Origin of the sequence: Stenotrophomonas sp. PI_27 (assembly GCF_027854495.1) — a bacterium.
Classification (GTDB): Bacteria; Pseudomonadota; Gammaproteobacteria; order Xanthomonadales; family Xanthomonadaceae; genus Stenotrophomonas; species Stenotrophomonas pavanii.
Genome location: NZ_JAJNOF010000004.1, coordinates 169779 through 226421, shown reverse-complemented (window position 1 = coordinate 226421; position 56643 = coordinate 169779). Strand labels below are relative to the sequence as shown.

General features: G+C 64.6%; 50 protein-coding genes and 1 pseudogene (2 of these 51 running past the window's edge). 21 read left to right on the top strand and 30 right to left on the bottom strand.

Features of this window, described 5'->3' with window-relative positions:
* On the top strand, window positions 1-1085 hold the 3' portion of the coding sequence (locus LRM18_RS07075; protein WP_270952926.1) for an EAL domain-containing protein. 862 nt of this gene lie to the left of the window's left edge; 1085 of the gene's 1947 nt are visible here — the last part of the coding sequence; the start codon falls outside the window, past its left edge; it ends in the stop codon at window positions 1083-1085.
* On the opposite strand, the gene LRM18_RS07070 is transcribed toward LRM18_RS07075, so the two are convergent.
* Window positions 1082-1693, bottom strand: a complete 612-nt coding sequence (locus LRM18_RS07070) for a TetR/AcrR family transcriptional regulator (RefSeq protein ID WP_053462774.1) — start codon at window positions 1691-1693, stop codon at window positions 1082-1084. The two genes, LRM18_RS07075 and LRM18_RS07070, sit on opposite strands and share 4 nt — an antisense overlap.
* Before the next feature lie 103 nt (window positions 1694-1796).
* Between LRM18_RS07070 and LRM18_RS07065 the strand changes: the two genes are divergently transcribed.
* Complete coding sequence (locus tag LRM18_RS07065) at window positions 1797-2873, top strand: MBL fold metallo-hydrolase (RefSeq protein WP_270952922.1); 1077 nt, start codon at window positions 1797-1799, stop codon at window positions 2871-2873.
* A gap of 27 nt (window positions 2874-2900) precedes the next feature.
* On the opposite strand, the gene LRM18_RS07060 is transcribed toward LRM18_RS07065, so the two are convergent.
* Window positions 2901-3398 (bottom strand): DNA-binding protein, encoded by a 498-nt coding sequence (locus LRM18_RS07060; protein ID WP_049471261.1) that lies wholly within the window; start codon window positions 3396-3398, stop codon window positions 2901-2903.
* A gap of 33 nt (window positions 3399-3431) precedes the next feature.
* Window positions 3432-3674 carry a hypothetical protein gene (locus LRM18_RS07055; protein WP_270952920.1) on the bottom strand — a complete coding sequence of 81 codons (243 nt, stop codon included), beginning with the start codon at window positions 3672-3674 and terminating at the stop codon, window positions 3432-3434.
* 237 nt (window positions 3675-3911) lie between these two features.
* Here LRM18_RS07055 and LRM18_RS07050 point away from each other — a divergent pair, with 237 nt between their 5' ends.
* Entirely contained in the window at window positions 3912-7031 is a 3120-nt protein-coding gene (locus LRM18_RS07050; protein WP_270952918.1) for a discoidin domain-containing protein, read from the top strand.
* Between the two features lie 58 nt (window positions 7032-7089).
* Here the strand turns inward: LRM18_RS07050 and LRM18_RS07045 are convergent, their stop codons facing one another.
* From LRM18_RS07045 to LRM18_RS07005, 9 genes are all read right to left on the bottom strand, one after another.
* Window positions 7090-8067 carry an ABC transporter substrate-binding protein gene (locus LRM18_RS07045; protein ID WP_270952916.1) on the bottom strand — a complete coding sequence of 326 codons (978 nt, stop codon included), beginning with the start codon at window positions 8065-8067 and terminating at the stop codon, window positions 7090-7092.
* Window positions 8068-8083: 16 nt separating this feature from the next.
* The gene (locus LRM18_RS07040; protein ID WP_270952914.1) at window positions 8084-9829 is read right to left on the bottom strand and encodes an amino acid ABC transporter permease/ATP-binding protein; all 1746 of its coding nucleotides are present in this window, start codon (window positions 9827-9829) and stop codon (window positions 8084-8086) included.
* On the bottom strand, window positions 9826-10377 hold the full coding sequence (locus LRM18_RS07035; protein WP_064238307.1) for a GNAT family N-acetyltransferase: 552 nt from the start codon (window positions 10375-10377) through the stop codon (window positions 9826-9828). The genes LRM18_RS07040 and LRM18_RS07035 overlap by 4 nt, the downstream gene beginning before the upstream one ends.
* Complete coding sequence (locus tag LRM18_RS07030) at window positions 10374-11594, bottom strand: M20 aminoacylase family protein (protein WP_272576380.1); 1221 nt, start codon at window positions 11592-11594, stop codon at window positions 10374-10376. The genes LRM18_RS07035 and LRM18_RS07030 overlap by 4 nt, the downstream gene beginning before the upstream one ends.
* 4 nt (window positions 11595-11598) lie before the next feature.
* Window positions 11599-12942 carry an LLM class flavin-dependent oxidoreductase gene (locus LRM18_RS07025; RefSeq protein ID WP_074726013.1) on the bottom strand — a complete coding sequence of 448 codons (1344 nt, stop codon included), beginning with the start codon at window positions 12940-12942 and terminating at the stop codon, window positions 11599-11601.
* 18 nt (window positions 12943-12960) lie between these two features.
* Window positions 12961-13938, bottom strand: a complete 978-nt coding sequence (locus LRM18_RS07020) for an MsnO8 family LLM class oxidoreductase (protein WP_270952909.1) — start codon at window positions 13936-13938, stop codon at window positions 12961-12963.
* 14 nt (window positions 13939-13952) lie between these two features.
* The gene (locus LRM18_RS07015; protein WP_049471349.1) at window positions 13953-14315 is read right to left on the bottom strand and encodes a DUF3088 family protein; all 363 of its coding nucleotides are present in this window, start codon (window positions 14313-14315) and stop codon (window positions 13953-13955) included.
* 156 nt (window positions 14316-14471) lie between these two features.
* The gene (gene msuE / locus LRM18_RS07010) at window positions 14472-15053 is read right to left on the bottom strand and encodes an FMN reductase (RefSeq protein WP_049471246.1); all 582 of its coding nucleotides are present in this window, start codon (window positions 15051-15053) and stop codon (window positions 14472-14474) included.
* Between the two features lie 83 nt (window positions 15054-15136).
* A complete protein-coding gene (locus LRM18_RS07005) occupies window positions 15137-17713 on the bottom strand; it encodes a TonB-dependent receptor (RefSeq protein WP_270952904.1) in 2577 nt (858 codons plus the stop codon).
* A gap of 424 nt (window positions 17714-18137) precedes the next feature.
* Here LRM18_RS07005 and ftrA point away from each other — a divergent pair, with 424 nt between their 5' ends.
* The 3 genes from ftrA (at window position 18138) to LRM18_RS06990 (ending at window position 20243) form a co-directional block, all read left to right on the top strand.
* Complete coding sequence (ftrA, locus tag LRM18_RS07000; RefSeq protein ID WP_270952903.1) at window positions 18138-19139, top strand: transcriptional regulator FtrA; 1002 nt, start codon at window positions 18138-18140, stop codon at window positions 19137-19139.
* Window positions 19140-19233: 94 nt separating this feature from the next.
* Window positions 19234-19668, top strand: coding sequence for a BLUF domain-containing protein (locus LRM18_RS06995; RefSeq protein ID WP_049471242.1), 435 nt, complete (start codon window positions 19234-19236; stop codon window positions 19666-19668).
* A 107-nt stretch (window positions 19669-19775) separates the two neighbouring features.
* Window positions 19776-20243 carry a chemotaxis protein CheW gene (locus LRM18_RS06990; protein WP_270952899.1) on the top strand — a complete coding sequence of 156 codons (468 nt, stop codon included), beginning with the start codon at window positions 19776-19778 and terminating at the stop codon, window positions 20241-20243.
* Between the two features lie 11 nt (window positions 20244-20254).
* Here LRM18_RS06990 and LRM18_RS06985 read toward each other — a convergent pair whose 3' ends face one another.
* The 3 genes from LRM18_RS06985 to LRM18_RS06975 all read right to left on the bottom strand — a co-directional run bounded on the left by LRM18_RS06985 (window position 20255) and on the right by LRM18_RS06975 (window position 22650).
* A complete protein-coding gene (locus LRM18_RS06985; RefSeq protein ID WP_270952897.1) occupies window positions 20255-20755 on the bottom strand; it encodes a hypothetical protein in 501 nt (166 codons plus the stop codon).
* Window positions 20756-20846: 91 nt separating this feature from the next.
* On the bottom strand, window positions 20847-21431 hold the full coding sequence (locus tag LRM18_RS06980; protein ID WP_270952895.1) for a TetR/AcrR family transcriptional regulator: 585 nt from the start codon (window positions 21429-21431) through the stop codon (window positions 20847-20849).
* A gap of 121 nt (window positions 21432-21552) precedes the next feature.
* Entirely contained in the window at window positions 21553-22650 is a 1098-nt protein-coding gene (locus tag LRM18_RS06975; protein WP_270952893.1) for an NAD(P)/FAD-dependent oxidoreductase, read from the bottom strand.
* Window positions 22651-22730: 80 nt separating this feature from the next.
* On the opposite strand from LRM18_RS06975, the gene LRM18_RS06970 reads away from it, so the two are divergent.
* From LRM18_RS06970 to LRM18_RS06935, 8 genes are all read left to right on the top strand, one after another.
* Complete coding sequence (locus LRM18_RS06970; protein ID WP_103283021.1) at window positions 22731-23186, top strand: MarR family winged helix-turn-helix transcriptional regulator; 456 nt, start codon at window positions 22731-22733, stop codon at window positions 23184-23186.
* Window positions 23187-23371: 185 nt separating this feature from the next.
* On the top strand, window positions 23372-23827 hold the full coding sequence (locus LRM18_RS06965; RefSeq protein WP_164083617.1) for an SRPBCC domain-containing protein: 456 nt from the start codon (window positions 23372-23374) through the stop codon (window positions 23825-23827).
* 11 nt (window positions 23828-23838) lie between these two features.
* Complete coding sequence (locus tag LRM18_RS06960) at window positions 23839-24153, top strand: metalloregulator ArsR/SmtB family transcription factor (RefSeq protein ID WP_005416268.1); 315 nt, start codon at window positions 23839-23841, stop codon at window positions 24151-24153.
* Between the two features lie 2 nt (window positions 24154-24155).
* Entirely contained in the window at window positions 24156-24614 is a 459-nt protein-coding gene (locus LRM18_RS06955; protein WP_191862863.1) for an SRPBCC family protein, read from the top strand.
* 132 nt (window positions 24615-24746) lie between these two features.
* Window positions 24747-25166 carry a helix-turn-helix domain-containing protein gene (locus LRM18_RS06950; protein WP_270952877.1) on the top strand — a complete coding sequence of 140 codons (420 nt, stop codon included), beginning with the start codon at window positions 24747-24749 and terminating at the stop codon, window positions 25164-25166.
* Window positions 25163-26029, top strand: coding sequence for an alpha/beta hydrolase (locus tag LRM18_RS06945; RefSeq protein ID WP_270952875.1), 867 nt, complete (start codon window positions 25163-25165; stop codon window positions 26027-26029). The genes LRM18_RS06950 and LRM18_RS06945 overlap by 4 nt, the downstream gene beginning before the upstream one ends.
* Window positions 26022-26399, top strand: a complete 378-nt coding sequence (locus tag LRM18_RS06940) for a DUF4180 domain-containing protein (RefSeq protein WP_270952873.1) — start codon at window positions 26022-26024, stop codon at window positions 26397-26399. Before LRM18_RS06945 ends, LRM18_RS06940 begins: the two co-directional genes overlap by 8 nt.
* Before the next feature lie 97 nt (window positions 26400-26496).
* Entirely contained in the window at window positions 26497-27261 is a 765-nt protein-coding gene (locus LRM18_RS06935; protein WP_270952871.1) for a hypothetical protein, read from the top strand.
* On the opposite strand, the gene LRM18_RS06930 is transcribed toward LRM18_RS06935, so the two are convergent.
* Window positions 27258-28040, bottom strand: a complete 783-nt coding sequence (locus LRM18_RS06930) for a 3-hydroxybutyrate dehydrogenase (protein ID WP_270952869.1) — start codon at window positions 28038-28040, stop codon at window positions 27258-27260. The two genes, LRM18_RS06935 and LRM18_RS06930, sit on opposite strands and share 4 nt — an antisense overlap.
* A gap of 195 nt (window positions 28041-28235) precedes the next feature.
* Between LRM18_RS06930 and LRM18_RS06925 the strand changes: the two genes are divergently transcribed.
* Complete coding sequence (locus tag LRM18_RS06925; RefSeq protein WP_057494069.1) at window positions 28236-28610, top strand: nucleotide pyrophosphohydrolase; 375 nt, start codon at window positions 28236-28238, stop codon at window positions 28608-28610.
* Complete coding sequence (locus LRM18_RS06920) at window positions 28607-30490, top strand: DUF2075 domain-containing protein (RefSeq protein ID WP_270952866.1); 1884 nt, start codon at window positions 28607-28609, stop codon at window positions 30488-30490. Before LRM18_RS06925 ends, LRM18_RS06920 begins: the two co-directional genes overlap by 4 nt.
* Window positions 30491-30560: 70 nt before the next feature.
* Here the strand turns inward: LRM18_RS06920 and LRM18_RS06915 are convergent, their stop codons facing one another.
* Entirely contained in the window at window positions 30561-31295 is a 735-nt protein-coding gene (locus LRM18_RS06915; protein ID WP_149901948.1) for a hypothetical protein, read from the bottom strand.
* A 688-nt stretch (window positions 31296-31983) separates the two neighbouring features.
* Between LRM18_RS06915 and LRM18_RS06910 the strand changes: the two genes are divergently transcribed.
* Window positions 31984-32559 carry a hypothetical protein gene (locus tag LRM18_RS06910; protein ID WP_088497279.1) on the top strand — a complete coding sequence of 192 codons (576 nt, stop codon included), beginning with the start codon at window positions 31984-31986 and terminating at the stop codon, window positions 32557-32559.
* An 82-nt stretch (window positions 32560-32641) separates the two neighbouring features.
* Here LRM18_RS06910 and LRM18_RS06905 read toward each other — a convergent pair whose 3' ends face one another.
* The gene (locus tag LRM18_RS06905) at window positions 32642-33481 is read right to left on the bottom strand and encodes a type 1 glutamine amidotransferase domain-containing protein (protein ID WP_270952862.1); all 840 of its coding nucleotides are present in this window, start codon (window positions 33479-33481) and stop codon (window positions 32642-32644) included.
* A 96-nt stretch (window positions 33482-33577) separates the two neighbouring features.
* Between LRM18_RS06905 and LRM18_RS06900 the strand changes: the two genes are divergently transcribed.
* Window positions 33578-34495, top strand: coding sequence for a LysR family transcriptional regulator (locus LRM18_RS06900; protein WP_270952860.1), 918 nt, complete (start codon window positions 33578-33580; stop codon window positions 34493-34495).
* Between the two features lie 549 nt (window positions 34496-35044).
* On the top strand, window positions 35045-35401 hold the full coding sequence (locus LRM18_RS06895; protein WP_270952858.1) for a hypothetical protein: 357 nt from the start codon (window positions 35045-35047) through the stop codon (window positions 35399-35401).
* Between the two features lie 265 nt (window positions 35402-35666).
* On the opposite strand, the gene LRM18_RS06890 is transcribed toward LRM18_RS06895, so the two are convergent.
* Window positions 35667-39653 (bottom strand): reverse transcriptase domain-containing protein, encoded by a 3987-nt coding sequence (locus LRM18_RS06890; protein WP_270952856.1) that lies wholly within the window; start codon window positions 39651-39653, stop codon window positions 35667-35669.
* Between the two features lie 192 nt (window positions 39654-39845).
* Window positions 39846-40435: pseudogene (locus LRM18_RS06885) on the bottom strand (IS3 family transposase); the annotation flags it as partial.
* A 141-nt stretch (window positions 40436-40576) separates the two neighbouring features.
* Here LRM18_RS06885 and LRM18_RS06880 point away from each other — a divergent pair.
* Complete coding sequence (locus LRM18_RS06880) at window positions 40577-41443, top strand: hypothetical protein (protein WP_060380081.1); 867 nt, start codon at window positions 40577-40579, stop codon at window positions 41441-41443.
* A gap of 190 nt (window positions 41444-41633) precedes the next feature.
* Complete coding sequence (locus LRM18_RS06875; RefSeq protein ID WP_199130829.1) at window positions 41634-42818, top strand: potassium channel family protein; 1185 nt, start codon at window positions 41634-41636, stop codon at window positions 42816-42818.
* Between the two features lie 494 nt (window positions 42819-43312).
* Here LRM18_RS06875 and LRM18_RS06870 read toward each other — a convergent pair whose 3' ends face one another.
* From LRM18_RS06870 to LRM18_RS06825, 10 genes are all read right to left on the bottom strand, one after another.
* On the bottom strand, window positions 43313-44248 hold the full coding sequence (locus tag LRM18_RS06870) for a 5'-nucleotidase (protein WP_099527236.1): 936 nt from the start codon (window positions 44246-44248) through the stop codon (window positions 43313-43315).
* A gap of 49 nt (window positions 44249-44297) precedes the next feature.
* Entirely contained in the window at window positions 44298-44846 is a 549-nt protein-coding gene (locus LRM18_RS06865; protein ID WP_099596949.1) for a DUF4145 domain-containing protein, read from the bottom strand.
* Window positions 44847-45074: 228 nt separating this feature from the next.
* Window positions 45075-46640, bottom strand: a complete 1566-nt coding sequence (guaA, locus tag LRM18_RS06860; RefSeq protein WP_005413109.1) for a glutamine-hydrolyzing GMP synthase — start codon at window positions 46638-46640, stop codon at window positions 45075-45077.
* Window positions 46641-46743: 103 nt separating this feature from the next.
* On the bottom strand, window positions 46744-48201 hold the full coding sequence (gene guaB / locus LRM18_RS06855; RefSeq protein ID WP_075676539.1) for an IMP dehydrogenase: 1458 nt from the start codon (window positions 48199-48201) through the stop codon (window positions 46744-46746).
* 258 nt (window positions 48202-48459) lie between these two features.
* Complete coding sequence (gene folD, locus LRM18_RS06850; protein WP_005416247.1) at window positions 48460-49338, bottom strand: bifunctional methylenetetrahydrofolate dehydrogenase/methenyltetrahydrofolate cyclohydrolase FolD; 879 nt, start codon at window positions 49336-49338, stop codon at window positions 48460-48462.
* 950 nt (window positions 49339-50288) lie between these two features.
* A complete protein-coding gene (locus tag LRM18_RS06845) occupies window positions 50289-52121 on the bottom strand; it encodes a monovalent cation:proton antiporter-2 (CPA2) family protein (protein ID WP_270952832.1) in 1833 nt (610 codons plus the stop codon).
* 187 nt (window positions 52122-52308) lie between these two features.
* Window positions 52309-53445 (bottom strand): molybdopterin-synthase adenylyltransferase MoeB, encoded by a 1137-nt coding sequence (moeB, locus tag LRM18_RS06840; protein WP_270952830.1) that lies wholly within the window; start codon window positions 53443-53445, stop codon window positions 52309-52311.
* A gap of 174 nt (window positions 53446-53619) precedes the next feature.
* Window positions 53620-55017: a ribosome biogenesis GTPase Der gene (gene der, locus LRM18_RS06835; RefSeq protein WP_057494082.1), complete on the bottom strand. Its 1398-nt coding sequence runs from the start codon at window positions 55015-55017 to the stop codon at window positions 53620-53622.
* 15 nt (window positions 55018-55032) lie between these two features.
* Entirely contained in the window at window positions 55033-56241 is a 1209-nt protein-coding gene (bamB, locus tag LRM18_RS06830) for an outer membrane protein assembly factor BamB (RefSeq protein WP_049464719.1), read from the bottom strand.
* On the bottom strand, window positions 56241-56643 hold the 3' portion of the coding sequence (locus tag LRM18_RS06825) for a tetratricopeptide repeat protein (protein ID WP_014646859.1). The gene runs 236 nt beyond the window's last position; only the last 403 of its 639 coding nucleotides appear in the window; its start codon lies off the right edge, out of view; the stop codon is at window positions 56241-56243. Before LRM18_RS06825 ends, bamB begins: the two co-directional genes overlap by 1 nt.

Sequence of the window (56643 nt, the reverse complement as noted above, 5' to 3'; positions counted from 1 at the left end):
TCCATCGGTTGCTGCCATCGCTTCCCGCCGATGCCTTGGAGATCTATCAGTTCGGTGACGCGGCGCTGGCCCTGCTGGTGCGCGGCATGTCGTTGGCCGAGCTGCGCAGCCAGGCCCATGTCACCGCGTTGGCCTGCAATCTCACTGAGCGCGTCAGCCGCGACTGGCCGGGCTTCCGGCCGCTGTTCCGCTGCGCCGTGGTCGAGCTGAAGCCTCCGGCCAACGCCGATGAAGGCCACCTGCCGTTGCGGGCGATCACGCTGGCGCTGAGCGCGATCGAGTCGGGCGTGGTGTTCTTCGATGACCCGATCCAGCGCGACAGCGAAATCGATGCCCTGATCGAGGTCGCGCTCGAACGGTGGCTGCGCCAGGGGGATGCACCGCTGAGCTACCAGCCCAAGCATCGCCTGCGCGACCGACGGCTGGTCGGTGCCGAGGCACTGCTGCGCATGCGCGATGGCGAGGGCCGGCCGATCACACCGATGCGGGTGATCTCGCTGCTGCGCCGGCAGGGCCGGCTGGCCGACCTGGAATGGGCCACGCTGCAGTCGGCGGTGCACTTCCTGCAGTTCTGCCGGCAGGATGGCGCTTCACTGACCATCGCGGTCAATGTCTCTGCAGAATCGCTGCGCCTGCCCGGATTCGGCCTGCGCCTGCACGAGCTGCTGCAACTGCACGACATCCCCGGTGCGATGCTGCGCCTGGAAATCGTCGAGTGGACCGAGATCGTCGAGCGCGACGTGGTCGATGCCAACATCGCACAATTGCTGGCGGCCGGGGTCACGCTGTCGCTGGATGATTTCGGCGCGGGCTACTCGACCCTGATCCTGCTTTCGCAGCTGGCCATCGCCGAGGTCAAGATCGAACAGGCGCTGATCGCCACGCTGTCCGACGCCAAGTCACAGTCGATCGTGCGCTTCATCGTCGAAGTCGCGCACCGCTGCGGCGCGATCGTCGTGGCCGAGGGCACCGAGACCCTGGCGCAGGAACAGCACCTGCGCGCGCTGGGCGTGGATGTCGGCCAGGGCTATCTGTATTCGGCCGCCCTGCCGGCCGACGAGTTCCGCCGCTTCGCCGCCGGCTAGGCCGCGTAGAACCCCAGGAACATCGCCACCGCCGACTCGGCCACGCGCGCGCGCTCCTGTTCGTTCAGTGGCGGCTGCCCCATCGTCACCTGCGGCCAGAACGCGAAGCTCTTCACCAGCCCGTGCAGCTGGTGGCCGGCAAATTCCGGATCGACCTCGCGCAGCCGGCCATCGGCGATTGCCGCGCGGATCCACGCACTCTCGCCACTTTCCTTCTCGCCCATGCGGCAGACGATGGCCTGCGCACGCTCCGGCGAGTGGATGATCTCGGCCATCGCGACCCGCGCCAGGTCGATGAAGTTGGCATCGCTGAGCAGGTCCAGCTTCTGCCCCAGCAACTGCAGCAGCTGCCCCTGCAGCGGCTGGTCGGGCCGGTACGGCAGCGCGTCGCTGGCCACGCTGCGTTCCCACAGCTCCTCCAGGATCATCGAGAACAGCGCTTCCTTGCTCGGGAAGTGGTTGTACACGGTGCGCTTGGAGACGCCGGCCACCTCGGCGATGCGGTCCATGCTGGTCGCCTCGTAGCCCGACGCACGGAACTCCTCCACCGCAGCGCGCACGATCGCGTCGCGTTTGCGGTCGGTGAGGCGCTGCGGGGTACGGGACATGGCGGGAACGGATGGCTGAACGGATGCACGCATTTTACACCCGGTAGTGTACTTTTGAAAAACAGGAAACTACACTGTGCAGTGTACCCAGCGGACGTCACCCATGAAGCGCCTGCTCCTTGTCCCCCTGCTTGGAATCCTCGCCGTGACCGCCTACACCTTCTGCACCTCCTGGTCCCTCCCCGACTACCCCGAGTCACCGCAGTACCGTGATGGCAAGTTCCGCAATGCCCTGCCCCGTCCGGCAATGAGCCTGCGCGACGGTGCGGAGATCTGGTGGACGTTCCTGTTCAACAAACCCAAGGGCACCGTGCCGGCCCACCCGATTCCGGTGAAGCCGCTGGACCGGGCCACGCTGGACGCCGCGCCGGACCGCAGCCTGTTCCGGCTTGGGCACTCCACGATCCTGCTGAAGCTGCGCGGCCAGTACTGGCTGACCGACCCGGTCTTCTCCGAGCGCGCCTCGCCGGTGCAGTGGATGGGCCCTGCGCGCTTCCATGCGCCGCCGATCAGCATCGATGCACTGCCGCCGATCGCCGGCGTGATCCTTTCGCACAACCACTATGACCATCTCGACCACGCCGCAGTGACGCAGCTGGATCGCAAGACCGCGCGCTTCATCGCCCCGCTCGGCGTGGGTGACCAGCTGATCGCCTGGGGTGTGGACGCCGGCAAGGTCGAACAGCTGGACTGGTGGCAATCCACCGAGGCCAATGGCCTGCGCCTGACCGCCACCCCGGGCCAGCATTTTTCCGGCCGCGGCCTGGGCGACAGTGACCGCAGCCTGTGGGCGTCATGGGTGATCCAGGACGGCGACTTCCGCATCTTCTTCAGCGGCGACACCGGCTACTTCGATGGCTTCAAGGCGATCGGCGAAAAGTTCGGCCCGTTCGACCTGACGATGATCGAGACCGGCGCCTATGATCCGCGCTGGGCGTTCGTGCACATGCAGCCGGAGCAGACGCTGCAGGCGCACCTGGACCTGCGTGGCAAGTGGCTGCTGCCGATCCACAACGGCACCTTCGACCTGGCCCTGCACGCATGGCAGCAGCCGTTCGAGCGCATCACCGCATTGGCGGCCGCGAAGCGCGTGCCGGTGGCCACGCCGATGATGGGCGAAGCAGTGGACATGCAGGCGCCGCAGCCGGGCACGCGCTGGTGGGAGACGGTGGAGCTGTAATGCGGTGGGCTCCGGTTCTGGCCGCCGCTACGTCTTCGGGTGAAGCCTGCGCCCTTCCCGGGCCAGATTGATCTGCAGCGCAGCGGCGGCGAGCTCGGTCATTTCCGTCGTGACTTTCCCGCTGCCGCGCGCTCGCAGCCAACCGAGTATGTCGACGAGATGCCAGATCGAGGTCGAGCCGTCATGCACGGGGGACGGAAACGACTGCAGGTTGGCCAGCATGAGCTTCCGCATGTTCTGGCGCGACATTCCGAGCAGGTCTGCGACGTCAGTGAGCCCCACCAGATCGGGGCTCACTTCAACCAGTTCGGCGCCGGGCACAGCCCGCTGCACATCGTCGAGCGCCGAACGCAGGGCAACCCCTGCGCTGTCTGCTTCCCGGCAGAACGCCAGGGCCAGCCGTCCCGGCAACCCAAGGCCCACAAGCGCGTCGTCACAGCCGCCTTCGGCCAGGCGCTGCTCGAGGACGCCGATTTCATTGCCTGTGTCCGGCAAGCGGTACTTCAGGGTGAAGTTGAATTCCATGATTGACCCCTTCGCTTCTGACGAAGCCTGATCTCATTGCTCACGACTGCAGTTCTCGACCACACGCCGCAAGGCACTTGCATGACGGCTGCCGCTTCGCGGCGTGCTCCAGATGCTCACGATGCAGAACTCCCCGCATCGGCAATCGGTGTCGTTGTAAGGGCAATACATCCGGCCCCACGCATGGCCGCCCGCCATACGGAGCCTCCACGCACGATCCTCCGCGAACTGCAACGCCGCTTCGATGTCCTTGTCTGGATGACGCGCTCGAGACATTCCTTCTTCTCCGCAGTCTCCACACGGCTCACACGGGTTGTCAAATGACAACTCTCTTAAAAGACGCTCGATGTGACCCCAGCCAATCCGCGCTACACGTCCAGAGCCACATCCGTCAGCCCTCCCGTGATGGCAGCGCCAGCATCCAGCGCCGCTGCAGTGCGTCATGTAACCGATTACATCCCTTGCTAGCGTAGCGCTCGCCCGATTCCGGCCGAACCTGCGAGGCAGTCCGTAATGACGTTGCGCGCCGAACGCTCCAAGGTCTCCACCCTGCATGTCCCGTTGCGCCCTGCCGCCGCCCTGTTGCTCTTCGCCCTGGCGTCCTCCGCACAGGCCCAGACGCTCCCGCCGCGCAGCCAATGGCAGGCCAGCAGTTCCTCGCAGCAGGTGCCGGCAATGGCGATCGGCCACCTGATCGACGGCGACCCGAAGACCGTGACCGGCGGCGCCTTCAGCCCCGGCCACTGGTTCCAGATCGACCTGGGCACGCCCACGCTGCTGGCCGGCGTGCGCCTCACCTGGGATGTCTCCAATCCGGAAGGCTATTCGCTGCAGACCTCCCTGGACGGCACGCAGTGGCAGACCGCATACACGATGGCCGATTCACTGGGCGACGTGGAAACGCTGTACTTCGCGCCGCGCCAGGCGCGCTACGTGCGGCTGGCCAGCCCGCAGCGGACCTCCGACTGGGGCGTGTCCCTCTTCGAGATGGAGCCACTGGACAGCACGCTCAGCGCACGCGTCAGCGGTGTGGATGCAACGCAGGCAGCCGCGCTGTGGCAGGGCGGCGCTGCCGTCGCGATTCCCGTCGGGAAGGCAGGCGCCCATGCGCTCGAGATCACCTTGCCCCGCGCCCAGCCCACTGCCGGCCTGCTGGTCGAGTGGGCCGATGGTGCGCGTGGCGCTGCCCGATTGCAGGCGCAGGACAGCAACGGTCGCTGGCACGACTGGGCACAGGATGCGCAGGCCGCCAACCATCGGCAAAGCTGGCTGGCCGCCACTGTGGCGCAACCGGTGCGTGCGTTCCGGCTGAGCGTGGACGGCGCTGCACCCCGGGCCGCGCGGTTGCGCCTGCTGGGCCCGAAGGCGGTGATGACGCCCATGAAGCAGTACCAGATCGCCGCCAGCGGCGCGCAGCGCGGGCTGTTCCCGGCGTCACTGCAGATGCAGCAGACCTACTGGACCGCCGTCGGCGTGCACGCCGGGCGACAGAAATCGATCTTCGACGAGTACGGCAACATCGAAGCCTACAAGGGCGCACCGCTGGTGCAGCCCATCTGGCGCGGTGCCGATGGCCGCGCGGCGGGCGCCGCCGAACGCCCCGTGCACCACGCCCTGCGCGATGGCTGGAAGCCGATGCCTTCGGCCACCTGGTCGCCGCAACCCGGGCTGGAGCTGCGCAGCGAGGCCTTCGCGCTCCAGCGCGACGGGCAACCGGTCACCTTCGTGCGCCATCGCCTGCACAACACCGGCAGCAGCCGGATCGATGGCACGCTCAGCCTGGTCGTGCGCCCGATGCAGATGAACCCGCCGTGGCAGAACGGCGGGCTGTCACCGATCCGCGAGGCCGCCGTCGATGGGCAGGCCGTGCGCATCAACGAGCGCACGCTGCTGCAGTCGCTTACGCCAGTGACCGCATCCGGCGCGGCGCCGTTCGGCGACGACGGCGCAACGGAAATCACCGCGAACATCGCTGCCGGCCAACTGCCTTCCACGCAGCAGGCGCGTGATGACCAGGGCCTTGCCTCGGCTGCGTTGAACTACCGGGTGTCGCTGGCACCGGGCAGCAGCGACGCCATCGTGGTCGCGTTCCCGCTGGGCACTGCCGCCGCCGATGCCAACGGCATGCTGCCCGAAGCACCCGCGCTTGATCTGGCTGCGCTGCCCGACGATGCCAATGCCGCGTTCGACGTGCTGGCCACGCAGGCCTCCGCCGACTGGCAGGCACGGCTGGGCCAGGTCGGCCTGCGCCTGCCCGATCCCTCGCTGGTCGACATGCTGCGCGCACAGGCCGCCTACATGCTGATCAACCAGACCGGCCCGGCCATGCAGCCGGGGCCGCGCAACTACAACCGCTCCTTCATCCGCGACGGCATGGCCACCTCGGCGGTGCTGCTGCGCATGGGTGAAGCGCGTGTCGCGCGCGACTACCTGGCCTGGTACAGCGAACACGGCGTGCATGCCAACGGCCTGGTCTCGCCGATCCTCAACGACGATGGCAGCGTCAACACCGGCTTCGGCTCGGACATCGAGTACGACAGCCAGGGCCAGTACGTCGCTCTGGTGGCCGACGTTGCACGCCTGGATGGTGGGCCAGAAACAGTGCGCGCCTACCTGCCCAAGGTGAAAGCCGCGCTGCACTTCCTGCAGGAACTGCGCGAGCGCACGCTGGTGCCCGGTTACAAGGCTGACCAGCCTTCGCCGGAACGGTTTGCGGGCATCCTTGCGCCGTCGATCAGCCATGAGGGCTATCCATCACCCACCCACAGCTATTGGGATGACTATTGGGGCCTGAAGGGCTGGCACGACGGCGCGTGGCTGGCCGAGGCCCTGGGCGACCACCAGACCGCTGCCTGGGCGCGCGAGCAATACAAGCTGCTGTACGACGCACTGCATGCCTCGATCCGGGCAACGATGGCGTGGAAGGGCATCGACTTCATTCCGTCGTCGGCCGATCTTGGCGATGGTGACCCCACCGGCGTCTCGATTGCATTGGACCCGACCGGCGCGCAGAGCGTACTGCCGGCCGAGGCACTGCGGACCACCTTCGCACGTTATCTGGATGACGTGCGCAAGCGCAGCCAGCCCGGTGCGCTGTACGCCTATACCCCGTACGAGATCCGCAACGTGCTGAGCTATGTGCATCTGGGCCAGCCGCAGGCGGCCGATGAGCTGCTGCAGGGGCTGCTGCATGACCGGCGTCCGCTCGAGTGGCAGGTGCTGGCCGAGGTCGTGCACTCACGCCTGCGCTTCCCGCGCTACCTGGGCGACATGCCGCATACCTGGATCGGCGCCGAATATGGCCGCACGCTGTTCGGCATGCTGATGCGCGAAGACGATGATGCGCTGTCGCTGCTGCCGGGCACGCCCCCCGCGTGGGTGGCGGGCGATGGATTGGCGGTGGAACGCCTGCCGACGGCGTATGGCACCTTGCAGATGCAGGCGCGGCAGCGCGACGGCGTGTTGACGGTGGCGCTGGGCAAGGGCCTGCGCAGCGGGACGGCGGTGAAGGTGTGGTGGCCGCAGCGGACGATGCCGAAGACGGTGCGTGTGGATGGGCGCAGCGTTTCCGACTTCGATGCCGAGGGCGTGCGCCTGGCGAAGCCGTTCAAAACGCTGGAGGCGCGCTGGTGAAGCAGCCGAGCATGGCTTGGCTCTACAAGAGCGGGGGTCGCCCGGGCCACGCCCGGTGTCATTGCAGCGTCGGCAACCCCGGCGGATTGGTCTGCGACTGTGGCACGGCTTCCTCGGCCACATTCCAGCGTGCCAGCGCCTGCGCGTAGGTGCCGCTGCCGATCTGGGTGTTCAGCGCCTGTGTCACCGCGTCGGCCAGGCCGCTGCCCTTGCGCGTGGTCACCGAGATCGCTGCGGCATTCGGCCAGCCGCCAGGGAACAGGCCCACGCGCCGCACCTTGCCGTCGCGCGCCGAATAGGCGCCGGTAGCATTGGGCTCGAACGAGACATCGGCGCGGCCGGTGATCACCGCCAATCGCCCGACCACCGCGTCATCGAAGTACTGGTATTCCACGGGCTTCAATCCCGCCGCGATGTTCTGCTGGTCCCACTGGCGCAGGATCTGGTCCTGGTTGGTGCTGGCACCGACCACCACCTTCAGCCCGGCCACATCGGCGGGCTTTTCGATTTTATGGATGGGCCCGTCGCTGCGCGTGTAGATGCCCAGCAGGTCGTAACGATAGCTGGAGAAATCGAACTTCTTCTTGCGTTCCTCGGTGACCGTCACGTTCGACAGCACCGCATCGTACTTGCCCGACTCCAGCCCCAGTGGCCAGTCGGCCCAGGCCACCGGCACGATCACCAGCTTCAGGCCCAACGCATCCGCGATCAGCCGCGCGATGTCCGGTTCGATGCCGACCACGTCCTTGCTGTCGGCGCCGTAGTCGGCCAGCGGTAGCTGCCCCGGGTGGGTCGCCACAGTGAATGCGCCCGGCGTGACGAAGCGGTAGCCCGCAGGGATCAAGGCCTGCGCCTTCGGGTCGAGCGTGCCCTTCAGCACGGCGGTGTTGGTACCGGCCAGGCTGGTCGCGGCCACAGCGGCAGCCTCCGGGGCCTGGCGCACGCGCGAGTAGACGATGCCGGCGATGCCGATGACCAGCACCCCCACGATCAACAGGGTGCTGCGCGAGGGGCGACGCGGTGCTGCAGGGCTCATGGTGTTCCTTCCGGGGTTACAGGGTCTTGGCCAGGAAATCGGCGGTGCGTTGCTGGCGCGGGCGCTCGAACAGGGCCTCGGGCGTGCCCTGCTCGATCACCCGTCCCTGGTCCATCATCACCACGTGGTCAGCCACGCGGCGGGCGAAGCCCAGTTCATGGGTGACGATCACCAGCGTGGTGCCGGAACGGGCCAGCTCTTCGATCACGCTCAGCACTTCGGCCACCAGCTCCGGGTCCAGCGCCGAGGTCGGCTCATCGAACAGCAGTACCTTTGGCTGCAACGCCAGCGCACGGGCGATCGCGATGCGCTGCTGCTGGCCACCGGACAGCTGGCGCGGGAAGGCATCGGCCTTGTCGGCCAGGCCGACCCGCTCCAGCAGCGTGCGCGCCTGCTGCTCGGCCTGCGCGCGCGGCACAGCGCGTACTGCGATCGGCGCTTCGATGATGTTCTCCAGCGCGGTCAGGTGCGGGAACAGGTTGAAGCCCTGGAACACCATGCCCACTTCGGCGCGCCGGCGGCGGATCTCGCGTTCGGGCAGCTCGTACAGGGTGTCGCCATCGCGACGGTAGCCGATCAGCTGGCCACCGACGGTCACGTAGCCGCTGTCGGCGCGTTCCAGGTGGTTGATCAGCCGCAGCAACGTGGACTTGCCGGCGCCGGACGGGCCGATCAGCACGGTCACGCTGCCGGCACGCAGGTCCAGGTGCACGTCTTCCAGCACCGGCTGATCGCCAAACACCTTGCCCACGCCGTGCAGCGACACCGCCGCCCCGTCACCCGCTTCCACCTGGGTGGCGATGCGCGGGCGGTTGATCACGCGGGGCGCACCATCACCGGACCGGCGCTGCGGTGATGACACCCGCGACACCGAACGTTCGCGTTGCAGCTGCCCGCGTGCGAAGCGCTGCTCCACGCGGCGCTGCAGCAGCGACAGCGCGGTCAGGATCACCAGGTACCAGACCGTGGCCACCATCAGCAGCGGCACCACTTCCAGGTTGCGCCGGTAGATCACCTGGACGGTGTAGAACAGCTCCGGCAGCGCCAGCACGTAAACCACCGAGGTGCTCTTGGCCAGGCCGATCACATCGTTGAACGCGGCCGGCAGGATCGAACGCATCGCCTGCGGCAGGATGATGCGCCGCACCTGGCGCGCACGCGGCAGCCCGAGCGCGGCGGCCGCCTCATACTGGCCATGATCGACCGAGAGGATGCCACCGCGGATCACTTCGGCCGAGAACGCGGCCTGGTTCAGGGTCAGCCCCAGTACCGCGGCGGTGAACACGCCGATCAGCTGCGTGGTGGGGTACGAGAACAGGCTGATGCCGGTGAACGGAACGCCCAGCTCGATGGTGCTGTACAGGTAGCCCAGGTTGTTCAGCAGCAGCAGCAACACCAGCAGCGGGATCGAGCGGAACAACCACACATACCCCCACGACACCGCTGACAACAGGGGTGAGCCGGACACCCGTGCCAGCGCAAGCAGGGTGCCCAGCGCAAAACCGAGGCCGGTACCGAGTGCGGTCAGCAGCAGCGTCCGGCCCAGGCCTTCCAGCACCGGGCGTGCGAAGAACCACTCGGCGAAGGTGCCCCAGCCCCAGCGCGGATTGCCCAGCACCGATTGCAGCCCGATCAGGATCAGCGCCAGCGCCAATACCGTGCCGACCACCTGCAGCGGGTGCCGGGCCGGCACGATCTTCAAGGCCGGTGCGGGTGCCGGCCGTGTCCCGATCCCATCCAGCGCAGTCGAGGGCGTGCTCATGCATGGACCCCGTGCAGTACCGCCTGCACAGGCGCAACGACAGGCGCGGGCGCCCGCAGGTGTTTCTCGAACGGCAGGTGCGCGATGGATTCCGGGTCCGCGTCCAGGTCGAACAGCGCGGTGTAGCCGTGGCTGAGGTAAAGGCCGACCGCCTCGGGCTGGCGGAAGCCGGTGGTCAGGAACACGCGCCGATAGCCCTGGCGCGCCGCCTGCTCTTCCAGTTCCTGCAGCACGCGCCGGGCGATGCCCTGCCGGCGCAGCCCGGGCAGCGTCCAGATACGCTTGAACTCGGCGGTGTCCGGATCGCGGTGCGGCATGAAGGCACCGCCGGAGATCGCCACACCATCGCGCAGCAACAGTACGAAGGCCCCTACCGGCGCGGCAAATGCCTGCGCCGGGTAGCGCTGCAGTTCCTCGCGGGCGCTGCCGCCGATGCGTCGACGCACATCGGCGTAGCGACTGTCGTATTCCTGCTCCAGGCCATCGAACAGCGGCCGCGCCAGCGGGTCATCGACCGAGGTATAGAGGAAGCGTTCGTCGTGGCTCATGTCGCGTCCTTCACCAGGTAGTCTTCGGCCAGCCGCGCCCACAGGCTGGCGGCGGGGGCAATGGCCGCGTCGTTGAACACATAGCGTGGGCTGTGCAGCGGTGCACTGTCACCGTTGCCGACGAACACGAAACTGCCCGGCCGCGCCTGCAGCAGGAACGCGAAATCCTCGCTGGCGGTGCGCGGCGCGAAGTCGGGCACCACCTGGCCGGCGCCGAAGCCGTGCACCGCCACCTTGCGGACGTAGGCGGTCTGCTGCGGGTGGTTGATCACGCTGGGGAAGCCTCGCGGGAATTCAATCTCGGCGCGCGCGCCGAACGCAGCGGCGGTGTGCTCGGCAAGTTCCGTGACCCGGCGTCGCAGCGTGTCGCGCACCTCGGGCAGGTAGGCGCGCACGGTCAGCTTCAGCTCGACCACGTCCGGAATCACATTGGCGGCCTGCCCACCGTGGATCGAACCGACGGTCACCACACCCATCTGCCGCGGATCGACATTGCGCGACACCACACTCTGCAATGCCGTGATGATGTGCGCGGCGACCAGGATCGGGTCCACGCTGCCCTGCGGCTCGGCCCCGTGGCCGCCCTTGCCGATCACTTTCAGCCGCGCCCAGTCAACCGACGCCATCGCTGGGCCGTCGACGAAGCCGAAGTGGCCGACCGGTACGCCAGGCCAGTTGTGCAGCCCATAGATCGCATCCACCGGGAAGCGCTCGAACAGGCCGTCGGCGATCATCTTCGATGCACCCGAACCGGTTTCTTCCGCAGGCTGGAACACCAGCTGCAAGGTGCCGTCGATATTGCCGTGATGGGCCAGGTAATGCGCGGCGGACAGCAGGATGGCGGTGTGACCATCGTGACCGCAGGCATGCATCAGCCCGTCGGTCTGGCTGGCGTAGGCCAGCCCGGAGTCTTCGTGGATCGGCAAGGCATCGATGTCCGCACGCAGCCCCAGCCGACGACTGCCCTGCCCGCGTTGCAGCGTGCCGACCACGCCGGTGCCACCGAGGCCGGTGGCCACGTCATAACCCCATTGCTGCAGAAGTTCGGCCACGCGGGCGCTGGTGCGATGCTCTTCGAAGGCCAGCTCCGGGTGCCGGTGCAGGTCATGGCGGATCGTGATGGCAGCCTCGGCGCGCGCCGCGATCTCCGGCAACACGCCAATCGCTGGGGAACTCCGCCGGGCCTGGCCCGGTGCTACCGCAGTTTCTCCGCTCATTGCCCTACCCCACCTTCCGCGCCGGTTCGGCGTCGGTCGCATACCGGCTGGCCTTGTACGGCAGGCCCAGATGCTCGCGCAGGGTCTGCCCTTCCAGCTCGCGCTGGTGGTAGCCGCGCGCCTGCAGGATCGGCAATACCTGGGTCACGAAATCGTCCAGGCCCTCGCGTTGCGCGGCAAAGCCCAGGATGAAGCCATCGCTGGCACCGGCATCGAACCAGCGGATCAACTCATCGGCCACGTGCTCCGGTGTACCGATGAAGTTGGGTCGCGGGCTCACTGCTTCCAATGCCACCTGGCGCAGGCTCAGCCCCTTCTCGCGCGCATCCTGCTTGATGCGATCAGTGGTGGAGCGGAACGAATTGCTGCCGATATCGCCCAGTTCGGGGAACGGCGCGTCAGGGTCGTACTGGCTGAAATCATGGTGGTCGAAGAACCGGCCCAGATAGGCCAGCGCATCCTCCAGCGTCGCCAGTGCGGCAATTGCCTGGTACTTGGCCTCGGCCTCCTCGGCCGTGCGGCCGACGATGGGGCCGATGCCTGGGAAGATCTTCACGTCGTTGCCGCTACGGCCATGCGCGATCGCCGAGTTCTTCACCTTCTGGGTGAACGCGCGGGTTTCTTCCAGCGACGGCGAATGGGTGAACACCGCATCGGCGTACTTGCCGGCCAGCGCGATGCCGTCATCGGACGACCCGGCCTGGAAGATCACGGGCTGGCCCTGTGGCGAACGCTGGATGTTGAGCGGCCCTTCCACCTGGAAGAAGCGGCCCTTGTGGTCGAGCCGGCGGAATTTCTCCGGTGCGAAGAACGTGCCGCTGTCGCGCTCGCGCACGAACGCGTCGTCATCCCACGAATCCCACAGTCCCTGCACCACCTCCAGGTATTCGTCGGCGATCTGGTAGCGCAGCGCATGCTCCGGATGGGGGCGGCCGTAGTTGCGGCCGGAACCTTCCAGTGGCGAGGTCACCACGTTCCAGCCGGCGCGGCCGCCGCTGAGCAGGTCCAGTGAGGCGAATTGACGGGCGACGGTGAAAGGATCGCTGTAGGACGTCGACAGCGTACCGGCCAGGCCGATCTTCTTCGTCGCCGTGGCCAACGCCGACAGCAGCGAGATCGGCTCGAAACGGTTGAGGAAGTGCGGAATCGACTTCTCGTTGATGTACAGGCCGTCGGCCACGAAGCCGAAGGCGATGCCGTTGTCTTCGGCGGTGCGCGCAATGTCGATGTAGAACTGCAGGTTGACGCTGGCATCGGCCGGATTGGACGGGTGCTTCCAGGCGTGCATGTGGCTGCCAGGGCCCTGCAGCATGATGCCGAACGGAATGTGGCGCGGGGTCGTGCTCATGGGAATCGCTCCTGCGGGTCAGGCCACCGCCGCGCGTGGCGCAGGCGACAGCAGTTCGAGGGATGTCAGGCGTGCATCGAGGTCGGCCACCGGCGCATCGAGGATGAACTCGCCCACGCCGAAGCGTCGGTGCAGCGCATCCAGTTCGTCGCGTACCTGTTGCGCATCGCCGGACAGCACGCTGGGCCGTGTTTCCTCGATGCGGAAGTCCGCCACGCCCACCTGGCGTGCATACTCGGCAGCCGCCTCGGGGCTGGGCAGGTTCACCGCCTGCCCCGGGCCAAGGTGCAGCTTGTAGACGCGCAGTGCGCCGATGTGACGTGCAGCGGCTTCGGCCGTCGGGGCAGCAAAGGCCACCGTGGCCAGCAGCGGGGGCTGCGTAGCGGCACTGCGATAGGCACCGAACGCGGCCTCGATGTGCTTCGGGTCACCATCGAAGTGCGCGGCGTACACGAAGCGCCAGCCCAGCGCGGCCGCCTGCCGCGCGCTCTGCGGACTGGCACCCAGCAGGAACCGCTCCGGTGCCTGTTGTGGAACCGGCCGCGCCAGCACCTCGCTTTCGGCACCGGAAAGATAGCCTTCAAGATCGCGCAGTTGCTGGTCGAAGTCGGCAAACGCCGGGCGCCCTGCCGCCAGCGCGGCGGTCGATGCCGGCAGGCCGCCGGGTGCCTTGCCCACGCCCAGGTCCACGCGTCCCGGCGCCAACGCCGCCAGCAGGTTGAAGTTCTCGGCCACCTTGTAAGGCGCGTAGTGGCGCAGCATGACCCCGCCGCTGCCGATGCGGATGCGCCGGGTCTGCGCCAGCACCCAGGCGGCCAGCACCTCCGGCGCAGGGCTGGCCAGGGTCGGCGCGGCGTGGTGTTCGGCAAACCAGTAGCGGTGATAGCCCAGCTGCTCGGCGCGCTGCGCCAGCAGCAGGCTGTTGCGCAGTGCCTGCTCCGGCGAGGCCCCGTCGGCCACCGGGCTCTTGTCCAATACGCTGATCAGGTAGCTCATTGACGCGTCCTCGCTCAGGGATGGGCCACCGGGATGCCGAGCAACCCGTTCAGCGCCGCCAGGATCGGCTCGGCACCGGAGACGTACTGGCGATCCTTGTGGGCACCACTGGCCAGCGCGCTGTGCACGCCCTGCGGCAGCACCAGCTTCGGCAGCGACTGGTCCTGCTCGCCAATCTCCGCGATCACCTCGCGACGCGGCCGTGCGAAGCCGATGCGACGTACGTCCAGCTGCGCGTCGAGGCCCTCGATGCTCGACAGCGCACCTTCCAGCAGCAGGCTGTGCCGGCAGAAGAAACGCTGGCCGGGAATCTGACCGTCCTCGAACTCGCGGTCCAGCAGGAACAGGATGGGTTTGCTTGCTGCGTCGAGCGTCATTGGGGGGTCCTCATCTTGGGCGGCCATGCGATGCCGCTTCGATATCGATGCTAGAGATGCCAGCGGTTGCGGCGGCGATGCCTGGCGACAATCGACGGTCAGATCCGGCCATGCAGATGCGCCTTCGCCATAAGAAAAGCGCCGTCGGTTATGGCCTCAGGCAATGCGCCGCAGCGGCGTCGGCGGCGCCAGTCCCTGCGTGGCCAGATGCGCGGCGGCACGCTCGGTCGCCAGCGCGATACGCGCCTGCAGGGCCGCGCTGCTGACGTGCTCGCCGTCGAAGTCAGCCGGCGTGGCATACACCCCGATCGGCAGCGTGTGCGCCTGCAGGAAACTGAACAACGGCCGCAACTGGTGGTCGATCACCAGCGCATGGCGCTCGCTGCCCCCGGTCGCGGCCAGCAGCACCGGTGTATCCACCAGCGCCTCCAGCCCGATGAAGTCGACCAGGTGCTTGAACAGTCCCGGGTACGATCCGCGGTACACCGGCGCGGCCACCACCAGCAGGCCAGCGCCCTCGATGGTCTGCAGCGCCTGCTCCACCGCCGGCTCCGCTTCATCGCGCGACAACGACTGCCCCAACGAGCGGGCGATCGGCGCCAGCTCCACCCGCTCCACGCTGGCGTGCACCCGCTGCTGCAGCGACGCCAGCAGATGCCGCACCAGCAGCAGCGTGCGCGATGTCGCCGAACTGGCCGGTGAGCCCACCAATGCAACCACCCTCAATGCAGAAGACATGAACTGCTCCTCGATGATGGCGGACCCTGTCCGGCCGCCTTTCGCGTTATGTAGAGCCGAGCCATGCCCGGCTGCTTCCCGTCTCAGAACCGGTAGTTGATCCGCCCGTACCAGAACGCCCCGATCCGGCTCAGCACGTCGCCCGAATCCCAGGTCGTCTCGATGCTCGCCACATCGGTGGCACTGCGTGCATACGCGGGCACCTTGCGCGTGCGCTTGTCGAACACGTTGTTGATGCCCAGCGCCGCACTCCAGCCTGCGCCCAGCTCCACGGCGCCGGAGAGATTGGTCACCAGCACCGGCGGCTGCTTGTACTCCACGCCGTTGTTCAGGCGCTTGATCGGTCCGTAGTAGGTGAAATCCAGGTTCGAGCGCCAGCGCCCGTTCTGCCAGCCCAAGCCCGCCACCTGGGTGTAGCTGGGCGTGCGGAAGCGCAGCGCGTATTCGCTGCTCTTGGTCAGCAGGTTGATGTTCGGCAGCCCCTGCAGCGCCGCCGGAATGTCGCTCACCTTCTGGATGGTGGTACGCCCGACGTTGGCCGCGTAGCTCCAGCGCAGCTTGCCCCACGCGGTGTCCTGGTTGGCTTCCAGGGTCAGCTCGACACCGCGTGTGCGGGTATTGCCCACATTGGTGAAGTAGCTGGCGTAGAACGCATCACCCGGCAGGATGCTGATGCCGGCGGAACCCAGCAGCGCATCGATGGTGTTCTTCTGCGCCGCACTCAACACCGTACCGCTGTTGTCGGTGATGCGCGCCGGGTCCTGCGCGTTGTAACCGATCTGGCTGGACTGGCCGAGCTGGCCGCGGATGTCGATCTGGTAGGCATCCACGGCCAGGTGAAATGCAGGGCTCGGGTCCCAGGTCACGCCCAGGCTGTAGTTGGTGGCTTTCTCGGGCTTCAGCGGCGTGGCACCCAGCGCGATCGCCGCCGGCGAAGACACCTGCGCCACCAGCGTGGTACCGCACGGGCAGCTGCCGGTGGCCTGGTAGTACTGCGCGCCGAGGCTAGGCGCATGGAAACCATTGCTGACCGTCGCGCGTACACCCAACGCGTCGGTGAAGTCGAAGCGCGTGGTCAGGCGCCCCGTGGACACGCTGCCGAAGTCGGAATGATCTTCCCAGCGTGCAGCCGCATCCAGATACCAGCGCGAGGTGATGTTGCTGGCCGCGCCCACATAGACCGCCTTGCTGTTGCGCGTTGCCTTCACCGCATCGGCGGTGGAGTAGCCCACGAACGCGGCGGCGCCGAAGCCGGTGTACGACTCCCACTGCCCGGCCCCGCGTTCGTACTGTTCGTGCTGGTACTCGGCGCCTGCGCTCACTTCCAGCGGTGACGCAAAGGCGGCCACCTCGAAGCCACGGCGCAGGTCCAGGTTGGCGATGCCCTGCTGGTAGTCCAGCTTGCCGTCATAGAAGTCAGTGGGCGATCCGGGGTACGGCAGCGAGTAGTTCACCGAGTTGCGGGTATAGGTGCGCACCGTGCTGCGGTTGCCGGTCAGGCTGGCGTCGTAGTCCCAGCCTGCCACCTGCCCTTTCACGCCCGCAGTGCCGGTGTACTGCTTTTCCTTGGTTTCCAGCACGGGCAGGAAGCCGTCGGGGAACACGCTCAGCACCCCGGGCGCCTTGTAGGTGGTGAAGATGGTCGCCGGCAGGCGGAAGTTCTGGATCGCCTGCGCGGTGCGATCGCTGGCCGTGGCGTTGGCGTAGAACTGCGCGCTCTCGCCCAGGCCATGGCCCGCATTCACTGCGAAGGCCTTCAACGCGTACGACGGCGAGCTGAGGATGATGTTGGCCTCCGCATCGCGGCCGGCCTCGGCCGGGTTCGGCGACGCACCTGCGGGCAACCGGTTGTTCGGGCGCAACGCCACCCGATTGCCATTGGCATCCACCGCCGGGTAGCTCAGGTAACCGTCGATGTAGCGGCGGCTGCGGATCGCATGATGCTGGCGGGTGGTTTCACCGGACAGATTGACGAAGCCGTCCTGGCCCCATGGCAGGCCGACGTTGGCGCGCACACTGGTGCGCGAACCGTCGCCATCGATGCTCTGCCCGCTCTCAACCGACAGGTCACCGCCATGCGCCTGCGACTTCAGGATCACGTTGACCACGCCGGTGATCGCGTCCGAGCCATAGATGGCCGACGCACCATCGCGCAGCACCTCCACATGGTCGATGGCCGACACCGGGATCAGCGCCAGGTCAGCCCAGGCGTGGCCCGGAAAGCCGCCGCCGTTGGCCCCACTCACGTAGGCGCTGGCATTGCGGCGCTTGCCGTTCACCAGTACCAGCGTGTAGCCCGGTGACAGGTTGCGCAGCTGGTAGCCACGGATCAGGCTCTCCTGGTCGCTCTGGTAGCCGCCGATCTGGCTCAGCGACGGCAGCGCACGTTGCAGCGCTTCCAGCAGGTTGGCCTGGCCGGTGGCGGCCAGGTCTTCGGCAGAAATCACATCGATCGGCGTGGAGCTGTTCTTCACGGTGCGCGTGCTGGTACGCGAACCGGTCACCACCACCGCATCCAGCGTGGACGCAGCCACGTTGGCTGTCGCGGCGGTGGCAGCGGGATCGGCATCGGCTTCGGCCGCGTGGCCAGGCGATGCGGCCAGAACGGCAGCGATCAGGACAGCAAGGGTGCTCAGGACAGGGGCGTGGGCGGCAGGCATGGGGGCTCGTGGGGTGGGCCGGAAACACGCTTCCATTCAAGGGCCTGTTCACCCGCGGCAACAGGCGGGATCGCGTCACCCAACCGTCATATCCGGCCAGCCACATGACGGCTGGTAATGACGTTAGGCAGGCCTGCACGGCACGCGCATGGGACGGCGATGGGCAATCGACGTTGGATGATGTGCGGCGGGTGGTGGGCGACCGGCGACGGTCGGCAACCGACGGGGTAGAGTCGACTGTTAGTCGACTGCTGTTGGCGATACCGCCTGGAAGCCCGCGCTGCGCGCGATAGTCGACTGACAGTCGACCCTACCCCGTCGGGCGCCCCAAGCCAGGAATGTCACCCGTGCACATGCTCCACGGGCATCACCTCATGCCCGCGCGCCACTCAGCGCCGCGCACCGCCGCCCGTAGCATCTAGCCATGCCCAGCCCTTCCGCCGATCCCAGCGCACCGCTCGTCGCCATCGTCGCCTGCCACGGCCAGGGGCTGTTCGAGTTCGGCTGCGCGGTTGGCCTGTTCGCGCCGGTGCGGCCGGAACTCGGCGTGGCCTGGTACCGCACCCAGCTGTGCGCGGGCGAGCCCGGCGCGCTGCGCATGCTCGGTAATGCGCAGGTGCAGCTGCCCCACGATCTCAGCACGGTCGATGACGCCGACATCATCGTCATCCCCGGCTGGCGCGAGCCCAGCGAACGTCCGCCACAGGCGCTGCTCGATGCACTGATCCGTGCGCATGCCCGTGGCGCGCGCATCACCTCGATCTGCTCCGGCGCCTTCGTGCTGGCCTGGGCAGGGCTGCTCGATGGCCGCCAGGCCACTACGCACTGGCGCCTCACCGAAGCACTCGCACGCGACTTCCCGCGCATCGATGTGCGCGAGGATGTGCTGTACGTGGATACCGGCAGCATCATCACTTCGGCCGGCTCGGCCACCGGCATGGACATGATGCTGCACATGGTGCGCAAGGATTACGGCGCGCGCGTAGCCAACCTGGTGGCCGAACGGCTGGTGCTGGCGCCGTGGCGCGACGCCGGGCGCAGCCAGCGCGTCAGCCGCGCCATTCCCCACGGCGAGCCCACCCGCTTGGCAAAGCTGATGGAATGGATGCGCCGCAACCTGCGCGAGCCGCACTCGCTCGGCAGCCTCGCCGAGCAGGCCGCGCTCAGCCAGCGCACGCTGCAGCGGCAGTTCCTGGAGGCCACCGGCCTGTCACCCATCGACTGGCTGATCCGCGAGCGCGTGGCCTTCGCGCGCGAGCTGCTGGAAACCACCGACCGGCCCCTGCAGTGGATAGCAGAACAGGCCGGCTTCGGCTCGCAGGAGTCCTTCCGCCGGCACTTCCGCGGCCAGGTCGACGCCAGTCCTGCCGAGTACCGCAACCAGCACCGCGGCGGTCTCGGTGCCGACCGCCTGGTGGGCTGTTGACCCAGTGCGCGGTGCCAGGCGTGGCGTGAGCAAAGCCTCACGACGGTGCGGGCTTGCGTGCGTATAGTGACGTGCGTCACAAGAAGCCCCTTCCATGCTCCATGCATTTGCTTACTCCAGCCGCATGTCGGCTGGGCTGTCCAATCACGCCCTCCGCCAGATCGTCTTGCAATCTGCCGCGTTCAACCGCCGGGTGGACGTTACCGGTGCGCTGATCGTCGACGGGCAGCGGTTTTTCCAGTACATCGAAGGCCCGCCCGACGGCCTGGCAGCGGTCAGGCGCCGCATCCAGGACAGCCGTTCGCACGCGGCCGTCGCCCCGGTACTGGACATGGCCATCAGCGCGCGTGCCGTTCCGTACTGGGCGATGACCCACATCGAGACCGGGCAGATCGTGGTGTCCGGCCTGGTGAATGCGCGCTGGGACGAGTTCGGCCACGCCATCCCGGGCATGGACCAGCTCGTCGGCCTGCTCCGTCCGCATTTTCCACGCGTCGGCAGCGTCGGCGCGCCACCCGCAAACGCCTGATACACACTGAACCGTCGCCTTGCACGCGCACGCCGCCGCGGCCGCGCGCTGCGTTCAGGCGTCATCATCTAGATCCCCCTTCCCATCGTCTTCGCCACGTCCATCGCATGCCCGTACCCGCCCACCCTGCAACGGAAACACGCGCATCGCCTGCCGACCTGTTCGAGGTCATCGTCGTGCGTGCAGGCACCGTCCTGTTCGCCATCGACGTCCAGGCGGCGGTCGAAATTCGCGGTCCGGAGAGATTCGGCCCTGCAGACCTCCATGGCAGGGCGACCCTGGAGGTCCGTGGGCAACCGTTACCCGTCGTCGACCTGCGCCGCATGAGCGGCCAACCGGCATTCGAGGGTGGCAGCCCGGCCATGCTGTTGATCAACGCCGGCACCGCACCCCTGGCGCTGGCCGTGGACGAAGTGCTGGAGATTGAGGCACCCGACGCGACCGCACGCGTCCCCGAGCGTGCCGCAGGCCGATCGTTCGGCTTCTGCAGCCGGCACATTCAACTTGACCCGGCGCGCTCGGCTGCACTGATCGAACCGGTGGCGCTGCTGGGCGCACTCGCCACGCAGGGGTGACCGGCGGCGTCTCAGGATCGTCCTGCCAAGGCACGGTTTCGCAGCCTCCAGCACTGCGCGGCAAAGCCGATCACGAACACCACCAGGCAGGCCAGCAGGGTGTGCAGCACCACCGGGGCCATCGGCGCCGCTGCAATCGGATGCGCTGCCGGCAAGCGGGTCAGCGTTTCGTTGACGCCGGGCACCAACGAGAGCAGGAAGCTGAACGACAGTGCGAAGGTCGACAGGTAACGCGCGGCGCGCCCCAGCCAGCGCAGCCGCGCGGCCAGCACGCCGCCGAATGCCACCAGCAGCACGACCACCCCGAACGCATGGCCCGGATTGAGCCCCCCGGTGCTGGAGACGGTGAACGAGGTGGCCACCGACAGCACCAGCCCCACCAGGTACAGCTTGCCCGCGCGCGTGGCGGGATCGATTGCACCATGGCGGATGAACGCATACAGGCCGCTCAACAGCGGGATCAGGCTGACAGCGGTATGGATCACGCCGAGCGTGGACAGAGGGTGCGACATGGGATATCTCCGGAACAGTATGAACCTACTAGTAGGTAGGCATTGGACTCAAAAAGAAGGCCCGCGTCGCCGCAGGCCCACCACACATCGCTCAGGTCGCCGCGCTCACCCGCGCGATGGCCAGCCGTGCCAACGCAGCAAAGGTCGCCGCGTCACCGAAACCGCGCGCGGCCAGCATCGCGCCATGCACCGATGACATGAAGGCCTTGGCCTCGTCCGCCGCCGAACCCTGCAGGCGCAGTTGCCCAAGCGCCGCACCCTTTTCCAGGGTGAGGGCCAGCCAGCCACTCAGGTCCTCGAAATGTCCACGCACTTCCTCGGCAATTTCCGGCGGAATCATCGGCGCCTCGGCGGCCAGCATCGCGCAGATGCAGAACGAGGACGTCCCCCCTGCAATACAGCTGGACCAGTACTCCACATACGCGTTGAGTTCCTGCAGCGGGTCGTCGAGCTGGCGATCCAGCAGCGCCAGGCCCTCGCGCGCCTCGGCCCGGTACAGCTCAACCACCGTGCGTACCAGGTCCGCCTTGCTGGGGAAGTGGTGATGGATGCTGGCCTTGCTGATGTTCACCCGCGCCGACACGTCGGCGTAGCTGAAGCCGTTGTAGCCACCGGCTTCCAGCAGCACACGGGCGTGGGCCAGGATTTCCTGGGCCTTGGGCGAGAGCGATTCCATGCGTTCAATCTACTAGTTGGTAGATTCGTCTGTCAAGCCCCCGGGAGTTCGCGCGGAAAGACCGGCACCGCATTCGCACGACTTCGGCGCCGCGGCAACCGGTCGATTGCCAGTGAAGCGGTCAGCAACCGCCGTCAGCAGCCTCGTCGGTAATGAACCAGCGCTGGAACCCTTCGATCGCATCCGGCATCAGCGCGCGGGCGCGTTCGCAGACCAGCGCTTCCGCTTCACGGAGGGCGCTGATCGCATCCGGCTGCGCACACAACGCCATCGCCACATCCGACGCGTCCAGCATCGCCAGGTTCACGCCCACGCCCACTGGCGGCATCAGATGCGCGGCATCACCGACCAGGGTCACGCCATCGCGCGGGGTCCAGCGGAAATCCGCCGGCAGGCTGTAGATCGGCCGCCGCACGAAGTCCGTGCAGGCCTCCAGCACGCGCCGAAGATCCGGGGCCCACCCGGCATAGCTGCCTGTCACCAGCGCCCGCATGCCGTGCTGCGCGATCCGTGCATCGAGCCACTCGGAGGAGCGCTTCAGCGCCGCATACACGCAGAGCCGATCACGGCTGTTGCGTTGCACGAACAGGGCCTCCTCGCCGCCAAAGCAGAACAGGCTGCCCTGCCCGACCATCGCTGAGATGTCGGCTGCTGGCCGCTCGATCCAACCCTCGAAGAAGGTAATGCCGGTTGGCAGCGGCTCGCACGCACTCAACGCCGCGCGCACTTTCGACCACGCGCCATCGGCACCGATCACGATGTCCGCCTCGTGCTCCACGCCGTTGGCGAAGTGCAGGCGGTGGCCGCCCGCCTGTGCAGGGACGAGCTCGGTCAGGCGGTGGCCCCACTGCACCGCGTCCGCCGGCAGCGCATCCATCAGCAGTTGGCGCAGATCGCCACGGTCGATCTCTGGCTTGTCCTTGCTCCCTTCCGGCCCGAACCCACCGGTGGTGATCACCCCGGACCACGGGTCGCCCGTTCGCGCCTCCTGCCCCTCGTGGCGCGCCACTGCGCGGAAAGCCTCCAGCAGGCCCGCGCGCTGCAGCGCCACCTGGCCGGAATCGTCGTGCAGATCCAGCGTGCCGCCCTGCGTGCGCTGCTGCCCGGACGCTTCGCCCTCGTACACGCGCACGCGGTGGCCGCCGCGATGCAGGATCAGCGCAGCGGTCAGGCCAGCGGGGCCTGCGCCGATGATGGCGATGCGGGAAGGGGGTTGCATGGCGCGATCCAGATTAGTTGACACGTCAACCGTAGACTTGAGTTGTTGACATGTCAACCCTGTCGCGGCAACGTGGGGCCATGAGCTCTCCCCGCATCACCCCCGACGAATGGGCCGCCTGGCGCGGCTTCCGGCGCATGGCCGAGATCACCTCCGGCCGCATCGTCCAGGACATCACCCGCAGCACAGGCCTATCCAAGGCGGACTTCATCGTGTTGATGGAGCTGAGCCAGGCCAAGGATCGCTGCCGCCGCCAGCGCGAACTGCTGGACTACCTGGAATGGGACAAGACGCGCCTCTCGCACCAGCTGACCCGCATGGCCGGGCGCGGGCTGATCGAGCGCGATACCGACAGCGACAACGTCGTGCTGATCCGCATGACCGCAGAAGGTCACGCACAGCTGCGCGCGGCACGGCCGGTGCACGTCGCCGGCGTCCGCCAGTATTTTCTCGACCATCTCGCCGCCGATGATCTGGCCGCCCTGCAGCGCATCACGGACAAACTGCATGCCGCCCTGCAGGACGCGGAGAGCTGACGCATCGCCCCGGTAGTGCCGGCCGCTGGCCGGCAACTGCAGGCACCCAACGCAGCTGGCATGCCCGCCAGCGGCCGGCCCTACCACGGTCGCAACGCCATGGGCTGGATTTGACATGCAGGCATTTACCTGCATATAGTCCATCCCAAGGGCGGCGCCTGCCTGCCCATCGCGAGGAACCTGCAATGGTGGATATCGCACACCGGGTCGGCATCAAAGCCCCCGCAAGCCAGGTGTACCAGGCCCTGGCCACCCCCGAAGGCGTGGCGGCCTGGTGGGCTGAAGACACCCACGGCGACCGCGAAGCCGGCGGCACGGTCAAGGTCCGATTCACCAACAACGGCCAGGAAATCGGCGCCATGGAAATGCTGCTGGTACAGCTCATTCCCGGCGAGCTGGTGCTCTGGAAGTTCCTCGCCGGCCCCGCCGAATGGATCGGCACCCACGCGCGCTTCGCACTGAAACAAGAAGGCGACTACTGCATCGTGCTGTTCACCCACGAAGGCTGGAAGGAACGCGTGGAGTTCACCTCCCACTGCAGCACCAAGTGGGCGGTGTTCCTGATGAGCCTGAAGGCACTGCTGGAGACCGGCAAGGGCCAGCCCAACCCGCACGACATTAGGATCGACAACTGGAACTGAAGACGCCCCGCATGAATGCAGACAAGGTGTTCAAGGCCCTGGCCGACCCCACGCGCAGAACGCTGCTGGACCTGCTCTGCGAAGACAACGGTCAGACCCTCGGTCAGCTGTGCGAGCACCTGGACATGGCCCGGCAATCGGTCACCCAGCACCTGGGCCTGTTGGAAGACGCCAACCTGATCAGCACTGTGCGCCGTGGCCGCGAAAAGCTGCACTTCATCAACCCCGTGCCGCTGCATGAAGTCTACGAGCGCTGGGTACGCAAGTTCGAGCAGCAGCGCCTCAGCCTGCTGCATGACCTGAAACGCGAACTGGAAGGAGAATGACGATGTCCGCAGAGACTACCCGCTTCATCCACGTGATCTATATCGCCTCCACGCCACAGAAGGTGTTCGAGGCCATCACCCGCCCCGAGATCGCCAGCCGCTACTGGGGCCACGAGAACGTCTCGGACTGGAAGCCCGGCTCGCGCTGGCAGCACGTGCGCGCCAACGAAACGCGCTCGGTCGAGCTGGTCGGCGAGGTGGTGGAGAGCACCCCGCCCTCGCGGCTGGTCATCACCTGGGCCGCCGCCTCGCAGGCCGACGACCCGGACGCCTACAGCCGGGTCACCTTCGACATCGTGCCCTACCAGGACATGGTGCGGCTGACGGTGACCCATGAGGAGCTGGAACCGGGTAGCGGCATGGATACCGGCATCCGCCAGGGCTGGCCGATTGTGCTGTCCAGCCTGAAGTCGCTGCTGGAAACGGGCAAGGGGCTGGATGTGTTCGCGAAGCCAGCGTAGTCGTCAGGATGGCTGGCCCGTGCAAGCGGCACCAGGGAGATGCCCCCGTCGCCGCCTCGGCAAAACTACCAATCGCTCCCAATAATTCAATTTCATGGAACAATAGGGAGCACATGGTTCTCGAGTTCCGATATGTCCCCCGCGTTGCTAACCGTCGAACAGGCCGCCCAGCAGCTCAGCCTGCACCCCAAAACCGTCCTGCGGCATATCCGTAGCGGCCAACTGCGCGCGACCCGCATCGGCAAGTCCTATCGCATCACCGCTGAAGACCTCGACATGTTCACCGGCACCGTGCGTGAGCCCTCCGCTGCGCGCCCACAGCTCACCACGGTGGTCGACATTCCCGGATGCGGTGCGGCACGTGCCGCCGACCTGGTCCGTGCCCTGCATGCGCGCGTCACCGGCCGCGAGGCCGACGATGAGCCGCTGCGCATGGAGACGATCTATTCGCCTGAGCACGATGTGCTCAAGCTGATCGTGATCGGTGGCCTGGCAGGTTCCACGGCGCTGCTGGTCAGCCTGCAGCGTCTGCTGCAGGACCGCAGCGCATGAAGCGGCAGCGCCCCGGCATTCCCACGCAGCACGTGCTTGCCGCCTACCGCCAAGTGCTTTCGGACTGGCCGGTACCACACGAATCGCACCATCTCGCCACCCGCGCCGGTTCGACATTCGTGGTCAGCTGCGGCCCGGAACACGGCCCTGCCCTGGTCCTGCTGCATGGCACCCTCAGCAATGCCGCCAGCTGGATGTTCGATGCCGAACGTTGGAGCGAGTACTACCGCGTGCATGCCGTCGACATCATTGGCGAACCGGGCCTCAGCGAAGGCACGCAACCTGCGCTGGACAGCGATGCGCATGCGCAATGGCTGGATGATGTCCTCGACGCACTCGGCGTGGAAAGCGCTGCATTCGTGGGCCTGTCGTTCGGCGGTTTCCTGGCAATGGACTACGCGTTGCGAAGGCCTGCCCGGGTTAACGCACTGGTCCTGGTCAGCCCCTCGGGTATCGGGCGCCAGCGTGCATTCCTGCTCAAGGCGCTCCCACTGTTGCTGCTTGGCCGATGGGGGCGTGAGCGCCTGCGCCGTGCGGTCATGGGCCCCGCGCCACTGCGTGCACCTGCACGTGCGCAGCCGCTGCTCGACCTGCTGGCATTGATCCGTGCCGAGGTCCGGCCACGTCCGCTGCGCATTCCCCGCATCAGCGACGAGCGCTTGGCTACGTTGCATCCACCGGCAGCCCTTGTCATGGGCGCGCGTGATGCCCTCATCGATACCCCTGCCGCCGCCGAACGCATGAAACGGCTCGTCCCGACGGCGGACGTCACCCTGCTGGCAGACGCCTACCACTACATCCCCGGCCTGCGCGAAGACATCCTCGCCCGGCTGCGTCGACTGCAGAGCCTCCGGCATGAATGATTCCATTGAGTACATCGGCACCATCCGTCTCCTGCGCATCGAGCCGCAGGGCCCGACACTCGATGCCAACGCCCTGCGCGACCTGGTCGGCGATGCCCTCGGGCACCAGGCCGAGTGGATCGCCATTCCGGTGCAGCGCCTGTCGCCGGACTTCTTCGAGCTGCGCTCCGGCATGGCCGGGCAGTGGCTGCAGATGCTGGTGAACTACCGCCTGCACTTCGCCGTACTGGGCGATGTCAGCCGCTACCGCGCGCAGAGCGAATCGCTGGACGCGTGGATCACCGAATGCAACCGCGGCCGCGACGGCTGCTTCGTGGCCGACTGGGATGCCCTGCTGGCCCGCCTGTCGGTCTCGGCCAGCGCGGGCTGAACGCCAGCCCCACGCTCACCCTCACCGAACCCGGTTCCGACCGCGCTCCGACGCCGCCCGCCACAGCATCGCCCGCAGGTTCCCCAGGCGACGTTCGATGCGTGCTTCAGACGCAGATTCCCTGCACAGCAAAGTGGCGGCGGTCACGCTCGGCTTCTGGGTGATGAAGATCGCCGCCACCACCCTCGGCGAGACCGCCGGCGACCTGCTGTCGATGACGCTCAACCTGGGCTACGTGGCCAGCTCGGCCATCCTGCTGGCCATCTTCGCCGGCCTGCTGGGCATGCAGTTGTCGGCGCGGCGCTTCCACCCGCTGCTGTTCTGGTCGGTGGTGCTGGCGACCAGCACCGCCGGCACCACCATGTCCGACCTGATCGACCGCACCCTCGGCCTGGGCTATGCCACCGGCGCCAGCCTGCTGGCCGGCTGCCTGGCGCTGGTGCTGCTGGCCTGGCGGATATCGGAAAAGTCGATCTCGGTCAGCAACATCGCATCGCCCCGCGCCGAAGGCCTCTACTGGACCGCCGTGCTGTTCTCCAACACGCTCGGCACCGCGCTGGGCGACTTCCTTGCGGACGATTCCGGGCTGGGCTTCACTGGCGGCGCACTGCTGATCGGCAGCCTCATCGCGTTCACCGCACTGGCCAGCCGCATCAAGGGCATCAACCGGGTCATCCTGTTCTGGATCGCCTTCGTGCTCACCCGTCCGTTCGGCGCCACCTTCGGCGACCTGCTCACCAAGCCGCTGGAAAAGGGCGGCCTGGGCTTCGGCACGGTCGGCTCGTCGCTGGTGCTGTTCACCATTCTCGCCACGCTGGTGGCATTGCCCATGCTGCAGCGTAAAGCACAGCCAGCCAGCTAGCGCGCCGTCCAGCCCCCATCCACCGGCAGCGCCGTGCCGGTAATCTGCGCAGCGGCGTCCGAGGCCAGGAACACCACCATTTGTCCCAGCTGCTCAGGAGTCACGAACTGCAACGACGGCTGCTTTTCAGCCAACAGCGCACGCGCGGCGGTCTCCTGATCCGTGCCCTCGCGCTCGGCCAACGCCGTGATCTGCTGCTCGACCAGCGCCGTCCGCACCCAGCCCGGGCAGATCGCATTGGCGGTAATGCCGGTCCCCGCATTCTCCAGCGCGGTTACCTTGGTGAAGCCCACCACGCCATGCTTGGCCGCCACGTAGGCCGACTTGTTCACCGAGCCCACCAGCCCGTGCACCGACGCGATGTTGATGATGCGGCCGGCGCCCTGCTGCTTCATGTGCGGCAAGGCCGCCGCCGTGGCATGGAATACGGCCGAGAGATTCAGCGCGAGGATCGCATCCCACTTTTCGACGGGAAATTCCTCGATCGACGCGGTGTGCTGGATGCCGGCGTTGTTCACCAGGATGTCGATGCGGCCCATCGTCGCGACGGCATGCTCAATCATCTCGCGCACTGCCTCGCCACGGGAAAGATCGGCGCCGTCATGCGCCACGCGCAAGCCGAACTCGGTTTCCAACCGGGAACGAATGCGTTCGATTTCCGCCGCATCGCCGAAGCCGTTCAGCACGATGTCCGCGCCCTGCCGGGCCAGCGCGGTGGCAATGCCAAGACCGATACCGCTGGTGGAGCCGGTGACCACCGCGACCTTTCCACTGAACATGGGTGAGCTTCCATCGGGGGTAGGCGGTGAGTGTAGCCGCTGTCGTGGCCCCGACTAATGGCCTTCGAATGCAGGCTTCGCCGACTAGGGCTCTTCTACGCCCTCACTACCCGCCAGATGTCACGGGGCGAAATGTCGCTTACGCCCCAACGGCATGGGTAGAATTGGCCCAATTCTGTCGTATAAGGCCATGCCATGGAACACCCTCTCGTCGAGGTTCGCGGCGCTGCCCAGGCGCTCAGGGAGTTCGCCGAAGCCCGTGATTGGGCACAGTTCCACTCCCCCAAGAATCTTGTCATGGCCCTCTCTGGTGAAGTTGGAGAGCTGAACGAGATTTTCCAGTGGATGACGGAGGCCGACTCCTTCAAGGCAGCGTCCTCTGAAGCCACCGCCAACGCCGTACGCGATGAAATCGCCGACGTAGCGCTGTACCTCATCCGGCTGTCGGACGTACTCGGGATCGACCTGAATGAAGCCGTCAGCAGCAAGCTGGTTATGAATGCCGCCAAGTACCCGGTGGACCTCTCGCGAGGTGTCAGCACCAAGTACAACAAGCTGTCGCAGCCATGATCGTCTATCAGGCTGACAAGGCGTCCTTCCTTCGTCAATGCAACGATGAAGAGATTGAGGAGGTCATCCGCGCCAGTTTCAAGGCGGCGACAAAGGGCGACGTAGGCGAGTCCGAGATACGTTCCTGGCGCGAGTCGCTTCGGTACGTCGCGCGCGCGCTCACCCACCACTCCGTTCCCGACGACGTTGGCGTGGCAGTGGAGTTCATTCTTCCCCAGTCAAAGAAGCGCATCGACGTCGTCTTGACCGGTCGCGCCGAGGACGGGTCGCCCCATGTCATCATCGTCGAGCTCAAGCAGTGGTCTGCCATCAAGTCGACCAAGCGCGATGCCATCGTAGAGCTTCGTGAAGGGCAGCCCCTCGTCCACCCCAGCTATCAGGCGTGGTCCTACGCTGCGTTTCTCGAAGGTTTCAACGAAGCGGTCCATGATGGAAAGCTCCGGCTCCATCCCTGCGCCTACCTGCATAACTATGTGCCGGACGGTGTCATCGACTCGCCGCACTACCGGGCTTACATCGAACGTGCCCCACTCTTCCTGAAGAGCAGCGGGGATCTGGAAAGGCTGCGTGGCTTCATCAGTCAGTACACCTGCAAGGGCGATGGCGCGTCTGTGCTTGCCGAGCTGGAGAATGGCCGAATCCGCCCGTCCAAAGCGCTCGCCGACGATGTACACAGGCTGCTGAGGGGAAATAGTGCCTTTGCGCTGCTCGATGAGCAGAAGCAGGTATTTGAAGCCGCCAAGGCTGCGTGTGCCCAAGCGCACGCCAGCGGAAAGCCCCGTGTCGTCATCGTTGAAGGTGGCCCAGGCACGGGCAAGTCGATTGTCGCGGTGAACCTGCTCGCGGCGCTCCGCGATGGGTTGACCGTCAAGTACATCTCCAAGAATGCCGCGCCCCGCGCCGTGTACAGCAACACGCTCATCCAGAAGCCCGAGAACGCCCATCTGGTGCATCTTTTCGGCGGCTCCGGTTCGTTCACCGAATCGGCGCAGAACGCGTACGACGTGTTGGTCGTGGATGAGGCACACCGGCTTACCGAGAAGAGCGGGTTCTACGGCAACCTCGGTACGCACCAGATTCAGGAATTGATCAACGCCGCACTGTGCAGCGTGTTCTTCATTGACGAGGACCAGCGCGTCACGCTGAAGGATGTCGGCACCAAAGAAGCGATTCGAGACTTCGCCATCACCCGTGGCGCAACGGTGGAGGAGTACGTCCTATCCTCGCAGTTCCGGTGTGCAGGCTCCGACGGCTATCTCGCATGGCTGGATGACGTGCTGCAGATCAGGCCTACCGCAAACACAACGCTGGACGAGAACAGCTACGACCTCCAGATCTTCGATGATCCGTCCGCGCTGCATGCCGCCATCGAAGCCAGGAACACCGGTAACCGCGCCCGCGTAGTGGCTGGCTATTGCTGGCCGTGGAACAGCAAGAAGAACAGCAAGGAGATGGACATTGTCATCGGCAACTACCGGCGGCAATGGAACCTCAACGACGACGGAAGCCTCTGGATCATCTCGCCAGATTCGGTTGACCAGGTAGGCTGCATCCATACCTGCCAGGGGCTGGAAGTCGACTACATCGGGGTGATCATCGGGCCAGACCTGGTCATGGAAGACGGCGCGCTCAAGACCGTGCCTCGCGCGCGGGACCGGCACGACAAGACCATGAAGGGATTCGTGAAACTGTCAAAGGCTCATCCCGCACACGCCGCCGAGCTTGCGGACACCATCATCAAGAACACCTACCGCACCTTGATGACCCGAGGGATGAAGGGCTGCTACGTATACGCGACCGACCCGCAGGTTGCCGCCTACTTCAAGGCCCGACTGCAGCGCGTGGCAGCGGGTGAACAGGCTGTAGAGATGGAGGCCTGAGCGCCTCCACCTGATAGCTGGCCAGCGGTGGATCCACGCCGCGCGTGGATGCCCTGGCTTCAGCACCCCGTCACTTCCAGTGATCCGGCCCCAGGAACGGCAGGCTCAACACAAACACCGGAACCGCTACCGGCACCAAGGCGGCGCCCAGCACTTTGCCGGCCGCCGAACTGACACCCGGCTTGTCCTCCCTCTCCTGCAAGATCCGCTGCGCCCGCGCATTGATCGGCTGTACCAGCTTCCCCTTCTCTGCCAGCGCCGCAGCATCCGGCAACTGCACCCGCTCACCGTCGCCCTCGAACAGCGCGCTGTAATAGCTGCCGCCCTTCTTGGAAAGATTGCAGGCCCGGTCAAACGCCAGCGCGTAACGGGTCCGGTCCATCGGCAGGTAGTAGCGCGCTCGCTCCTCCACGGCCTTGGCCTCACGCGAGGGGACCTCAATCCGCTCCAGCTTGAACTGCGCGGCCTGCTCCGCCGTCACCTGCTCCGGCCGCAGCAGCAGCGCATAGCTGCCGTGCACCTTGGCCTTGTTGGCCGGGTCGCGCCAATCCTCATGGAAGTACATCTGCGCGCAGGCCACCGCCTCGCGCAGCGGGCTGTCCATCAGCGCCCGGTACTCGCGAAACGGCGCGGCATTGAAGCGCATCGGCTCGTCATAGCGCGGCAGCAGGTACAGCTGGTCGTCGTCGGCGACGAACGCGCTAGTGATCTCGCGGGTAGAAGCGTGCTCCTCCGGGCCACTGGCACAGCCAGACAGCAGGCCAAGGCACAGGGCGGAGAAGGTGAAGAGGATGGACGTTCGCATGTCGTGTTGGTGGGCTTCCCTGGAAAAACGGCCCCGCCCGGAAGGACGAGGCCAGCCCATCATGGTGCCATGCCGGCCTTGCCCTGCCCAATCAAACGGCTGGAGATCGAGCGGGTTCAAGCCGCTGGCGCTGGTCAGCGTGATATATTGAGTGCGCCTGGACATCCATGTTCAGTGACGTTCCTGGATCAGCCTGGAACGAGCGCCACAGGCATATCCCCGTTCGGCCTTTCCGTAGCGCTTTGGGATTATCCAATCACCAGCGCGCCAGATTACTTGTTGGTTGGCGAAATGAGCCAGTTGCTGGGGGCATGCCTCTTGGCCAACGGCCAGAGCAGCCACTCGGCATGCCTTTGAAGAATCGCCGCGATGTATACCGCATTTCAAGCGTGCCGATTACGGCATCTGCCGTGAGGCGATGCCCATCTCAGTTTCAATTCTGGTTGGTGGTGCCCATATTGTGTTGTTACGGCGCGGTACACCGCCCCGCTGCAGCTGCGCCTGATGGACTCAGAAGGCGCTCTGGCGTTCCGCATTGGCGGGGGTTGCAGGCCATCACCCTTTCGCCCCGGACCGACGCCGGCGGCATCGCAATTGCTGCCATGTTTGTCGCAATCGCCAAACACTTTGCCCCGCTCCTGGGGAACGGATGAAGATGAAAGCCCACTCTTGAGAGGAGAACGCGTTAATGAACGCTGATGATGTGAAGACCATGCCAGTGATGGACCCGCTCGCCAACCAGCACATAGGTGGATCGAGTGCATCCCGACGCACAATCTACGTAGATCTTGATGGCGTAATGGCCGACTTCGACGCGGCATTCCCCGCCCTGTTTGGCCTGGACCATCGCGTGCTTGCCGACGATGAAATGTGGACGCACATCAACAACCACCCGTCGTTTTTCCGCGACCTTCCGCCGATGCACGGCGCAGTAGAGTTCTTCCACAGCATCCACCACTTGAACCCGGTGATTCTCACGGCCTGCCCGAAATCAAACTATCCACTCGCTGCGATGCAGAAGCGACAGTGGGTTCGCGAACACCTGTCAGCAACCTGCCTGGTGTTGCCGGTACTCGGCGGGAGGCACAAGCCCCTCTTCATGCACCAGCCGGGCGATGTTCTGATCGACGATTTCGAAGCGAACTGCGATGCCTGGACAGCGGCGGGAGGCGTGGCGATCAGGCACGCCGGCGATTGGGCCGCGACGCGTCACGCCCTTTCCCAGATTGAAGATCTGTCAGGAATAGCGCTCGCGAAGGGCTGATTCCCTCTCTGCCGCCCACAGACAGGCCGAGGCGCTGGCCCCTCGGCCCACGAGGCTGGCAGCCTGCGGTGCAGGCCCTGCTCTACTTCAAACGCTCCACCAACCGCTGCCCCACCTCCAGCGCCGAAGCCGGGTTCTGCCCGGTAATCAGCTCGCGGTCCACCACCACATGCCCGGTCCACGGCGTGGTGTTGCTGCTGAACTTCGCCCCCGCCCGCTGCAGCGCGGTCTGCGGGTAGAACTTCATCTCACCGCCGCCCAGCAGCGGCTTGGCCTGCTCTTCTTCCTGGTTGCTGATCACCGTCATCTGGTAGCCGCTGTAGATCCACTTCGGCACGGCCGGCATCGCACCCGCTTCCAGCTTCGCCACAAAACCACCCGCATCCGGCAACGTGGACAGCAGCGCGATCGGCCCATGGCAGACCAGCGCCGTGGTCTTGTTGCGCTGGTGGAAGTCGGCCAGCAACCGACCCAGCGCCGGGCTCTTCAGTAGGTCCTGCATCGGCGCGTGGCCGCCGGGAATGTAGACCGCATCGAAGCGCGCGTAGCCCTGCTGCTCGACACGCGCCAGGCTGACCACCGGCGAGGCGGTCGGCGAGGTCAGCGCCAGTTTCTCGAGCAGGTCCTTGTGCAGCGTCAGCTGCGCGGCATCGTTGCCGAAGTACGCCGGCGTCACCGAGGACGCGTCCACCGTTGGCGCCCGCCCGTGCGGCGTGGCGAAGGTCACCTCGTGGCCCGCGTCCAGCAGCAGCTTGACCGGCTGCATCAGCTCGTTGAGATAGAAGCCGGTGGACAGCACCTTGCCGTCCTTCAGGTCCAGGTGGTTTTCGTCGGACAGCACCACCAGCACGTTGGCCGCATGCGCGCCGGTGGCGGCCAGGGTCAGAGCCAGCGCAGCGGCCAGCCGGGTCATCAGGTTCATGGGGAACTCCTATCGGGGAATGGCGGCCACTTTATTCATCGCCGCAGCGGCGATAAATTGGCCCTATCGCAAAACATCTGTTCCCCGGAGAGCCAAATGAGCCGCAAGTTCGACTACCTGGGCGATGTGGAGGTGTTCCTTGCGGTGGTCGAGCACGGCTCATTCACGGCTGGCGCGGTGGCGCTGTCCACCACGCCCTCGGTGCTCAGCCGCGCGGTCACCCGGCTGGAAGCGCGGCTGTGCCGGCAGCTGCTGCAGCGGACCACCCGCCGCGTGGGACTGACCGACGCCGGGCGGCTCTATCTGGAACAGGTGCGCACCGCCTTCGGCCTGCTGGACGACGCCGAGCGCGACGTGCTGGCCCAGGACGGTGCACTGGCCGGCCGCGTGCGCCTGAGCGTGCCCACCACCTATGGCCACTACCGGCTGCCGCCCGTGCTGGCGCGCTTTGCGCAGCAGTACCCGCAGGTGCAGGTGGAACTGAACATCACCAACCGCAATGTGGATCTAGTGGCCGAAGGCTTCGACCTGGCCATCCGCCTGGGCCAGCTGCCGGACAGCGGACTGGTGGGGCGAAAGCTGGAAGACGCCGCACTGCTGCTGGTGGCCGCGCCGGAGTACCTGCAACGCCGCGGCACGCCGCAGACGCTGGACGACCTGCAGCAGCACCTGTGCCTGCCCTTCGTGATGCCGCGTACCGGGCGGTTGGCGCCGTGGATCTTCCGCGACGACGGGCGCGACGTGGACTGGCTGCCGCGTTCGTCCATTGAGACCTCCGACGATGTGCTGGGCGTGGTGTCGCTGGCCGAACAGGGCATCGGCATCTGCCAGAGCTATGAGTTCATCGTGCGTGAGCGGTTGCAGCGTGGGCAGTTGGTGGAGGTGCTGCCGCAGCTGCGGGGGAGATCGCGGCCGTTCTCGGTGATCTATGCACCGCATCGGCGGCAGTCGGCGGCGGCGCGGGCGATGATTGAGTTGCTGGTGGGAAATGCGGCTGAGGATGGCGTCGGTTGAAGCTGGCTTGCTAACGGTGTCGGGTTTGAACCGATTTTCGAGGTGTGCGGCTGATAGCGCGCCGTTGATTGGCGAGGCGGACTAAGAACTGTTGCAAAGCAGGCCGTCGCGCTATTCGCTTGTGGCGTGGGCGATTGCGCCAGTTTGATTCGGAATCAACATAGCATCTGCGCGAATGCGTCTGCTGGCGTCGCGTGCTGCACGCTTGGCGCGTGCAACAATAGTTCTTCGCTCTCGGATTCGGCGATTCGTTCGCGAACTTCTATTGGCATTCGAAGCGGCAGCGTAAACACCATGGCGCGCCACCGAAAAAGGGTGGCAGCGGGTCTGCAAACCCGTGATGAGAGATGCACCTGTAGTTTGCGCTTGCCCGTCGGCACCGTCCTTAACCGGTGCCGGCGGGCAATCCGTCGGCCTTTCTGGCGGGCGGTGCGTGGGGGTCTTCGGACCCACCGGTCTATGGTGCTATCTCATCCCGGTTTGCAGCCACGCATCGTCCGCCACCTCTTCACGGTGGCGCTGTTAAGCACAGCCACGGAAGCCGACGCCATGAAAGAATCCGACACCTTCTCTTCGTACACCGTTGTTGAGCCCATCAACGACGACACTCCCCTGCCCGACCTGAACTCCCTCCTCGGCATCCTCAAGCGCATGCGCGGCTGCGAGGGTGCAGATGGGCATCCCTGGCCAGAAACGGATGTGTCACCCGGCCGCCGCGTGAGCCTGGCCAGGAGCGAGCGCGCGATGGTTGGCGCACTGACGGTGCTGGAGCTGCTACACGCGGCAGACCGCTGCCGGGTGGCAGCGGAGCCGGAGCGGCATCTGGATGAGGGGGTTGTGGATGGGCTGTTTCTGGCTTGCCGGGGGCTGGTTGAGTGGGCTTGCTGGGAGGTTAGGCCGGAGTGATTTCCCTTGGCAGCGTAGATGTCTGCCAACAAACCCATGGTCCGATTCCGGCCAAGAGCGGACGTACCCTGGAGTGCTGCCCACCTGAAAAAAAGTAGCGGAGGTTCAAACTTCCGTCTATCGCGAAATCCACACAATCAAACTTTCGATCCAGACTCAGCTTTCACTGCCTCAGCCGTAGCGCGGACACCTTTTACGGAGTTCTGCACGCGTCGCTAGTGAAGTCCATACTAGGTATGGACTTCACCTTCTCGATTTCATTCAGTCAATGGGAACGCCCCTTGTATCCAGCCGGCGGCGTCTTTAGAGCTTTTGGAGCCTTGGCTGATGCTGTGGATTTGAAGAGAGAAGGGTCCACTTCAAACACGCTGACGGCGACCTGCTGATTTCCATGGACGTGTGCAATGAGACGCTCGTGCTTGGGTAGCGGCACCTGTGCCGTCGACCCGCCAAACTCGCCCGAATTGGCCAGGACAACCGGTTGGTACATGTGGAAATGCAACGCAGCCACCATATTATCGAAGGTTTGCACATCTTGATTCAATGCCGCCACCAAGAACATATCGGATCTGTCACGAAGGTCGGCCACAAGGTCCAAATCCGTAGCGTCGTAGCAAATGGCTGCTGCAATGCGTGTACGGGTCTTGGACCCAATCGGCAACTCGACCAAGGTCACATGTGGCCGGTGACCCTTCACGCCCATCTTCACCTCATCCTTCATCGGATGCTGCTTGCCTTGCCAGGCATACTGAAATGCGCGTCCGTGGCCCGGCGACTCGGTTCGAATCAGCCACAGGCCTTGATTGACGATGCCGCCAGCCTTGTGTGAATGAAGGAATGTTAAGCCGGTGAAAATGTTAGCTCGGACCTTATCTGATAGCCGTCTCAGCAAAAAGACGTGCTCCGGATGCACGGCCAGCTCCGGGAATAGAATGACATCGACTACCGGGTCATCGCTCTTATCGGATATTTTCGCAGAGCATGCCGATGACCAGGTCTTGAGCTTCTGATGAGTCAACCTACAGATTTCCGCCAGATGGCGGCGATGTTCTGCCAAGGTTCCCGGCATCCAATGCGTTGGATCCTTACCATCAAACTCTTCTCGCCGCGGGCGCATCGGCTGAACGATGGCAACTCGCAGCGGCCGATCCTGCAGGGGTTCATGGTCATCAACCGGCACCACGTACATCGGCGCCTTGCTTCTTGGACCAAACAATCTACGCTGCGACGCGATGCGCTCTTGAATAAGCGCGAGCAATTCGGCAGGTGTCCGTACATCACCTGCTGCCGACGCTGCATTTGTTCGAAACTCCACTCCCGGCCATTGAAGGAGCGTCGAAAGCAGGCTGGAGAGCCAGGGCGACACTGGGCCGGGCTCATCCAGCAACCCACGTCCTGAGTTTAGAAGGCCGAAACGACGTTTGAACCAAGTACTGCGGAGGCCGCTGTACCGACCCACCTCCTCGGTGACAAGGTAGCGACGGCTCGTGAAGTCAAACTCTCCGGTGAGTGCCGAACGCAGGATGCGTCCCAGTCCGTAGAGCCAAGCCTTTTCGGGCACTACCCAGAGAGGACTCTCGTACAGCGGATTAGTTGCATCACCGCCTTCAATTGATTCCACACGCAGGAAGCCTGACTGCTCAGGCATCTCCGATAGCCTTTGCCAATCCTCGCATCGAAGCATGATGTCAACGGAGCTCTTCCCCGCAGACAACTGCTCTTCCACTCCCTGATGTCGAAGTAGTGCATCAGCGAGCATGAGCACAGAATTTTCCTGGTCGAAAGGGTTGTTGGGCTCGCTGATGATTTGCAGGAGGGACTGAACAGCCTTTAATTTGGCCGGATGCCTCCGAGAGTTGCTCGGTCGCTTACTGGCTTGGATCAAGGAGGACGGCACGAACTGGCGCCAGTTCGTCGTCCGCCTCGCATTTAGCGCGGCCATCAACAAGTCCGGACGACTCAGCGCCACAGATTGCACAACAGCCTCTCGAACCCCTTCGTCTTCTGTGCGCCGCAACCCATCAGACAGCCACACGCCGAAGCGACGTACGTTCGGCTGCAGTTGCTGCGCGACAATGGCTAGCGGAATAACATCCCTAAGAGCTTCGCCCCACATGGGTTCAAACAAAGCCACGCGTTGCAATGCAGAGTACGCATTTACCTCGGGGGCAGCTTCGACCATCATAGCGAGTGACGAATCACCGATAGAGGCCAGATAGAGTCGGGCCTGCTGACGGAGATACCATGGTGATAGAATCCTTTCGGTCAAAATGCGACGCGCGATTCCGCCGAGGTCCTCGCGGTAGCTTTGAATATCGACGCCTTGAGGGTACTCTTCCGGATCACGAAATCCCGTTTCTACCGCACCTGCCCGCAATAGGTCTGCCAGAACATATTCTGCTACGCGCACTTGCCTGCGCTGTTCTACGTCCAGATCCGCCTTCACGTCGAAAAGCTTGATGCTGAGTGCCTCGGTGACTGGACTCAACAGGCGGGGGTGAGGGAAAAGATCCAAGCCACAGCGCAGCAACAAGACCAAGGCAGGATTTTCGGCCCAACACTTAACGAGCTTGCGTGCCGTGGATTCGAACTCATGGGACAGCAGCAATCCATTTGTCACATGATCGCCAATCGCCTCGGACGAACCAGCCGGACTTTCGAGGTCTGTCATCGCCAATCGATGGCGCATCAACTGTGCGATGCGTGTCGCGACGAACCGCTTCACGGTGTCGTCTCTCACATCAGTATTGGGAACCGCAACCGTAGCTAATCCCAATCTAGATGGCGCCGGGTCAGCGGCACTTTCAATCTGCTCAGATACCCAAAGTAGACCGTCAAGGCCGCCTGCCGCCTGTGCAAGAGAGTCCAGATCGAACGTTCCGCTCAGTTCTGCGTTAAGCATCTCCATCAGAGCAGACACGTGACTCTGCGCCGAGATTGCTCGATATGAGCTGGCCGCGCACTTTTCTCCAGACAGTTCAAGTGATCTCCGCGCACCGATGCGCTCGCAATGCTCCTTCAGCATTTCGGTGACGTAACTTTTGACATGCTCCAACAATGAGGCTTGGCCAAGCCCGCCAGCCCCACTCTTGGCTTCGACAACGAGACGCATGTCATCAACGTATCTGCAGTAGTCCAGCAACTTGACGTCGTCGCTTATCGTGACCCCATCGGCTGCAGCCTTCTGCATGTCGCGGTCGAAACGAATCAAGTAGGCGTTCGCAAGAAAGCCCGAGGCGACGAGTCCTTGCGGCAACCCAAGTTCAAGTTCCTGATGCTCTTCGCCACGAATCAGCGCAGCCTCTTGCTGATCGCCAGCGCGCCACTTCCACGAGAAGATCTGCGCAGCTCGCTCCCAGAATTGCGGGTCTGCCGCCGCCATATCGGGAAGCCCGTACTCCGCTTGGTGCTCTTCCTCAAAGATCTTCAGCTCTGCAAGCAAGGCATCGCGATCCACATGATCAAAGAACGACTTGATATCCAAAGACACCACGAACAACTCTCGTCGTGGCCTCAATTGCTGCGACAAGTCCGCGCACACGCGGCGAGGGCGTGCGAGAAACGCCCGATAGTCTTGGAAGTACTGGCGATATGTTCTGCTATTTCCCCAAGAGAATTTGGCTCGAGGGCGGACACCAGCATTGGAGCCCCATGTGCAGTGCAGCCGATTGCCATAGCTCACTACCCCGCTTGCGCGCATTTCGCCTACATCTGCGCACGTCGTATCGCCCTGCGCAGACTCTACAGCTTCCGCCAAGCACATCATTACCGCTGTCGCCAAAGTCTGGTCACGAATAGACAGGTGGGCAAGCGGTCGTAGCTTCAGACGTGGCTGTGGCTGTGGCTGTTCCTGTTCTGCCTGCACACCAGGCATCTCTCTGCGGCTTGGCTCGCAAGGCGTCCAATCCTCGAACGTCGGCTCTTCGCCTAGGTCGTTGGGGCTAAGCTCCAACAATTGCTTGAGCGAAGTAATCGTAGGCGCCGGGCGAAAGCACCAACTTGCATTTTTGGGCGCGGGAACGAGCTGCAGATCCTTAGGTCGAAAATCAGCTTGACAAACTTGAGCTGACCATTGCTTTAGCTGATTTTCCAGGTCGATGGTTGAAGCATCTAATTCCAAAACATCCGCATACCAGTTGTGGCGGCGGATGTAGGTATGCGACTTCTTCCATGCCTGTGCGAGGACAACGACATCGCAGAGCTTATCGCCCTTTGGCGGAAGATCTCGATACTCTTCTTTGACAATTGACACTGACTTCCCCTTGTTCTAGTTGCGCATGCGCCCTAACATCTAATTTCAGAAGCGCTAGTTTGCCAACGCTTGGACCAAGCAGGCCCCCGATGGAGCTTCAGAATGTAAGTATGACTCATATTCTGGAGGCGACGCCTCCGGTCTCGAGTAGTGGGCGGGTTTAGAGTCCGTGCTGATGTTATCTCTCTTGCCAGCCAACTGCGCGGCGTACTTGGCGGGCGTCAGCCCACCAAGTGCTCGTTTAGGCCTTTCCTCGCTGTAGTCACGTCGCCAGCTCTCGATGCTGGCCCTGACATGGAGCAACGTCGGAAACCAATGCTCGTTCAGACATTCATTGCGCAGCCGCCCGTTGAAGGACTCAACGTAAGCGTCTTGGTTCGGCTTGTCCGGCCCGATCAGGCGAAGGGCAATTCGCTTCTAGTGAGCTCACGCTACCGTCGCTTTGCCGCAAGAATCCGTGCCATTGTCTGCCTGATCACTTGCGGCAAACCGCGCTGAGCGGCCAATCTGTCCAGCACCCTGGCAACACCCTGCCCGGAAATGGCCCGTTGCACCTCGATGGCCAGTGCCTCGTGGGTGGCGTCGTCAACGATAGCCAGGCACTTGATTACTCGGCCTTCAGCGGTGCGGTCGAACACGAAATCCATCGACCAAACCTGATTGGCGGCGGACGGGCGCAGCAAGGCCTGACGCTCGCCGACAGGCACCCTCTTCCGCTTCCTGCGACGCACCTGCGGGCCTGCCTCCTGATACAGGCGCTCCACGCGCTTGTAGTTCACCACAATCGCCGCGAATCACCCAAGGCAAAGGACTGCCAGATTTTTCCCATCCGTCGACCTTACAAAAACCATGCAGATCGTGTCATGGTTGAACCGTACGCTCGTGCTCTCGCTCTTAACCTACTCATGTAACGACCACCCTCCATGACCCTCCATCACTACACCAATGCCGCCACGCTTCCGCTGATCCTAGCTAATCGGTCCTTGCGCTTCACTCGCTGTGATCTGCTGGACGACGCGTCCGAAGTTCCATTTCGCATGGCTTTACTTGACCAGCGCAAATTCTTCGTCAGCTCATGGTCGCGCGGCACCCATGGCGAGGCAGGCATGTGGGCAAGGTATGGGGACGCTGACCGTGGCGTGCGAATCTCGTTGCCCAAGGTTCGATTCCCTTGGTCGAAACTGAGCGTGGACGTGTCCCGGCCAACGGACCAAATCAAAGAAGACGGCTCACCTCGGATGGTGGGGTTACGCATACGGGAAGTCTACGCTCCGTACGCAGAAAAGACGCTATTCGGGAACGGCTACATGATCGTGCCGTTGGGTTCAGAAATGGAGACGACGTTCGGCTCCGATGTTCTTTACGCCACCGATCCGCTCGGCGAAGTCAAACGCAGGGTGCAACTAACCGATGGAGGCCTGAATCTCGAAGGTGATGCGACGTACGTGGCACGAGTCAAGGGCATCGCTTGGGCGGATCAGGCTGAACACAGATTCGTAATCAGCGCGATGAAAGGACCTGCGATGGTTTACGCTGCGGACCCAAGCGGTTATCTCGCCGCTCTGTTAGACGGCATCGAGGCCGGCGCGGCCACAGGGTTTATCGACTACAGTACGGAAGTACGCTACATCGATGTGCCGCTCGCAGAAGACGCGTTTGAGGATCTGGTGATTACAACCGGGGCGGCGATGCCGTCCGCAGCACGCGAGGATCTTGAACGTCGGGTCAAAGATTTGGCACCGACGGCCGTGTTCGAACAATGCGCGCTTAAGGTCAGGCCGAAGCCCTAACCATTCAGCCCCCATCTACTAGCAGCAACTCGCCTGACAAGCCACTGCGATAGCCACTCGGCTTAAACCGGTGCCCAACACAAAACACGCCACTATTCACCTAGATCAGGTGTCGTCGTTAGGATAATTGTTCCGATGCCAGGCGATCGACCAGGAGCAATTCGGCGCACTTCAATGGATGATATATTTAATGACACTTCAATACTTCGAAAATAGCGACGGCACCCGTCCGAGCCGCCACAAGCAGATGGGCCACCTGCTTGATCTGCTACGCAACAACGGAATTCAAGACCAGCAGAGCCTTCGCGACTGGATCGGCGGGCGCTCGGTCATCAAACACAACGACGCCGAGTTCCAAGTTATCACCGCTAAAGATCTTAGGCTGGACGATGAAAACCGGTGGCACAAGTCTGAGTTCAAGATTCGAGAAGTGATCATTGACTGCGACGAGGTGGTGCTCCAGAACAGCCTCAACATCGTCATCAGGGACTGTGCGTTCATGGGGTCGCTAATCATTGGGAACAAGACCGGAAGCCCCTTCAATCTAACCTTGGATACCGTGGTCGTCGGGGACAGACTAACGGTCTCTGGCAATGGGCTCGTGCGGTCCCCTCTAACCCTGACGGGCGTTCGCTCGCCCCTGCTCCGACTGGACAATTTTCAGTGCGATGAATTGCACTTGAGCGGGTGTGCCTTCGCCTCCACGCAGCTGACGCGGCTCACTTGTAATACCCTGTCAGTGCGGCACAACCAACTCGGCACACTGGAGGTCACCGATGGCAAGTTCAATTCAGTTCATTTCCCCCCTGGGCAAGTGGACTTTCCTTCGTTCTTCAACCTAGCTAAGCCATGGGCATGGCTGCGCCAAAGTTCCACTGCATTCAGACCATTCTGCGTTCCTCCGCGAGAATCGTTTGACGAAGTGGCAGAAAAAATTAGCCGCATGGAGGATATTCGGCGGATTTCCGAGACCTTGGATTTCCTGCAGGAACATTCCGAGGACCGCTTTAGCCGAAGGCACGCGGCGGAGCAGAAATACTTGCGCGCGCTCGCCGAGAGTCCCGGCCACCTCAGCACTGGGTTGATCCTTGTGACGGGAGCATTGGTCAAACCCATGCGTATCGTAGGATTAGCCGCAGCCACGATCGTCCTGTTTTCCTTCGCATTCCTATTCGGCGAGCTGAAATGCGATGGAAAGGACGTCGAAACCTTCTTGGACGCCCTCTATTTCTCGGGCCTGACCTTCACGACAATCGGATACGGAGACATCACACCAACCGGTTTTGCGCGATTCCTCGCGGTGCTTGAGGGGCTGCTTGGAATCGTGCTGTCCAGCGCGCTCGTCGTCAGCTTGGTGCGCCGCCACATCGAGTAGATCCGCTCTGGCACGGATGCGTTGCCTAGCGACTAAAGAGCGCGCGAAAGGATCAAGGCCTGGAAAACTTCGATAGAGAACTCTCCACTTGCTGGAGAACCCTCCTCCGCTTGTGGTGACCTCCACATTTTAACCGCTCTAGTGGAGCACAGACGAGCCCGAACTTTCGCAACTAATTCGAACTCCACCTTCAGCGCATGCTCTAATCTCCCGCGCCGCAAGTGATTCACCCAATCCCTAGCTTTTCGTCGTTCGATTGCGGCTACACATGGATACCTAGTACTGGTGGAGACGTTGCCCGCAGCCAGCCGCTGCAAATCGGTTACCCCACCCAATCGAAACTTAGACGACAAAATGATTGAATGGCTATTCTTCACCTGACGGGGTTGACCAAACTAGTTTGCGCGAAAGCCAAGCAAGAACCACAAACCTCCCAGTGAAATCGGTATACATTCGATAGCCTCCTACAGTAGAAAATCACCGATAAACCGCACTCAAGCTCTATTAGCTATTCCAAACGGAACATGGACAGATGGAGCGACTTCGCTAGCCGAAGCCAAATGCCCTGACTGGTCGTCGAAGAATATGTGCGGCCTCATTACATTAAGAACGAGCTTCTTTTCAACCCCGCCAAGGAAAAATGCATCATTGGCCATGACTCCCCAACTCTTCAAGGTATTTATCGCGCGCTCGTGGGACGGTGCATTTCGAGCAGTAACAATTGACACCCTGAGGCGATTCTTGTAGTTAATGTCGAGCTTCCTCTTAGCCTCCTCGGCCCTCTGGATTCTGGACACCTTCATCAAGAATTCCTTTAGCGGACCACCACCCAACGGCTCCATCACGTTCAACGTTTCATGGGCGTGGAACATGGAAACATCTTTAGTCTCCTGCATCACGGTCTCAGCGCCGTCATCTGCGAGGACGCCATCAAAATCAAATGCGATCCGGAGTGTCTGATCCTCAGGATCATCGATCTTTTTTGAATCCATCACATAGCCAGCCGGAAATCCCTTTGCTATTGCCTCAAGCACGTCACTCTTGTTTGACGACAAAAATAAGGAAATGCTCAGCGCAGGTATGTAGTCGTATGGGGAAAGGCCCTGCTGGAAGATAGCTCGTGTAATGCCAAGCCCGTGATGCTTGATGGAGTTCATCACCCGGAGGCCGGTATCAGGATCGTTCCGCGAAAGCAGGACAACCTCGATCAAAGGCCCTTCATCACTCGCACTCAAGTCATTCAAGGAAAGAAGTCGCTTTATAAATGAGAATGCGATACCTTCGGCAAGCGGCTCATTCTTATTCAACTCTTGGTATTCACGATATTCTTGCTCACCCTTAGTCCTAAATATTTTGTCGGAGTCGCCAAGGTCAAACATAGCACTCGACGCCACGCCTACTACAAGTCGATCTTTAAGCTCATACGGCATCTGCCCCCCCCCTAGATTTAGCAACCCAATTTACAGAGATCTGTGTTTATCAAGTTCCAGGAACTCTTGCAGGAAACTCAAAGATGAACTTCAAAAGCATCTCGACAAACGAGACAAGCTCTTGCGCGTCCGACTTTGACATCAAAGCAATCTCGTGCGTAGCTTCGTTTCCTCGCTTGCGAATATGATCAACCCACCCTCTCCCGTTCGGCGGAATGAATCCACTCCCCGCCAGGAAGTCTATGTAAGCAGCAAAAGTCAACCCTTCCTTCGCACCCTGCTCTACCGCAATATTCATTAAAATTTTTCGACAGGCCAGAACACACGAAGTATAGGCAGCAGCGCTACAACAGTTTCGTGCTTCACGATAGAGCTGATTGACGGAATCAGGCAAGTAATCAACTTGATTCCCGTATGCAACCCCAGGCGTTTGCATTCCCTGGTAATCAAAGCAGGTCGGCTTTTCGCAGCTAGGACAAATATATATCCGACCATTGTCACCACTTGAATAGTAACCACGATCGTTGGCGACACTGTAGCCGCAGTGTCCACACGTGAATCTGCACGACTGTAGCTGCGAGAGGTTCTGCCAAGCCATCCTATACTCCTAAATTGAGTGTCATAACTTTAACAATGTAAAAATACTCATCACAATTTGACTAAACGAGCAAATTCAGAAACAGAATTTAGTTGCAATCCAGGCCAATTAGCTATTGACTCATTCAGTTGCACAGGATCTCAGCAGTGTGCAAATTTCCACCAAACATCGCAAGCTCTCAATATAGTAAAAAAAAAGGGCGCCTCTCGGCGCCCTCGTTCTTTCAACTCATTCCCACTCAATGGTCGCCGGCGGCTTCCCCGAGATGTCATAAACAACCCGCGACACCCCCCGCAACTCATTGATGATCCGGTTGCTCACCGTACCCAGGAACTCATACGGCAGATGCGCCCAATGCGCCGTCATGAAGTCGATCGTCTCCACGGCTCGCAGCGCAATCACCCACTCATAAGCACGCGCGTCACCCACCACGCCCACCGACTTCACCGGCAGGAACACGGCAAACGCCTGGCTGGTCTTGTCGTACAGGTCGGCCTTGCGCAGCTCATCAATGAAGATGGCATCGGCCTTGGCCAGCAGTTCGGCGTACTCGCGCTTCACTTCGCCCAGGATACGCACGCCCAGGCCCGGGCCCGGGAACGGATGGCGGTAGACCATGGTGCGGGGCAGGCCCAGCTCAACGCCCAGGCGGCGCACTTCGTCCTTGAACAGCTCGCGCAACGGCTCCACCAGGCCCAGCTTCATGTGCTCCGGCAGGCCGCCCACGTTGTGGTGGCTCTTGATCACATGCGCCTTGCCGGTCTTGCTGCCGGCCGACTCGATCACGTCCGGGTAGATGGTGCCCTGCGCCAGCCACTTGGCGTTCTTCAGCTTGTTCGACTCTTCGTCGAAGATCTCAACGAACAGGTTGCCGATGATCTTGCGCTTGGCCTCCGGGTCGCTCACGCCTTCCAGTGCGGCGAAGTAACGGTCGGCGGCATTTACGCGCACCACCTTCACGCCCATGTGCTCGGCGAACATCGCCATCACCTGGTCGCCTTCCTGCCAACGCAGCAGGCCGGTATCCACGAACACGCAGGTCAGCTTCTCGCCGATGGCCTTGTGCAGCAGCGCGGCCACCACGGACGAATCGACGCCGCCGGACAGCCCCAGGATCACTTCGTCATCGCCCACCTGTTCGCGCACGCGGGCGATCTGGTCGTCGATGATGTTGGCGGCGGTCCACAGGGTCTGGCAGCCGCACACGTCCACCACGAAGCGGCGCAGCAGCGCCTGGCCCTGCAGGGTGTGGGTCACTTCCGGGTGGAACTGCACGCCGTACCAGCGCTTTTCTTCGTTGGCCATGGCGGCCACCGGAATGCGGTCGGTGGTGGCGGTGATGGTGAAGCCCGGCGGCGCAACGGAGACGTGGTCGCCGTGGCTCATCCAGACATTCAGCTTCGGCTCGCCGCCGTGGTCGCTCAGGCCCTTGAACAGTGCATCGGGGTTGATCACGTTCACTTCGGCGTGGCCGAACTCGCGCTGATCAGCGGCTTCGGTGGCACCGCCCAGCTGCGCGGCCAGGGTCTGCATGCCGTAGCAGATGCCGAAGATCGGCAGGCCGCTGTCGAACACTTCCTGCGGCGCGGCCGGGGCACCCGGCAGCGTGGTCGATTCCGGGCCACCGGACAGGATGATGCCCTTGGCGCCAAACGCCGCGATCTCGGCCGGGTTGTGGTCCCACGCCCAGATTTCGCAGTAGACGCCCAGCTCGCGGATGCGGCGGGCGATCAGCTGCGTGTACTGCGCGCCGAAATCGAGGATGAGGATCTTGTCGTTATGGATGTTGGTCATGGCGCCCCGGCAATGCAGTAGGGAAAACGAAATCAGATTTACGGCGGCAGATGGAGAAAGAGGAACGGGAAGTGCTTCCCCGTTCCTCTTTGCTCGGCCCGCGTCAGGCGCGGTAGTTCGGCGGCTCTTTGGTGATCGTCACGTCGTGGACGTGGCTCTCACGCTGGCCGGCGCCGCTGATCTTCACGAACTTGGGCTTGCTGCGCATGTCTTCGATGGTGGCGCAGCCCACGTAGCCCATGGTGGCGCGCAGGCCGCCCATCAGCTGGTGGATGATGCCGCCCACCGGGCCGCGGTACGGCACGCGGCCTTCGATGCCTTCCGGCACCAGCTTGTCGGCGGTGGCGGCGTCCTGGAAGTAGCGGTCCTTCGACCCCTTCTCCATGGCAGCCAGTGAACCCATGCCGCGGTAGCTCTTGTACGAACGGCCCTGGTACAGCTCGGTCTCGCCCGGCGATTCCTCGGTACCGGCCAGCAGGCCACCGACCATGATGGTCGAGGCGCCGGCGGCCAGCGCCTTGCCGATGTCGCCCGAGTAGCGGATGCCACCGTCGGCGATCAGCGGGATGCGGTCCTGCAGCGCCTCGGCCACCAGATCGATGGCGGTCACCTGCGGCACGCCGACGCCGGCGACGACGCGCGTGGTGCAGATCGAACCCGGGCCGATGCCGACCTTGACCGCGTCCGCGCCGCTGTCCAGCAGCGCCAGTGCGGCTTCGCCGGTGCAGATGTTGCCACCGATGACCTGCACGTGCGGGAAGTTCTTCTTGACCCAGCTGACGCGGTCCAGCACGCCCTGCGAGTGGCCGTGCGCGGTATCGACCACGATCACGTCCACGCCGGCGGCGACCAGCGCTTCCACGCGGCGATCGGTATCGCCACCCACGCCGACAGCAGCGCCGACCAGCAGGCGGGTCGACAGATCCTTGGCAGCGTTCGGGAAGTCGGTGTTCTTCTGGATGTCCTTGACGGTGATCAGGCCACGCAGCTCGAACGAATCATTGACCACCAGCACCTTTTCGATGCGGTTGCGGTGCAGCAGCTGCAGCACTTCGTCAGACGCGGCGCCTTCCTTGACCGTGATCAGGCGATCCTTCTTGGTCATGATGTGGCGGACCGGATCGTCCAGCTCGGTCTCGAAGCGCATGTCGCGGTGGGTCACGATGCCGGCCAGCAGGCCGTCGCTGCCCACCACCGGCACGCCGGAGATGTTGTGCGCCTGGGTCAGGGCCAGCACGTCGCGGATGGTGGTTTCCGGGCCGACGGTAATCGGGTCGCGGATGACACCGGCCTCGAACTTCTTGACCTTGGCCACTTCCGCGGCCTGCTGTTCCAGGCTGAGATTCTTGTGGATGATGCCCATGCCGCCGAGCTGAGCCATGGCGATGGCCAGGCGGGCTTCGGTGACGGTATCCATGGCTGCGGACAGGATCGGAAGCTTCAGCTTCAGGTCTCGGGTCAACCGCGTTTCGAGGTTGACGTCCTTGGGCAGGATGGTCGAGTGGGCGGGGACGAGCGAGACGTCGTCGTAAGTGAGTGCTTCAGCCTGGATGCGCAGCATCGGCATACCCGAGATGTGGGGAAGCGCGACATTTTACCCTGTTTTCGCGCCGCGTGGCAGGGGGTAGATGCGACGCCGTGTCGCGTAGGCGGCGATTGGTTCAGGGGCCAGGCTACCGCTTTGGTGGGTGCCAACCTAGGTTGGCACGATCCGTCCGGCACCGGCACTCCAGATGGGCCGATGGCCCTGATGGATGTGTGCCAACCCAGGTTGGCACCTACCAGGGGCAGGCCAACGGTCGCCCCCACCCCAAAAAGGTCAGCTCAGCGCTTCCGCCGCTTCCAGGGTGTTCTGCATCAGCGTGGCCACGGTCATCGGGCCCACGCCGCCCGGCACCGGGGTGATCCAGCTCGCCCGCTGGGCGGCCGCTTCAAACCCGACGTCGCCCACCAGGCGGCCGTCGTCCAAGCGATTGATACCGACGTCGATCACCACCGCGCCCGGCTTCACCCACTCACCCGGCACGATGCCGGGGCGGCCCACCGCCACCACCAGGATGTCGGCGTTGCGCACGGCCTGTTCCAGCACGTCCTTGGGGGTGAACTTGTGGCAGCTGGTCACGGTGCAGCCGGCAATCAGCAGTTCCAGGCCCATCGGGCGGCCGACGTGGTTGCTCACGCCCACGATGGTGGCGTTGCGGCCGCGCACCGGCTGGTCGGTGTGGCCCAGCAGCGTGGTGATGCCGCGCGGGGTGCACGGGCGCAGGCCGAACTCGCGCAGGGCCAGGTGGCCGACGTTTTCCGGGTGGAAGCCGTCCACGTCCTTGCGCGGGTCGATGCGCTGGATCAGCCGGCGCGCGTCGGGGATGCCCGGCAGCGGCAGCTGGATCAGGATGCCGTTGATCTTCGGATCGGCGTTGAGCTGGTCGATCAGGTCGAGCAGCTCGGCCTCGGTCGTACCGGCCGGCAGGTCGTAGTCATGCGCCTCGATGCCGACCTTCTCGGCGGCGCGGCGCTTGTTGCGCACGTACACGGTCGAGGCCGGGTCGCCACCGACCAGCACCACGGCCAGGCCCGGGCGGCTGCCACCGGCGGCCACGCGGGCGTCGACGCGCACCTTCAGGCTGTCGAGCAGGTCCTCGGCGATGCGGCGGCCATCAAGGATGCGGGCAGGATGCGGGGCGGCGGAATCAGTCATCGGGGGCAGGCGTGGAGCGGCGGGGACGCTATTGTCCCTGATTCAGGCCCCCTCGCCCACCGCAGGATGCGGTCCTGACGGGGTCGTGCCAACCACCGGCTTCGGCAATTCCCTACACGGTAGTGCCGGCCGCTGGCCGGCACCCCCATGACGCCGGAACGTTCGCGCATTTGCCGGCCAGCGGCCGGCACTACCAACCACCGGCTTCGGCAATTCCGAAGACGGTAGTGCCGGCCGCTGTCCGGCACCCCCATGACGTCGGAACGTTTCCGCATCTGCCGGCCAGCGGCCGGCACTACCAACCACCGGCTTCGGCAATTCCCTACACGGTAGTGCCGGCCGCTGGCCGGCACCCCCATGACGCCGGAACGTTCGCGCATCTGCCGGCCAGCGGCCGGCACGACCAACCGCCGGCTTCGGCAATTCCTCACACGGTAGTGCCGGCCGCTGGCCGGCACCCCCATGACGCCGGAACGTTCGCGCATCTGCCGGCCAGCGGCCGGCACGACCAACCACCGGCTTCGGCAATTCCCCACACGGTAGTGCCGGCCGCTGGCCGGCACCCCCATGACATCGGAACGTTCGCGCATCTGCCGGCCAGCGGCCGGCACGACCAACCACCGGCTTCGGCAATTCCCAACACCGTAGTGCCGGCCGCTGGCCGGCCCCCCCATGACGCCGAAACGTTCGCGCATCTGCCGGCCAGCGGCCGGCACTACCAACCGTCGGCTTCGGCAATTCCCCACACGGTAGTGCCGGCCGCTGGCCGGCACCCCCATGACGTCGGAACGCTTGCGCATCTGCCGCCCAGCGGCCGGCACGACCAACCGCCGGCTTCGGCAATTCCCCACACGGTAGTGCCGGCCGCTGGCCGGCAACCCCATGACGTCGGAACGTTCGCGTATCTGCCGGCCGGCGGCCGGCACTACCAAGCGATCAGCGCGCGGGCTTTACTCTTCCTCTTCCGGCACGTCCTGCGGGTTCAGCGTCTTGCTTGCCCGCTTCGGCGCGGTGAACGGCGTCGGCGTCGGCACGCCCTGGCCGGAGTTGCCGAACACCATCTTGGCGCCGGCATTCAAACCACCACCCGCAATTTCCAACTCAAATCGCTCGGCATCGCGGCGGCGGATCTGCTCGGCAATCTCCACCGCGTCATCCTCATCCGCACCCAGCTCCACCAGCGCGGCCTGGCCGAATAGCACCGCCGATTCAAACGTCTCGCGGATCTGGAAATTGACACCGGCATGGATCAGCCGCAGCGAATGCTCGCGGTCGAACGAGCGCACCATCAGCTTGGCCTGCGGGAACTCGTGCGACACCAGTTCGACGATGCGGTCGGCGGCCTCGGCCTTGTCCACGCATACGGCAATCGCACGCGCGGTGGCCGCGCCCGAGGCATGCAGCACGTCCAGTCGCGTACCGTCGCCGTAATAGATCTTGAAACCGAAGCGCGCGGCGCTCTGGATCATCTCCACATCGTTGTCGATGATGGTCACGTCCACGTCGCGCGCCAGCAGCGACTGGCTGGCGACCTGGCCGAAGCGGCCGAAGCCGATCAGCAGCACACTGCCGGACAGGCCCTCGGCCTCGTCCACGCCGTCCATGTTCACCGTCGGCTTCGGCGCGATGCGCTTGTAGACCAGCACCACCAGCGGGGTCAGCGCCATCGACAGCACCACCACCGCGGTGAAGTTGGCATTGATCTCCAGGTTGATCACGCCGGCCGATGCCGCGGCCGAGAACAATACGAAGGCGAACTCGCCGCCCTGCGCCATCAGCACGCCCCGGTCCAGCGCCTGCGCGTGGTCGCTGCCCATGATGCGCGCGACCACGTAGATGCACAGCGCCTTGGCTGCCATCAGCGCCAGCACCAGGCCGAGGATCAGCTGCCAGTTGCCGGCCACCACGCCCAGGTCCAGCGCCATGCCCACGCTGAGGAAGAACAGGCCCAGCAGGATGCCGCGGAACGGCTCGATGTCCGCTTCGATCTGGTGGCGGAAGGTCGACTCGCTCAGCAGCACCCCGGCCAGGAACGCGCCCATCGCCATCGACAGGCCGGACAGCTGCATCAGCAGTGCCGCACCCAGCACCACCAGCAGCGCGGCGGCGGTCATCACCTCGCGCGCCTTCGATTCGGCCAGCACGCGGAACAGCGGATTGAGCAGGAAGCGGCCGACCAGCACCAGGCCGACGATGGCGCCCACGCCGATCGCCACCGACAGCCAGCGCGAACCCTCGCCGTCGGCACTGCCCGCGCTCGGCGCCATCCATGCCACCAGCGCCAGCAACGGCACGATCAACAGGTCTTCGAACAGCAGGATCGAAACGATCTTCTGCCCCGACGGCAGCGCGATGTCGCCGCGCTCGGCCAGCAGCTGCATCACCACTGCGGTGGAAGTGAGCACGAAGCCGGTGGCGCCGATGAAGGCAACCTGCCAGGGGAAGCCGAACAGCTTGGCGATGCTGGTCAGCACCAGCGCACAGGTGACGATCTGCAGCGTGCCCAGCCCGAAGATTTCCTTGCGCAGGCTCCACAGGTGCGAGGGCCGCATTTCCAGGCCGATCACGAACAGGAACATCACCACGCCGAGTTCGGCGGTATGCAGGATCGCCTGCGGGTCGGAGAACCAGCCCAGGCCGAACGGTCCGATCGCCAGGCCGGCAGCGAAGTAGCCCAGCACCGAGCCCAGGCCGGCCCGGCGGAACAAGGGCACCATCACCACCGCCGCGCCCAGCAGGGCGACGACCTTGACCAGCTCGCTGGTCGCTGCTTCTACCGCCATGCGGTGTGTTCCCCAAGATCCAGAATCGGGTTCAACAATAGAGCAATGCCGATGACGGCAATAGCACGCATGTTGCGCCGGATTGTCTTGGAGGTGGAACGATGGTGGGTAACCGCCCCAGCATCATCCCGAAACCATTGCACGTCGCTGCAGATCCACACCCTGCGTGGATGACGCCCGGCCGGATTCACCCACCCCGGCAGAACGCGGCGTAATCGATGTACCCCGGGAACGGCACACCCGGCGCACATACCGGGCACTGCGGGTCCGGCCGGATGCCGGTCTCACGAAATCGCATGCCCAGCGCATCGAAGCGCAGCAGCCGACCGACGAGTGGCTCACCGATGCCCAGCAGCAGCTTCAGCACCTCGGTCGCCTGCAGCACGCCGGCCAGCCCAGGCAGCACGCCCAGCACGCCCGCCTCGGAACAGTTAGGCGCGAACTCCGGCGGCGGCGGCTCGGGGAACAGGCAGCGGTAGCACGGCGCCGCGCCACGCTGGCGGCCGGCATCAAACACGCTTACCTGGCCGTCGAAGCGCTCGATGGCGGCGTAGACCAGCGGTTTGGCGTGCTTGATGCAGGCGTCGTTGAGCAGGTAGCGCAGCGGGAAGTTGTCCGAGCCATCCAGCACCACGTCCACGCCCTCCAGCAGCGCATCCACGTTCTCGGACGTGACCCGCTCGGGCACCGCCTCGACCTCGATCGACGGATTCAACGCCAGCAGCCGCTCGCGCGCCGAATCGACCTTGAGCTGGCCGACGCTGGCTTCGGTGTGCACGATCTGGCGGTGCAGGTTGCTGCGCTCCACGCGGTCGTGGTCGGCAAAACGCAGGAGCCCTACCCCGGCGGCCGCCAGGTAAAAACCGGCCGGCGCGCCCAAACCGCCCGCACCCAGCACCAGCACGCGCGATTGCTGCAGCCGGCGCTGGCCCGCCTCGCCCACCTGCGGCAGCAGCAGGTGGCGCGAATAGCGATCAAAGAAGTCACGGTCGGCGGCGCTGGCCAGCGGCTGCACCAGCGGCAGCGACTGCTCGCGCCAAGCCACGGTGCCGCCGCTCACGGAAGCCACATGGGTGTATCCAGCCTCCAGCAGGCACTGCGCGGCATCGGCCGAGCGCTTGCCGCTCTGGCAGATCAGCAGGATCTCCTGGTCGTGCCGCGGCAGATGCGCGGCCGGGTCGGCCTGCAGTTCGCCCTTGGACACGCCGCGCGCGCCCTCTGCCATGCCGCCGGCCCGTTCGTGCGCCTCGCGCACGTCGATCAGCACGGCGCCATGGGCCAGGCGCTCGCGTGCCTGTGCGGGGGAAAGCTCTGGGATGATCATGGGCGCATTATCACGCACGTGGCGGCAGGCCGCCTTGGCCGATACCTGCAAACATGGGGGAGTGGCGGCTGCTGGCCGGCATGGCCATGAACGCACGGGATGACGCGGGGTTGCCGGCCAGCGGCCGGCACTACCACAAAAAGAAAGGCGGCCCTGCGGCCGCCTTCTCGTGAATCACTTGCCCTTGACGTGCTTCATCAAGCGCCGCTTGGCCTTGATCTGCCGCTCGGTGAGGACGTTCTTCTTGCCCTCGTACGGGTTGGTACCCTCGCGGAAGATGAAGCTCACCGGCGTGCCGATCAGCTTGAAGCGCTTGCGGAAGAAGTTCTCCAGGTAGCGCTTGTACGACTCCTGCAGTTCCTTCAGGCGGGTGCCGTGCACGATGAAGGTCGGCGGGTTGGAACCGGCCGGGTGCACGTAGCGGAGCTTGGAGACATGGCCGCGGATGGTCGGCGGCGGGTTGGTCTCGTAGGCCACTTCCAGCGCCTTGTTCACTTCGCTGGTGGTGAAGGTCTTGTTCGCCGATTCGTGCGCGCGGTGCACCGCACGGAACAGCTCGCGCAGGCCCGAGCCATGCTTGGCCGAGATGCGCACCGACTCGGCCCACGGCACGAAGCCCAGCTTCAGCGACAGCATGGTTTCGGCCTGCTCGCGCTGGTACTCGGTCAGGCCATCCCACTTGTTGATGGCGATCACCAGCGCGCGGCCGGCATCGAGCACGGCACCGAGCACGGTGGCGTCCTGGTCGGTCACGCCTTCGGTGGCGTCGAGCATCAGCACGGCCACCTGGCACTGCTCGATCGACTGCATGGTCTTGACCACCGAGAACTTCTCGACGACCTCGTCCACGCGCGAGCGACGGCGCAGGCCGGCGGTATCGATCAGGCGGTATTCGCGGCCATCACGCTCCAGGTCCACCGCGATCGAGTCACGGGTGGTGCCCGGCACGTCGGAGGCGATCATGCGCTCCTCGCCGAGGATGCGGTTGACCAGGGTCGACTTGCCCACGTTCGGGCGGCCGACGAAGGCGATGCGGATGCGGTTCGGATCGTTGTCCAGCTCTTCGCCGCTGCCTTCTTCCGGCAGGCGCTGGATCACTTCGTCCAGCAGGTCATCCAGGCCCTGGCGATGCGCGGCCGACACGGTCAGCATCTCGCCGAAACCATAACGGGCGAACTCGGAGCGGACGCTGTCCTCGTCGGTACCGTCGATCTTGTTGATCAGCAGCAGCGTCGGGCGAGACAGCTTGCGCAGCCAGGACAGGATCTCGTCGTCCAGCGCCGAGGTGCCCTCGCGGGCATCGACGACGAACAGGATCAGGTCCGCTTCGGCAGCCGCCGCACGCGCCTGGCGGGTGGTGGCACCGGCCAGGCCTTCGTCCTCACCGGCGATACCGCCGGTATCCACGACCAGGAAATGGTTGTCCTCGTCGAGGCGGCAGACGCCGTAGTTGCGATCGCGGGTGACGCCGGGCTGGTCATGGACCAGGGCGTCACGCGTGCGGGTCAACGCATTGAAAATGGTCGACTTGCCGACATTCGGCCGTCCAACCAGGGCGACCAAAGGCAGCATCGCGATTACTCCGTATTAATTTGCCAACCGGAAGGCGGTCAGCTTGCCATCCACGTTCTGCACCAGCAGCACCCCGTCTGCGACGACCGGCTGGGCCAGCAGGGCATCACCACCGCTCTTTGCCCGTGCCGCCATCGCACCATCGGAGGTCTGCAACCAGTGCACGTATCCCTTGTAGTCGCCGACCACCACGTAGTCGCCCTGCAGCGCCGGGCCGGTCAGCGAACGACGGGCCAAGGCGGTCTGCGACCACATCGCTGCGCCGCTGGCCTTGTCCAGGCCGAACACGCCGCCCTTGTTGTCGGTGACGAACACATTGCCCGACGACACCGCCACGCCACCCGCACCGCCATGGTCGCGCGCCCACAGCGGGCGACCGGTCGGGCCTTCGATGGCCATGGTCTGGTTCTTGAAGCTGCTCACGTAGAGGGTGTTGCCCTCCAGCACCGGCGCGCCATCGACGTCGGCCATGCGCTCCAGCTCGGTACGGCCTTCGCCGTTGCCCAGGTTCTGCTCCCACAGGGTGCGGCCATCCTGCTGGGCCAGGGCGGCAACCGCGCCCTCGTCCTTGCCAATGAACAGCACACCCGGACCGGTCACCACCGGCGCGTTGCCGCGCACGGTCAGCGCCGGCAGCTCGCTCGGGTTGAACCACTTCTGGGTGCCGTTGCCGGCATCGAAGGCGGTGACGCGGCCATCGTTGCTGCGCACGTAGACCAGGCCCTGGGCCACGGCCGGCGCGGCAATGACTTCACCCGGGACACGGGCGCGCCACTTCTCGCTGCCGTCGTTGATGTCCAGCGCGATGACCTGGCCATCCAGCGTGCCGATCACGACCAGGTTCTCACCGACACCCGGGCCGCCGGACAGGCGCAGCTTGGCCTTCTTCTTTTCCTTCTTCGGCTCCCAGGTCCAGACCTTCTTGCCGGTCTGCAGGTCGATGGCGTGCACGCCACCGGTGATCGCCGCAGCGAACACGTGGCCGTTGGCGACCGCCGGGCCCTGGCGCACGCCGATGCGGCGCTCGCCCTTGCCGAGGTTGACCGACCAGACCTTGCTGACCTTCACGGTCGGCTCGAACTTGACCAGCTCAGCCGGTTCCTGTGCCTTCTTCGCGGCCGCGTCCTTGCCGGCGAACCAGCCCTTCATGGTGCTGCAGCCGGTCAGGGCCATGCCCATCAGGAGCACGGTGGCGACGCGGGTGATCATGACCTTCTGACTCATCAAACCGACTCCGCAGGGGCGGCGACGGTGCCGCCGGCGTCCATAACCTTGGTTTCCAGCAGGCGCCGCTGCGGCGCTGCCACGTCCAGCGTCTTCAGCGCCTTCTCGTACTGTGCACGGGCCTCATCACGCTTGCCCTGCGCCATCAGCGCATCGCCATGGATTTCCAGGCTGCTGCTGTCGGTGGCGCTGCCCAGCAGCTTGATGGCCTCGTCGCTCTTGCCGGTGGCCACCAGCAGGCGGGCCACGCGCTGGTCAACCACGCGCTGCAGGTCGCCTTCGACCTTCACATTGCGCAGGGTCGCCAGCGCTTCTTCGTTCTTGCCAGCGTCGACCTGGGCCTTGGCCAGCTGCAGCGCCGCGAGGTCGCCGTAGATGCTGGACGGGCCGGCTTCGAGCGCC

What these genes read in the sequence shown, in the direction of transcription:
- guaB (WP_075676539.1), bottom strand. Translation starts at nt 48,201, where the DNA reads ATGCTGCGCATCCAGGCTGAAGCACTCACTTACGACGACGTCTCGCTC.
- LRM18_RS06930 (WP_270952869.1), bottom strand. Translation starts at nt 28,040, where the DNA reads ATGTTCAGTGGAAAGGTCGCGGTGGTCACCGGCTCCACCAGCGGTATC.
- LRM18_RS06910 (WP_088497279.1), top strand. Translation starts at nt 31,984, where the DNA reads ATGAACGCTGATGATGTGAAGACCATGCCAGTGATGGACCCGCTCGCC.
- LRM18_RS07045 (WP_270952916.1), bottom strand. Translation starts at nt 8,067, where the DNA reads ATGAGCCCTGCAGCACCGCGTCGCCCCTCGCGCAGCACCCTGTTGATC.
- LRM18_RS06945 (WP_270952875.1), top strand. Translation starts at nt 25,163, where the DNA reads ATGAAGCGGCAGCGCCCCGGCATTCCCACGCAGCACGTGCTTGCCGCC.
- LRM18_RS06980 (WP_270952895.1), bottom strand. Translation starts at nt 21,431, where the DNA reads ATGGAATCGCTCTCGCCCAAGGCCCAGGAAATCCTGGCCCACGCCCGT.
- LRM18_RS06950 (WP_270952877.1), top strand. Translation starts at nt 24,747, where the DNA reads ATGTCCCCCGCGTTGCTAACCGTCGAACAGGCCGCCCAGCAGCTCAGC.
- LRM18_RS06995 (WP_049471242.1), top strand. Translation starts at nt 19,234, where the DNA reads ATGCTCCATGCATTTGCTTACTCCAGCCGCATGTCGGCTGGGCTGTCC.
- LRM18_RS07030 (WP_272576380.1), bottom strand. Translation starts at nt 11,594, where the DNA reads ATGAGCGGAGAAACTGCGGTAGCACCGGGCCAGGCCCGGCGGAGTTCC.
- LRM18_RS07060 (WP_049471261.1), bottom strand. Translation starts at nt 3,398, where the DNA reads ATGGAATTCAACTTCACCCTGAAGTACCGCTTGCCGGACACAGGCAAT.
- LRM18_RS06965 (WP_164083617.1), top strand. Translation starts at nt 23,372, where the DNA reads ATGGTGGATATCGCACACCGGGTCGGCATCAAAGCCCCCGCAAGCCAG.
- LRM18_RS06895 (WP_270952858.1), top strand. Translation starts at nt 35,045, where the DNA reads ATGAAAGAATCCGACACCTTCTCTTCGTACACCGTTGTTGAGCCCATC.
- LRM18_RS06870 (WP_099527236.1), bottom strand. Translation starts at nt 44,248, where the DNA reads ATGCCGTATGAGCTTAAAGATCGACTTGTAGTAGGCGTGGCGTCGAGT.
- LRM18_RS07070 (WP_053462774.1), bottom strand. Translation starts at nt 1,693, where the DNA reads ATGTCCCGTACCCCGCAGCGCCTCACCGACCGCAAACGCGACGCGATC.
- LRM18_RS06955 (WP_191862863.1), top strand. Translation starts at nt 24,156, where the DNA reads ATGTCCGCAGAGACTACCCGCTTCATCCACGTGATCTATATCGCCTCC.
- LRM18_RS06935 (WP_270952871.1), top strand. Translation starts at nt 26,497, where the DNA reads ATGCGTGCTTCAGACGCAGATTCCCTGCACAGCAAAGTGGCGGCGGTC.
- LRM18_RS06990 (WP_270952899.1), top strand. Translation starts at nt 19,776, where the DNA reads ATGCCCGTACCCGCCCACCCTGCAACGGAAACACGCGCATCGCCTGCC.
- LRM18_RS06865 (WP_099596949.1), bottom strand. Translation starts at nt 44,846, where the DNA reads ATGGCTTGGCAGAACCTCTCGCAGCTACAGTCGTGCAGATTCACGTGT.
- LRM18_RS06960 (WP_005416268.1), top strand. Translation starts at nt 23,839, where the DNA reads ATGAATGCAGACAAGGTGTTCAAGGCCCTGGCCGACCCCACGCGCAGA.
- guaA (WP_005413109.1), bottom strand. Translation starts at nt 46,640, where the DNA reads ATGACCAACATCCATAACGACAAGATCCTCATCCTCGATTTCGGCGCG.
- LRM18_RS07025 (WP_074726013.1), bottom strand. Translation starts at nt 12,942, where the DNA reads ATGAGCACGACCCCGCGCCACATTCCGTTCGGCATCATGCTGCAGGGC.
- LRM18_RS06915 (WP_149901948.1), bottom strand. Translation starts at nt 31,295, where the DNA reads ATGCGAACGTCCATCCTCTTCACCTTCTCCGCCCTGTGCCTTGGCCTG.
- LRM18_RS06845 (WP_270952832.1), bottom strand. Translation starts at nt 52,121, where the DNA reads ATGGCGGTAGAAGCAGCGACCAGCGAGCTGGTCAAGGTCGTCGCCCTG.
- LRM18_RS06905 (WP_270952862.1), bottom strand. Translation starts at nt 33,481, where the DNA reads ATGAACCTGATGACCCGGCTGGCCGCTGCGCTGGCTCTGACCCTGGCC.
- LRM18_RS07015 (WP_049471349.1), bottom strand. Translation starts at nt 14,315, where the DNA reads ATGACGCTCGACGCAGCAAGCAAACCCATCCTGTTCCTGCTGGACCGC.
- LRM18_RS06985 (WP_270952897.1), bottom strand. Translation starts at nt 20,755, where the DNA reads ATGTCGCACCCTCTGTCCACGCTCGGCGTGATCCATACCGCTGTCAGC.
- folD (WP_005416247.1), bottom strand. Translation starts at nt 49,338, where the DNA reads ATGACTGATTCCGCCGCCCCGCATCCTGCCCGCATCCTTGATGGCCGC.
- LRM18_RS07040 (WP_270952914.1), bottom strand. Translation starts at nt 9,829, where the DNA reads ATGAGCACGCCCTCGACTGCGCTGGATGGGATCGGGACACGGCCGGCA.
- LRM18_RS06900 (WP_270952860.1), top strand. Translation starts at nt 33,578, where the DNA reads ATGAGCCGCAAGTTCGACTACCTGGGCGATGTGGAGGTGTTCCTTGCG.
- LRM18_RS06920 (WP_270952866.1), top strand. Translation starts at nt 28,607, where the DNA reads ATGATCGTCTATCAGGCTGACAAGGCGTCCTTCCTTCGTCAATGCAAC.
- LRM18_RS06880 (WP_060380081.1), top strand. Translation starts at nt 40,577, where the DNA reads ATGACCCTCCATCACTACACCAATGCCGCCACGCTTCCGCTGATCCTA.
- LRM18_RS06925 (WP_057494069.1), top strand. Translation starts at nt 28,236, where the DNA reads ATGGAACACCCTCTCGTCGAGGTTCGCGGCGCTGCCCAGGCGCTCAGG.
- LRM18_RS06975 (WP_270952893.1), bottom strand. Translation starts at nt 22,650, where the DNA reads ATGCAACCCCCTTCCCGCATCGCCATCATCGGCGCAGGCCCCGCTGGC.
- LRM18_RS06970 (WP_103283021.1), top strand. Translation starts at nt 22,731, where the DNA reads ATGAGCTCTCCCCGCATCACCCCCGACGAATGGGCCGCCTGGCGCGGC.
- LRM18_RS07020 (WP_270952909.1), bottom strand. Translation starts at nt 13,938, where the DNA reads ATGAGCTACCTGATCAGCGTATTGGACAAGAGCCCGGTGGCCGACGGG.
- LRM18_RS07035 (WP_064238307.1), bottom strand. Translation starts at nt 10,377, where the DNA reads ATGAGCCACGACGAACGCTTCCTCTATACCTCGGTCGATGACCCGCTG.
- ftrA (WP_270952903.1), top strand. Translation starts at nt 18,138, where the DNA reads ATGCCCAGCCCTTCCGCCGATCCCAGCGCACCGCTCGTCGCCATCGTC.
- msuE (WP_049471246.1), bottom strand. Translation starts at nt 15,053, where the DNA reads ATGTCTTCTGCATTGAGGGTGGTTGCATTGGTGGGCTCACCGGCCAGT.
- der (WP_057494082.1), bottom strand. Translation starts at nt 55,017, where the DNA reads ATGCTGCCTTTGGTCGCCCTGGTTGGACGGCCGAATGTCGGCAAGTCG.
- LRM18_RS07050 (WP_270952918.1), top strand. Translation starts at nt 3,912, where the DNA reads ATGACGTTGCGCGCCGAACGCTCCAAGGTCTCCACCCTGCATGTCCCG.
- LRM18_RS06940 (WP_270952873.1), top strand. Translation starts at nt 26,022, where the DNA reads ATGAATGATTCCATTGAGTACATCGGCACCATCCGTCTCCTGCGCATC.
- LRM18_RS07065 (WP_270952922.1), top strand. Translation starts at nt 1,797, where the DNA reads ATGAAGCGCCTGCTCCTTGTCCCCCTGCTTGGAATCCTCGCCGTGACC.
- LRM18_RS06875 (WP_199130829.1), top strand. Translation starts at nt 41,634, where the DNA reads ATGACACTTCAATACTTCGAAAATAGCGACGGCACCCGTCCGAGCCGC.
- LRM18_RS07055 (WP_270952920.1), bottom strand. Translation starts at nt 3,674, where the DNA reads ATGTCTCGAGCGCGTCATCCAGACAAGGACATCGAAGCGGCGTTGCAG.
- moeB (WP_270952830.1), bottom strand. Translation starts at nt 53,445, where the DNA reads ATGATCATCCCAGAGCTTTCCCCCGCACAGGCACGCGAGCGCCTGGCC.
- LRM18_RS07005 (WP_270952904.1), bottom strand. Translation starts at nt 17,713, where the DNA reads ATGCCTGCCGCCCACGCCCCTGTCCTGAGCACCCTTGCTGTCCTGATC.
- bamB (WP_049464719.1), bottom strand. Translation starts at nt 56,241, where the DNA reads ATGAGTCAGAAGGTCATGATCACCCGCGTCGCCACCGTGCTCCTGATG.